The following is a 54,942-nucleotide window of genomic DNA, read 5'->3' on the forward strand; positions in this document are numbered from 1 at the left end:
GGCGCCGGCAGCGCCGACAGATCAACGACCGTACTCATACGCTCACCTCCACCACAAACCCGTCGCCGAGGTATTCGCCGGCAATACTCAGATCGATCTTGCCGCCCAGCACCGCCAGCACACGGACCCGCTCAAGCTTCAATCGCGGCTCCCAACGCAGCAGCGCGCGCACCGCCTCGGCTTGCACCGAGCTTTTCCAGCCTTCGTTTACCGGCATGTCGACATAGGCGCGCACCTTGGCGCCGTATTCCGGACGGTGCCGGCGACTGCCGAGCGGCGTACTCAACACGTCGGCCATGGACTGGCGCAGGTGCTCGATGCCGGAAATGGGTTGGCCGGTGTGGCGATCCATTCCGATCATCTACGTCACTCCAGGGGTTCGAACTCTTTATGGGTTTTCAGGTAGCTCAGCGCCTGCTCATCGGACGCCGACACCTCGATACGCCCCTTGGCCACCGCCAGCGTGCGATCGGTGTTTGGGATAATCAGCGTGCGCGAGGTGAAGACCTTGTCGCGGAATGTCAGCAGCAAATCGCGGGCCGGCGCGATATCGTCGACCGGCAACTCGGTAGGTTTGGCCATGATTTCTCCAGGCATGAAAAAGCCCGCATAGTGCGGGCTGTTAAGGGATGGATTAATGCGTGTGGTGGTTGCTGTTGCCGCCGGCATCAAGAATCTGGCCGTCACTGGTGATGTTGCCGGCAGCGTGCAACGTACTGACCAGCTCGACAGCGCCCGTTACGCGTAACGGACCCTGAATTTCCACGTCGGCAATCAGCGTGACGTTGGTGGTGGTCACCGTGACTGCGTTATCGGTGGTAATCGATTCGGTCGATCCCACCCTGGTGATCACCTGGCCACTGGGCAAGGTAATGGTGTAGGTCTTGGCCTGCCAGTCATAGACCAGCGAGCCGCCATCGTCGAAGCGCCAGGCCTCGACGTGATCACGGTTATCCGGCTGCGCGCCGGCATTGCCGTACAGCCCAGGAATGAAGGTGCCCATGCCGGCCTGACCGCTGGGGTTAAACAACACACCCTGCTCACCAATGCTCGGCGCCCGCCAATGCCGAGCCATGCCGGCGGCCAGGCTATGCCAACGCACCCAGGCACTGGTCCATTCACCGTTGGACACCCGCACCATGGCCGCCGCCAGATCCACGCCGACCACCGCGCACGGCATCAGCATGGCGGCAATCATCCGATCATGCTCAGCACTGGGGTAGCTCATAAGTCCTCCGGTTGAATCGGACCATCGCCCGGCTCGACGTCAACGACCAGCGTGCCCGGCGGCTCGTCTGGCCATGGCCATTCCTCGGCACCCAGGTAGAGCTGCTGCGTCCACTCAACCAGCCAGACGGTGTAGCCATCCAGTTCTGGTTTGGTCCAGTCCTGCATGGCCTGGGTGAATTCAGCAGGCTCCACTGGCAACCCCCAGGTCTGCATGCGTAACAGCACGGCCAGCTGCGCCGCCAAGTGCGCGGCCTGTTGGCAGTGTTGCGGCTTGATGGGATCAACGATGATCCGCGCTTCGAATCGGCAAACCAACGTGCTCTCACCGGTGCCAACGTCCGGACCTGGCTCAATTTCAGCCATCTCAAGGAAGACTACCGGTAATGCAATCCGGTCCTTGATATTCGGCCACGTCGCCACTGCTTTGATGCCTGGCAGATTGCTCTGCAAATGCTGCTCAATCGCCCGGTAGAGCTGGTCAAGGCTAAAAGGCTCTTCAGACATTGGCCGTCCCCTTGAGGTACTTCTGCAATTCAAAGTTGAACTCTTGCTGCAGGATCTCCAGCAAACGTGCGTGTGCACGATGGGTCCAGGTGTCGAAGTGCGGTCGCGCTTGTTCCAGCGAAACCTTGGCCTTGGCCAACGGAAAGCGATTGCCGTTTTCCGCGACCCAACCCGAACTGGCTCCACCAGCACCTGACACGGTGCTATCGGGGTAATCGTCCGCGCTGAAATGCTTGCTCGCGGTACGAATCCAGATGTCAGGCTTGTTTCCGTAGACCTGTTTAAGGAAAGCACCTTGGTAACGCCGCCCGGCCACCGAAACACCGTTGCTGGACTGTCTCGCGCGACCAATGCGGCTGGACTCAATGGGATTAAGACCGAACCACAACTTACCGCTCGCAGCGCGGCCAGAAACGGGATAGGCACGCATGCGCTGACGGACTGCCGCGACCGCGATGCGCTCCTGACGACCGACAGCTCGGGCAATGTGCGTGCGTAGCCAGCCCAACGTCTTGTTGATCGCTCGTCTCTGGGCGGCAGCTGCCGCTTTCGGCACCAGCTTGGCGAAGTCCTCGAAAGCTTGCAGATCTGCGACTGATGACTGGATGGTGAGCATCCCGCCACCGGCCGACGGTTTGAAATAGCTGCCGACACTCATGCGCGCATCCTCAATATCAACGCGACCAGGCCGTCACCGCTGGGCTCCAGCTGGATCAGGTCGTAATCACCGCCGCCATCAAGCATCGGCAAATTGACACTGACCTGCGTGCCCGGCTCCAGTCCGTCGGTTTCGCCTACACGAACCTCGAAACGAGGCTCCCGGAGACCGGTGTTAAGCTTGCCGAACTGGGGTTGAAGCCAGGGCGCCGAAAAATAGCCGAGAACTTCTCGGCCGTTGATCAGCGCGACATCACCCAGCTCGTCCAGGACCATCGTGTCCATTTCCTCGATGAGCTCACGAAAGGCCACGGTCATTCACCATCGTCAGGATCGTCATCCGAGTCATCGGTGGATCCCTGAGCTTCACGCAGGATCTGTTGGGCCAACGCATCCTTGATCGGTGCAATGCGCCCTTCAGCGATCAACGCTTCCGCGACCTCCTTGGACGGCGGGCTGTACGGCTCGCCCTTCACAACCACCACACGCCCGTCCTGAACGCAGCCATCGACTACGAGGTATTCGGCTTTTTTGGCCATGTCACACCACCTTGGCGTAGATGAAAGCATCGGGTTCCAGCAGCCCCGCCAGCGCCGCACTTTGCAGCTTCAGCCAGCGGGCGCTCGGCTCTTCAGTTACCCAACTTTTCGGGAATCGCGCGGCCTCCACCAAACCGCTTTCAACGGCAGCCAGATCCTGAATAGCGCCATACAACATGGCGTTGCGCGTGGAAGTAGAACCGAGGATCAGACCGCCCGCAGGAATCAAGGGTTGCTCATCCTCGTCGTCGTCCAGATACCACTCGTCATAGCCGTACAGGTCAACGCCCGGATCGTTCAGGTAGCCCAGGTAAGTCACACCTTCAGGCAGTTCTTCAGGCTTGATCAGGCCCATATCAACGCGACGGGTGTTGAGTTGCTTGAGCACCGTCGGGTCCGACTGGAATGCATCCAGCGCTTCGCCGCTCATGGCCACCGTGTTGGCAGTACGACCGGAGTCTTTGGCAATCTTGCGTTTCCAGGTGCGCAAGTTGCCGATCGGGTCTGAGCCTTCACCGCCCCACTTGCCACTGGCCAGGCTGATTTTGTGGTCGCTGGCCATCAGAAAATCGATGGTGTCATCCACACCGTCACCGATCACGCGCACCTTGCCGGTCGTCAACGCCTGGGCGCACATCCACTCTTCGCGACGCACAATCTCGTCATCGAGGTCACGGAGATCCTTACCCAGCAATTGCGCAGCGCGCTCAAGGGGCGTGCGCGAAGCAAACGGGTTGTCACCTGCTGCACGCTTGAGTACCAGTTCGGCAGTGGTTTCACGTTTGGGCTGAATGTAAGGCGGCGTGTAGGTACTGGTGGTGAAACCGTCCCGCAGCGAAAGGCTGCCCGGCAGACGCGGGTGTACAAACGGCGCCATTTTGCGTTTGCCCTTGATGATGTCGATGTCCACCGTCTTGGTGGGAAACGTCACCGGGCTTCCGCCGTTGAAAAAGGTGTTCAACAGAAAGCGGCGGGCGGACGGCATTTGCTCGACCGCTTCCAGCATGGTGCGGGTATCAAAAATATCCATCAGAAGCTCCGGTTTATCGAATGAACAGGCACAGGGAACGCAGCGCGGCTTTCGCCTTCGCCAAAGTCAATCCCTCACCGAGGTTGAGTTGGCTGGCGAGCACTTCGCCGGTGAGGCGAATCGGTGCGGGTCGGGCGCCCTGGCTGGTGTCGATGGCCAGGTCGAGGACCGCCAATGGGGCTTCAGAACCATCAGAGGCGGAGGCCTTGCACAGCCGGTATTCGCCGGTGGCTGTCACCTGGCCCAACACGGCGCCGCGCTGCAGGGTCTGGCCGGTGGCGATCACCGCAATGTCGACCATCACCGGAAAGTGGCCGGCGGACAGCTGGTCCGGCACGTAGGTTTGACGTTCAGGGTTACTCATGACGTTCTCCGATCAGCGGCGCGATGCGCCAGCGACAATAGAATTGACGACAGCTTTGCGTTCGCCCTGGCTGTCATCTCCCGACGGCGTGGCAGCCGAGGTGCCGGTGGCATCAGCCTTGATCGCGTTGAGAGAAATGCCGCGATCCTGGGCAGCCTTGAACAGCTGCAGGGCCGTGGCTTCGATTGAGGTTCCGGCGTCGATGGCGGCAGCGATTTCAGTCTCGAACCCCTTGCTTGCCAGAGCGTGGATGCCGGTGATGCGCTGACGTTCGGCCGTTGCGCCCTCTTCACGGCTTTGGGTGCGAATGTTCTCCACATCCGGCTGGCTGGCCTGGGCAATCTGGATGGTCTGCGGGTCCGTGCCGGCGGCCAGCGCCTCACGCAACTCCGCCGTGCTGCTGACGGTGGTCATGTTGAATTTCCTCGGTTGGGTTGCGGCCGGTTTGGCCAGTTCAGTAATCAGTGCTTCCAGTGCGCCCAGGCGATGAGCCAGGCCGGATTCGACAGCGGCTGCGCCGACGCGCAATCCGCCGAAGTCGCCCATTTCGGGTACGCGTTCGGGATCGACCCCGAGGTTGCGTGCAACCTTGGCCACGAACACGTCGCCCATGGCATCGACCGTTTCGCCGACCTTGGCGCGGCCCTCCTCGGTCCCGAGATCCACGCGCTTGTTCGGCGCGTTGCGGCTGACGATCTGATAACGCTTGCGTCCGCTGGATGCCTCGCCCTCCACGACCGCCTCGACCACGACACCGATGCTGCCGGCGAGCGCGGTTTCGTCGATTACGATCTCGCTGGCCGCCGAAGCGATCCAATAAGCCGCGCTTGCACCGGTGCCGCCGATGTAGGCGACAATGCGTTTTCGGTCACGGGCCGTATGGATCTGGTCAGCCAGTTCATTGATGCCGGCAGCGACACCGCCTGGGCTGTCGATGTTGAGGATGATCGCGCTGACCTTAGGGTCATCCAGCGCCGTTTGCAGGTCTGTGGCCAGCACCTGGGTACTGGTAGCGCCACTGATCTCAGTGAAGAGGTTGGCGTAGCGGAAGACCGGACCGACCACCGGGATAATGGCCACGCCATTGCGGATGCTGACGGTACGGCTGTTGTCCAGGCGCACACCGGTACGGGTTTCCAACGCGGCCGGATCGCCCATTCGATCTGCAATGGTCAGCAGGTTATCCAGGGCGCCAGGCAGCATCAGCCAGGGCTGCGAGGCAGCCAGCTCAAATGCGCGGGGCATGGTTATTCCTCGTTGAGATTGGGTGGCGGAGTTTCCTGCTCGCGTCCCTTAGGCAGCACGTGCAGGCCATCAGCACGACGTTGCTCGACTTCGCGTACGCGTTGGCGATACACCTGTTGCCAGGGCTCGCCTGTCATCGCGGCGGTTTCCAGGGTTTCGTTGCTGACGCCGATTTCGATGCGTTTGCCAGCGGCGTTGGCTTCCTTCAGCTCATCAATGGCACCGCGTGCCGGACCGATCCAGATGGCCTGGCAGTACGCCTTGCGCTTGGCCGGGTCGGCATAACCTGGCAACTGGATCAACCCTCGTGCCACGGCCTCATCGATCAGCAGTTCCCGACTGGGCTGACAGAAGTCGCAAATCAGCCACCAACGTCGCAAGCTGTAGAAACGCCAGGCTTGCAACATCGCCGCACGCGCCGCGCTGTAGCTGCTGCTGTAGTGCAGCAGCAGCTCCTCCATCGGCTGCTCCAGGGCCGCGCCAATCTCTTTCACAACGGCGGTGAAAAACGGGTCGAACTGTGCATTCGGCCTGGCTGGGTTGGCGATCATCGGCTCCTCGCCTTGCCCCAGGTCGACAATCGCGCCCTCGCCCAAGGCCAGCTCGCCGTCGGCAGAGGTGTCGCCGCCTGCACCAGCGCCTTCGTTGGCCAATGCTGTGAGAGGCAAGTTCGAGGTTTGAAAGTCGTTGGTCTTTTTGATGAACACCGTGAACATGGCCGAGATAACAGCGGCCATCAACTCGGCGCTGCTGTAGCGCTCGAGCTTTTGCAGTGGCTCCAGCACTGGCGCCAGATACGGTGCACCACGCTTCTGGCCTGGTCGCTCCTTGTCGGCCATGACGTGCATGACACGGCGCCGGCCAGTGTGCTGGCCGAAGGCAGGCAAACGATCCCATCGCTGCGACTGCCCCGCCATGAACTCGTTGGGATAGCCGTTGCAAACGTGGTACGCAACGGGCGCTCCCAGTTGATCGAACTCAACGCCATCCACTAGGCGGGAACTGTCCAATTGCCCCGCTGGATTGCACACCCGATCCGACTCGATCAATTGCAGACGCGTGCTGAACAGACAGCCCGGACGCTCATCGTCAGGGCTGGCTACCAGAACATCACCACCGACCATCGACGAGACAATCACCAACGCCTGCAACTGATAGTGGTTGAGGGTCGCTTCGGCATCGCACTCACGAGGGTCATCGGCATACAAAGACCACAAGCGGTCGAGCTGGGTATTGAGTTCCTCCGCTTGTTGCTCACTCAACCCTAATGCGGCGTGATCGATCTGTGACCGGCACACCAACCCGGTGCCAACCACGTTGGTGCGCAGACGGGTGATCGCTGCCCGGGCGATCAGATGGTTGCGCATGGCATCCCGAGAACGAGCGACCAACATGCGCCGTTCATTCTGGTCAAGATCCCGACGCGGACTGCCCAGCCCAGGTATCCAACTGGCCATGCTGCGCAGGACACGTGAAGCACCTCGCCATCGTGTCTCGACGCCTCCCCCACCCCCTTGGGCAACGATGGGCCGCGCCTCTGTTGTGGATTTGGCGAGACGTAGAGCCTCGCGCATCAGTAGTTCGGCCGGATCCTTACGAAAAAAGCCCATAGTCAGATCGCCATGTAAGAGATGCGGTTACGGCCACGACCTTGTTGCTGCGCCAGTTCTAATGCGACCTCCTTGGCGTATTGCTGCTCCAGCAAGCGCAGGCTGTTCAGCTCGGCGCGGTACAGCTCACGGTCGCCACGACGCAGGCGCTGGCCTTTTTTCAGGACGCCAGTAATCGCCGCCCGAACTTCCGCAAGGCGCTGTTGTGCGTCTGTCATGATGGTTTCCTTAGTAGCCCGCTCGACTGCGGGTGCCCCGCCCGCGAGCGACTGCTCGGCGCGGCACCGGTGCGACGGGTTGTTCAGTACTGAACAGGGTTGGCTGCAGCTGTTGCTGCTCCAGTTGATCCCACTCGTGATCTCGCAGCAGGTGGGTTTTGAGACTGCGTGCCGCATGCAAGGCGTACACCTCACAGTCGAGCGCCTCGTTGCGCCGGCCGGCCTTTTTTTGCCAGACCATCTTGCTGGGGTTACGCGGATGCGGCGCCAACACTTCGTTCGTGAGCTGCTCGTAATAATCCGAGCGGATCTCGCTGTACCAGTGCATACGCCCAGGTCCCACACCCTTCAGCCGAAGTCGCCCGTCGATCAAGGTCTTGGCTTTATGTGTGCCGACGATGTGCACCCGCAGACCGTACTTCGCGGCCTTGGTGTTGTCCTGGGAGGTGTCGACGGACTGCGGCGGCTTGGTAAAAATTTCCTTGTCGCGGCTGTCGATAGATGCGCCTTTGATCGCCATGACGTTGTATCGCTGACGATCCCGAACGTAGCTGTAAACCGCATCACTGGTATTGCCGTCCGAACTGTCGATGCTCACCGCCGAAACCGCCAAGTGAGCACCACCGTCGGTAGCAATCGGCTGGGAGATAACCCGGTCCAGTTCCTGCCAGACACTGTCATGCGGGTCGATGGGATTGCCGTGAAGCTCCCCCCAATACAGTCGCCATGACTCCTCACCCCGCCCCCATCCGGTGATGACGAGTGCCAAACGATCACCCTGGACGTCCACCCCGACAGTGATCAACAGCACGCCTTTCGGTGCAGTCAGTTCGGTGTAAGGCTCAGCACGTTTCTCCAGCTCATCGGTTTTTGGCGCGTCACTTTGGTATTCGTAGCTTTCGCCCTTGGAGCTGTTGACGAAAGCAATCATTGGCCCGATGTTGCCCTGCGACGCGGCATGTTCTGCCTGCAGTTTCTTTTCCATCAGCACCTGGAACCGCGAGCCCCAAAATGTTGCGTACAGCTCGTTGAGGATGTATCCGGCGATACCACGAAACTCCGCTGTTGCCGACCATCGCCCATGCTTGAGGTTGGCGTTTTTCTGATTGTCATCCCAAATCGCGCCGCAATGCGGACAGGAATAGAACGCCTTCTCCGGCCGTTTCTTACCGTATACCTCGTGCAGGTAGTCGGGATCCTCGTCGCAATGCAGGTTGTCGAAACTCAGCGCATGCTCCTGACCACATTCGTGACACGGCACCAGGCCAATGCGTTTGTCAGAAAGCTCCAGTTCAGCATCAATGGCCGACAGCCCCTTGATGGTCGGTGTACCACCGATGATGATTTTGGAGCGACGGAATGTTTTCAGTCGCTCCTTAGCCAGCTTGATGCTGTCGCCCTGCCCTCGCAGATTGAGATTGCAGTCATCAGGTTCTTCAATGGCCACCCGGGGCACCGGTGTTGATTTCACGCTGGCGGGGCTGTTCGATCCCACCATTTTCAAGAAGCCGCCAGGGAAGCGCTTAAAGTCCTGACGTTGCTGCAGCTTCCGGCTTCGCAAGTCGACTTTCTTGCGTAGTCGTGGCGTGGCTTCGATCATTGGTTCGAGTTTCTCGCCGACGTACTGCTTGGCTGCTTCAGCCTTGGGGAACAGCACCAAAATTGGCGAAGGGTCGATGTCAATCCATTTGCCCAAGGCATTGCCCAGCACGCCGGATGTCCAAGCCACCTGCGCTGATTTACGTCCGACAATCTCACTCACGGCTGGGTCATCCAGCGCTTCCAGAGGGCCGCCGGGCCAGATCAGATGCGGCGTCACGTCGAACCGATATTTGCCTGGACGTGCCGCCTCTTCCGGCGCGAGCCAGCGGTACTTATCCGCCCATTCAATGATGCTCATGCGTGGCGGCGGCGCCCACTTGCGGCAGGCGCCGCGCAGCGCTTTAGTCGCCGTCTTCTTCAAAGCCCTCCGAATCGTCCGGTTCGTCAGAATATCCATCTGACGCGGCATCATCATTGTCATAGTCAGACAGCCTCCTCAGGATGGCTTCAATGGGATCCCTGATCAGTTGATCGTCAACCTCCACGCCGTAGCGTGCCGACAATTCGGCGGCCAATGCGTCCGGGAACGTGTTGAGTAATTCCACTTTGGCGGCGGTGATCATGGCTTCGAAGCGTTCGACCAGATCGTCGGCAATGACAACCTCGCCCAGGTCCTTCGCCATCGCGAGCTCTTCACGATCGGCGCGAATCCGATCAAGCCGGTCGCGGGAGGATTCTTTCTTGCCGTTCAGTGCAGCCTGGTGCATCAGCCACTGGATAACGGCCTCAGTGCAGTATTGGTTTTCGTTGCCCCGACCGAGGCCGAACTCGGTCACCGGCATACCGTCGTTCTGCCAACGGGTCAGGGTGCGCTCATCGCGGCCGACAATCTCGCTTAAGTCGGCCTTGCTGACTCTCCTGCCCATATCTAACCCTTTGAAAAGACAGACATCACTGCAAAATTCTCAGCTGCAGAGAACCCGCGAGTTCGGTGACCCGTGTAGGGGGCGGGCCTCGGGGAGGACCCGGAAAAATCGCCCCCCGGTCGGCCCCGCACCTAGGTTCGGTCGGTCGATGCCGACTCGGAAACGCCGAGCCGCTTGGCAGCCCATCGTTCGTACAACCCGATGGCAACATCTGCACCAGCCATCGCCGTCAGACATCCTAAGGCGCCAGCCGTCCAGAGCGACATGCCGGCAGCGATCATCAACATCATCGCCGACACTCCGCAGACAATGCAGGAACCAGACCGAAGCGCCAGCCTTCGCAGCAACGCCCATCCCCGCGCTCCATCCTTGTCGGCCCGCCACATCTCTCCCGATACGCCGCCGACCAAGGCCAAGACGACCACTAACCAGATCGGCATCTCTGCCAGCGCTTGTTGCTCGTTCGTCATCGTTTTCTCCAAAATGCAAAAACCCGGCTGGATGGCCGGGTTTCTTGATATCGTCGCGAGTTCAACTCATGTAAAAACAGGGTGTTATATGGACACGACATCGGTACTCGTAAATTTTCTGTTGACCGTATTCGGAGGGCTCTTTGTCGCTTGGTTGTTCGCACCGACCGATGCTACGGGGAGGGCCCTACGCCGACTGAGAATTATGGGAAGCTATTTGTACCGAACCCTTGCTCTGTTTGGTGCTGTTGCGATGCTTGTCAGCAGTGCATATGAATTTTACAAATTTGCCTACTCAGAAGCACCGATTACAAGGCTGGAAGTCGTCGGCCTTTTCTTCTACATGCTCAACTTCTTCGTATATTTGGTAGCAACCACCGCAATCGTTGCGATCTGGTCAAGGGGAACACCTCAAACAGCTAATGAAAGCCCGTGATCCTTCGGTCGCACCTATCGAAGATGACTACTTTTTACAGGTCGATTCCGGTGGCAGCAACCCTGTTTTAATGCCACCCGGTGAATAAGTGGGTAACACAGGGTGAACGCCTAGCGAATGTCGGCGAATACACCACCACGGCATTCTGTTGTTGCGATGGTGTCCCATATGTCCCACTTTTCAGAATCGAAGTGGGACGCCTGAGAGCGCCTGAATTCGGGGCTTCGCCCCACTGTCCTACTTATCTCTCTTCTTTCTCGTGTAAAGGAAGAAATTTAAATAACACGCGTTCGCGCGTAAGCGCGTAATGCTCGCCCGCTACGCTCACACGGGCGGGAGGCACTTCTAGGCGGGACGGTGGGACAACCCAACAACGACAAGGCCCGCACCTGCCCCACTGCATCAAAACGCAGAGAGACAAGACGGGCCAGTGGGACAACCACAACCGGAGCGATGCCTGGGGTCACGCAGCCTTCCCCATCAGCACCCAGTAGATCTGCAGATGCGCATCATGCAAACGCTGGTAGTACGTGTCGCGGCCACAACCGCAGTGGGCATACCGCAAGCGCATATCCACATCGAGCGTGCAGTAATGCTCCCGCACCACCGTGACCAGTTCCGGTGCCAAGTGCTTGCTCACGATCAGCTCAATGTCCAACGAGCTCTCCAGCGGCGCACGGAAGGCACGCCGCCCCCTGATCAGTTGCCCGTTGCTCTCCATCATCATGGCAACCATATTTCCCCCAGCCAGCCCTCCTTTCGAATGTTCTGAATGCAGCTCCTGCGCCCACAACCGAAGCAGCGAATCGATCTCCTTAATCAAAGCAAGGCTCCTCAATCGGTTCCCGCTTCAACACCGAAGCACCGCCCCACCCTGCCGGCTTCTTGTAAGCCCAAGGCCGCTGCCCACTCTTAGCCAACGCCGGCAACCGAACACGCCGCCAGCCCAACCGATGCATGATCGCGCCGACGCGCATCTGCTCCGGCTTGCCCCAGTGCCCGAAGTCCAACTTCAACGCACTGGTAAGCACGTCACTCCCGGTGGTGGTCTCGCCGATCTGCGACTCCTCGAGCCAGGTCAGAATCGGCCCTTCCCATTCATCAACAACGAAGCGCTCGTCCTGCTCTTCGCCGAACATTGCCGCCTCATCCAGCGTCACCCACCAGAGGTCGCCCGCGTCGTAGCAGAACACCGCCTCGGCCCACAATTGATCACGCATCGAACGCAACAACTCCAGATCCACCTTGGTACACGCCACCGGCCAATAACGACGGTTACCGGTCGCGTCTTTCAGGTATTCGTCTTGGTTCGTCGTACCCACAAAAACACACTGGCGTGGCACGTCCATCGTTCTGCGGCCGTAGCTCTCGCGATAAGTATCAGTGGACGCCGAAAAGAACTGCTTGGCCTTCGTACTCTCAGCCTTGTTGAAGCTGTCCAGCTCCCCCAGTTCAACGATCCACTTGCCCCGGATCGCCTGAAAGCCGTCCTTGTCACCCAGCGCAAACGGCGTATCCATGAACCACTCGCCGCCAAGAATGCTCATCGCGGTGGACTTACCAGCGCCCTGCGCGCCCTCAAGAATCATCACAGAGTCAGCCTTGCAGCCCGGCTTCATCACCCGCGCAACAGCAGATAACAACCAGCGCTTGCCGACCTTCGAGGAATAGTCAGAGGCCTTTACGCCCATGACCTCGGTAAGCCAGCTTTCAAGGCGTGGCACGCGATCCCATTCCAACTTGCGCAAGTACTGACGCACTGGATGAAAAGCGTGGTCATGCGCAACCACACTCACCGCCTCGATCACATGCGAGGCCTTGACCCGCAAGTTGTACTGCTGCGCGAGCCACTTCATCACCCGCACGTCGTCAATGTCCGCCCAGTCGCCCGTGCCGCCGCCATAAGGCGCCGCACGCAGCTTCACGATCTTCGAACTGAACGAGCTGTAACTGATGACCCCGGCCCAACGCTCATCGTTGGCCAGGATCAACTCGACGTTCTGCATGTGCGCAATCAGCGCGCCGCTTTCGCTACGGGCCAGCAGATCTTTCCAACCACCCGCCGCCGGCGGTTTGACCACCGCCAACACCTGACGGCGCACCGCTTCCAAACCTTCCTCAACATGCAGGTCGTTGAAGTCGGTCCACTTGGCTTCCCGCTCACCGGAGAAAATCGGCGCAACCACCTGGCCACCGACAATCAACGCCGCGTTGTTTGCTTTCTCCTCACCGGGGTTCCAGGCATCACCATTCGGCTTCGTGGTCTTCCAGTCATCGTCTCGGCAGATGATCAGCGGGCAACCGGCGAAACGCTCGCGCATGGCCTTGCAAACAACCAGCAAATTGCCCGCATCAAACGCAACGGCGACGGTCAGTGACGTGGCCATATGCAGGCTTGCGCCGGTCGCGTAGCCCTCACACACCAACACCGGCTCACCCGGATCCGGATGCGGCCCGATCAGATGGAAGGCGCCCTCTTTCGACATGCCATAAGGCCAATAAGACTTGTCCCGGCCGGTGTCCTCTTGCTTGGTCGGGAACACCACCTGCAGGCCAACAATCTCGTCCCGCACATTGCTCATCGGTACCAGGAACGCACCAGTGCGCGGCGCATACCGAACGCCGAAGCCGACAATTTGCTTGCGATCCAGATAGTCGCTACGGCCCTTTTCCGGCATGCGCTTGAACATGCCCGCTGCCCGCTTGGCCGCACGACGTGCCGCATTAGCCGAGATCTCAGCCGCACGCCGCTTGGCCTCTTCCTGCCGAGCGCGCATAACCTCGCGCTCTTCTGGCGACATGCGCCCGGCCTTGACCTTGATCTTCTGAGACTCGCCCGAACGCCAGTCACCGAACGCACCGAAGATCAGCGTCTCGCCTTTCTCGGTGCGTTGCTCATGTACGACATACCAGCCGTTCTTTTCCTTGCCCTTGTCCTGGGCCGTCTTACAGCGGGTCAGCTTACCGAACACCAATGGCTGCGCAGGCTCAAGACCGTAGTCCGCGAACTGTCCCAACACTTCATTGAGCATGGCGTGCCCCCTTCAATTCCGCGACGGAAAGGCAGTCGACACACTGCGTACAGCCGGGCTGCGCGAAACGCCGAGCCTCGGGAATCGGCCCATCACACGTTTCACAGAACAGAAACGAATGCGCCGCCAAAGCGGGCTTGGCGGCGAGGCGACGTGCAGCCAGCGCCTGATCAATCCGCTCCTGCACCAGGTCATTAGCGAAGTCGACGATATCAACCACGATCAGCACCCCGCGTCGTCTGATTGACGTAGGTGGCGCGGTTGAACAACCCCAGCAGCCCCTGAATCCCACGAAACACCTGCAGGCGAATCGCGGCCAGTTCCTCATCAGAAACCACACCGTCGCCAATACTCTTGGCCCAGGTATCCGCCAGATCCGCGACCTGCCGGAAGTACTCGGCAATTCCCGTGGTCAACGTCTCGGGCATGTCGTTGGTGTACGCCTCAGCCAGCTCCTGCCAAGTCGTGTCACCGACCAACGCATGCACCGCATCCAGAATGCGGCGATCCTTGGTCAGCTCCAGAATCTCGCCGAACTCTTGAATGTTCACCGTGTGGCTGGGGTGGGTTGGGGAAAGCTTGTGCTGCAGCGTGGTCGCATTTCGGCCGGTGGTGGCGGCGATGGCTGCGGCGCCGCCGGGATAGTCCCGAGCGGCATGGTAAAGCGCGAGATCGAGCGGCAAAACTTCCCGCTGCGCCCGGTCTAGAGAGCTCAGAATGATACGGCTCATGGCATTAATCCTTGTAAGTTGCCAGTGCCGCGCGACATGCAGTGGTGGTACATTTGCCGCGTGGCTTGAAAGGGCCCAAACGCCGGCTAGATCTTCGGGATCAACACCGGCACCGTGCCGGGGCGAGCAATCCGTTGCTCACCCCTGGCGCAACAGCTGCCCAATCTGTGGTGGAAAAGGCAGCAACACCAAGGCATTCCGTGCGTTGGAAAGCGCAGTGAAGGGAGGTGGTTAGCATGTGGTGTGCCCGCCTACCTTCACTGCGACCCGACAGCGCTGTGGTGGTGCGTGTCGGGAGGAACTGGGCGACCTTTGGGTCGCCTTTTTTCTAGCTATGCTGCGGCTCTATGAGGTGCGGATTCATGCAAAAGCCAAGTGGCTTCGAACACGTTTCCCTTTTGCTTCGCAGCTGTCGCCAGAAGCGCAGCGTATTGGGTTTCACCGGTGTAATCGGTTCGCGGTAGGCATGCTGCTTGACGCCACTTGTTCAGCGCTTGATAGCTTCGATCGCAAACTTTGGCAGCGGCCCCAATGCCGCCTACGGCTTCAAAAGCGAATGCAATGGCATTTGGAAAATCTGCGGGGTCCAACATGGCAACCTCCATTTATCAACTCGTGGTTGATGTTATAGATCAACTGACTATTGCGCAACCTTTGTGACACTCTCAACTCATGGTTGATAAAAATGCACTCCGCGCAGCTTTCAGCGAGCGCCTACACGAAGCCCTAGACGATGCCGGCGTACGCAGCCGAGGTCGAGGGGTGGATATTCATCGCCAACTGAAGAGCCTAGGAGTCGATAAAACAACTCAGGCGATAAGTAAGTGGCTTAATGGCGAAGCGATGGCAGAAGCGGACAGTATGGCTGCACTTTGTTCGTGGCTGAAGGTTCGTCGGGAGTGGCTGGAGTATGGAGTACTACCCAAGCAGCAAGCCTGTGACGGCAATGTCCTGCACCTCAACACTGTAGGTGAAGGCAATGTCCGCGAGATCAATCAACATTTTGGGAAAGTGCCTTTAATCTCGTGGGTACAAGCTGGAGCTTGGTGCGAGGCGGTTTCAAATCTTGAAGCTTATGATCCAGACTCTTGGTTATCGTGCCCAGTGCCTATCAGTATTCATGGATACGCTTTGAAGGTACTTGGCGACTCGATGACTAATCCTGGCCCAGGTCGTAGCTATCCAACTGGATGTATAATATTTGTTGATCCTGAAGCAGAAACGAGGACAGGTGATCGCGTAATCGCCAGCCTTCCTCGCACCAATGAAGCCACCTTTAAAATATTGGTAGAGGATGCTGGCCGACAGTTTCTTAGACCTATAAACCCTCAATATCCTATTATTGAGATCACAGAGGAAACGCATATCTGCGGAAAAGTAGTTGGTTCATTCATTCCTGAGTAGAGTTTCGAGCCCCCAGCTCTTTAGCCGTTACAACAACGAAACCGTCTATATCCCACTTACTTATACCAACCCGCAGCAGCTCCAACTCACCCTCCGATAGACCGTGCTCATAATCAAGCACCACAACCAACTGGAGTGAAGCCTGTCTTTTTGTAATCTGCCTATATTGATGCGACTTCACCGCGACTCTAGGAAGCTGGCTAATAAGCGCTTCTAATTTTGATGGAGCGGAAAGGTACTTCACCTCAAAAATCTGATCTATATAACCAATCGTATTAGGCCGAGTTATGAGTCCGTCCAACTCCAAAACCAAATCCAAATCTTTAGATCTGTAAACAACATTTCGCTCAACAATTGTTCCGTAAATCCCTTGCACATAATCGATCGCCTTTGATTCCAAGCCAATAACCCGCTGAACTGCCAATCGCATCTCATCTTTCTTATGATTCTTATAAGCTGCGGGCGACTCATTTAAGTCTCTAACATGGTAATGCTTGGAACTTGGTGAAGGATACTTATTGTGAGAGCTGTATTTTTCTTCCCTTTCAGCCGCACCAAGCTCACTAGAGGCGTCAGCCGGCGAATCAATATCAGCTCCCTTCTGGTCTCCAGTATTTTCCTTTTCATCACTGACTGGTGACACGCTAGGACTTTCCTCCTCACTTTTTCCGCCAGAATCATTGGCAGCTACAACTGGAAGAGCCCCCAACTCCACCAACTCCGCCTTTGAGCTTTTATACTTTGCCTCATCGGAGAGAGTTTCTTTCTTATAAGCAAAATATTCTTTATTGCCCCTTAGAATTGCGGCCAAAGTCTGAAGAAATTCTAGCTCAGTAACCGCCGTTGCGATGATAAATACCGAAGCAAAATACACTGTCACATGATTAGCAAAAAGAGCCAGAGCAACGACGAGAAATATAGCCAGTATGCGTATTGCGTGAGTTCTTGAATTCTCGAATAAAGATATGAAGCTGAAGACTAATGCAGAAATACACAATACACCGCCTACAGCCTGAAAGAAGCTTAATGGATAAAAATTTTCCATAACTGAATTGCTCTGCCATCCTGCATTAAGGCAGGCAGAATGCCACTAACCCTCAAATTTTTCCACCTTTCTGGGAAGCAACCATCAGTTGACATATCGCAACCGCTGGTTGATATTTGCCTCACTCTTCCACCACAGAGCGAGGCAAGACCATGCACACCACAGCAACCCTGCACGTCCACCCGGCCGCTGCTGACCCCTCCCGTATCTTCGAGATCCGCCGTATAGCACGCGAGAGCGGCTGCTCGTTTGTCTCCAGCAAACCGAAGCAGCAAGCTCGCGCTACCTCCGCCCCACTCGATCCGAACGGTGGAGGGCACGCAGCATGACCAAGTACAAAATCGACAACCGCACCCTGCAGTTGCTCAACGCTCAGGTCAACCTGACCGAGACCTTCAACCACTTACTCCGTACAGCACCAAAGCGAAAGTGCCTGGCGTTCCGCCTGAAAGCTGAACGCGGCACTACGGAAAGCACCTTCGTCGTCGAGCTGGGCAGCGAACGCCACACGCTGACCCTGCATAACGACAAGAAAATGCACCTCAAGCTGGCCGATTTCATCGAAGAGATCGCCAATGGCCCGTTCGACGCGAGTAATACCAGCGACCTAGTGCATCAACCGCACGCCAGCCGCGAATTCGGTCGCTTTGAAGTATCGGACAAACAACGAGTGTTCGAATTAGTACGCACCGGCGGCGTGCTGAACCTCGACATGGGCTTCGACTACCCCCTACAGATTGCACTGCACCGTACTCAATCGCGCTCAGGTGTCACCACCATCCTGAGCATCGGCAACACAAGCCCGCACACCCGGTGCTTCACCGTGTACGGCAGCGATGTCGAGATCTACGGCAAGGTCACCGAGTCCATCAACCACCTCGCTGCAGCGGCCACCCCAGCCGCGCACGCGGCATGAGGGGTACGCCATGGAACGCACACTCGCCCAAGCCGCAACCCAACTCGGCCTGACCCGGCCCAAACTCATCGCTCGCATGCGGGAAAAAGGCCTGCTCAACGACCGCAACCTACCGGCCTACCCCAACCGTGATCGCGACTATCTGCGGGTCAAGGACGGCCACTGGTATCACGATCAGCTCGGCATGCAGTACAGCCAATCAACCCGGGTCAAACAACGCGGCATCAGCTGGCTGGCCGAGCAACTGGGATTGGCGCTACCTGCCATCCCGGTAGACACCCGTGACGTGGCCTAGGGAATACGCCCGCCAGATCATCGCCATGCGCACACGAGAGGAGCGCAACGCCGCGCTCCTCGAAGTGCCCGAGCATCTGCGGGAGCTGACCAAACGCCACTGCCTGAACGCCTGGAACCATCCGGCAAGAACACAACGCAAGGAGGCCCAACAAAGCCATGAGTAACACAGCACAAAATCCGCTCCGCCTGCACCCTGCGCCGGAGTCAGCCACCGTCGAACTGCTTTACCGCATCTTCGGCGACGTCCTGATCCCGCTCGACAAAGTGCGCGAGCAGTACTTCCGCAATCTCAACGAGCAGTCGTTCGTGGCCGAGATCAGCAGCGGCCGCATCCAGCTCCCCATCACCACGCTGGACACCAGCCGTAAGGCACCGAAGTACGCCCACATCCGGCACGTCGCCTCATTGATCGACATCCGCGCCTACAAGGCCGACGAAGACATGCAGCGACAGCAGGACGACGCCAACGAGTAACACCCACAACCAAACGGCTGCCACCACCAGCCTGTGACATCACCAGGAGCACACCACATGACCGCAATTCAGATCTGCGCACTCATCGCCCTGATCATTCTGGCCGGGCTATTAGTATGGGCCGGCTACTTCATGGGCCACAGCGACGGCATGTCCGCCGGCATGAAAGAAAGCGACAACATCCAGCGCGCAGAAAGCGCCAAGACCATTCGCGAGTTAAGGGCCTCCCTCGACTTCATCAAGGCTGACCACGCTCGGTTGGTGCAATTCAGCAAGCGCCTTCAGCAAGCATTGACACTTGGCGAACCCGAACACCAGACGTTGCTCGACATCGCCGAAAAGCTCCGCATTGCCGCCGAGACATTCTCAGCCTTCCGCACGGGTAAAAAACTCGAGCGCGAAACCCGCGTCTTGCGCGATCAAGCGCTCGCCATCGCAGCCCTGCTGGAGCCGGCAAAGCAGGAGAGCGCCGCATGAGCCAGATCTGCCCCCAATCCAACACCCACCGCAACCCGGCTCACGCCCCACCAGCGGCTGAAGAACCAACGCGCAATAAAACCTCGGAGGAAAGCGTCATGCAAAAGGACCAGCACAAAACCCAATCCACAACCGCTTTGCTCCGCAAGGAAAGCAGCGTCGACACACAAGAAACAAACAGCCTCTGCTGCGCAGCAGCAGGCATCATTGCTCCTTCCAGCAGCACCACCGATGCGCTTATACCCCACGAAAAGCTGCGCGAGGCAGCCACACCTAATGCAACGCTAATCGCTCAAAATCGCCCGCCCGCGCAGCCTGCTGAGGGGTATACGCACCCTGACAGCAAAGAAGCCGTCGAAGAAATCCAGATCGACGAGCGCGTTGAGTTCGAGAAAGAGTTCCCAGTCCCCGAAGGTCTTCAGTACTGCGCCCAGCGAGGCACGTACATCACCGCACCAGGTGCGAAGACATCCGACTCGTTCGCCCGTGAGCATTACGGGTATCGGGCCGGTTTCACCGCATGGAAGCGCAGGGCGTGGAAGCACGCCGCACTCGTTGGCCAGCAAGCCAAAGGAGTTCGCTCGTGATCAAGCGCACTCTCAAGCACTTTCACATGTGCTGCGGCCTGGGCGGCGGTGCCAAGGGATTCAACCGGGCCAAGCCAATCGTTGGGCATATACAAGCCGAGTGGCAGTGCATCGGCGGTGTCGACGTGGACCCGGCCGGCTTGCGCGACTTCCAGCGTCTTTCTGGTGTACCTGGCACGCTGATGGATCTGTTCACCCGGAACCAGTACACCCGCTTCCATGGTAAAGAACCGCCAGCCGGCTGGACTGAGGCGAGCGCCGATGACCTACGTCGCGCTGCCAGCAACGAACGTCCGGACGCCGTATTTATTTCTAGCCCCTGCAAGGGCGCTTCGGGCTTGCTGTCGGAAACAATGAGCCTGACGCCGAAGTACCAGGCTCTGAACGAGCTGACGTTGCGCTGCATCTGGCTGATGTGTGAGGCGTGGAAGGATGACCCTGTGTCGTTGATCGTCTTCGAGAACGTTCCGCGCCTTGCCACCCGTGGCCGCCACCTGCTAGACCAGATCAACAAGCTGCTGAACCACTACGGATACGCAGTCGCCGAAACCACGCACGACTGCGGCGTCATTGGCGGACTGGCGCAGAGCCGTAAGCGCTTCCTGCTGGTCGCCCGCCACATCGAAAAAGTGCCGCCGTTCCTGTACGAACCGGAAAAGAAGACGCTCAAGTCTGTCGGCTCGATCCTCCGTCGCATGCCGCTGGCCGGCGATGTCGAAGCCGCTGGCCCGATGCACCGGGTGCCGGCGTTGCAATGGAAAACGTGGGTTCGCCTCGCCCTGGTCACCGCCGGCAAGGACTGGCGCAGCCTGAACGACTTGGCGATCGAGAACGGTTACCTGCGTGACCTGGTGATCGTGCCGGCATACCGCGCCGGCTATCTTGGTGTGCATGAATGGCAGGACACCGCCGGTACCGTTGCTGGGCGAAGCAGCCCAACGAACGGCGCGTTCTCTGTAGCAGATCCGCGCGCCAAGGCAGGCGCCCTGCAATATCAGCAGTACGGCGTCCGTCGCTGGGAAGAAACCAGCGGCGCGGTAATCGGCGTCAAGTCGCCCGGGCAAGGGACGTTCAGTGTTGCTGATCCTCGCCGGCCTGGTGATGGCTTCGGCAAATATCTGGTAACGCCGTTCGACAATGCCGCTGGAACGGTCATCGCTGGCAGCACCACGGGGCAAGGCGCTTTTGCGGTTCAGGATCCTCGGTATCACAACTGGCACCCAGGAGCGAGCAGCCGGAAGCTTAGCGTTTGCCCTTGGGATAAAAATGCTGGGACTGTCACAGGATCGCAGCAGGTAGCCAGTGGGGCATTGTCGATCGCAGACCCGCGCCCAGGCATGAAGCGCACGAAGGGCGACGCGTACCTGACTGGCGGTCACTACGGCGTCGTCGGCTGGAACGAGCAATGCGGCGCCGTTTCGGCCAGCGCAAAGCAGGACAACGGTCGTTGGTCTGTGGCGGATCCCCGCATGCCGGAAGCCAATGACCGTCTGACCTGCGTTATCGAAAGCCTCGACGGCACCTGGCACCGACCATTCACCACGCTGGAGCTGGCTGCGCTGCAAAGTCTGGTCGAACCGGAAGAGCAGTTCGAGCTGGACGGCCTGAGCGATCAGGCATGGCGCGAGCGGATCGGCAACGCGGTACCGCCAGCAGCCGCCGAAGCAATCGCCCAGGTGATGGGCACCACCCTACTGCTGGCCGAAGCCGGCGAAACCTTCATGCTGAGCAACATGCCGGTGTGGGTGCGCCCTGTAGCAGTGGGATTGAGCGTGAGCCAGAGGGAGGAGGCAGCATGAGCGCTGCAGAGAAAATTGATTTTCAAATCACACCAGGCGCTTGGTTCCGCCAAGACCTGCTTTATCCAGTGTTCGGACTCAGCACAGAAGCTGTCCGCAAGTATCGTTCTCGCGGTCTGTGGCTGGAGGGCAAACACTACCGTACCGACCCCGCCAATGTGCTGGTTTACAACAAGGAAGCAATTGAAAAGTGGATGGCAGGTCAACCATGAGTGACAAGATGCCCACAGGTGTCGAGATGAACGGCAAACAGCTGCGCATCTGGTTCATCTTCAATGGCCAGCGATGCCGGGAACCACTTGAGGGGATCTCGAAGGTTAACAAAGCTGCGATTGCCTATGCCGACAACAAGCGGCGGACGATCCTTGCAGAGATCAAGGAGGGCCGCTTCGACTATGCGGCTCACTTCCCCAACTCCCCCAGGGCAGCAATGTTCACGGGAACAGGTGGGCCATCTCTGAAGCGCACCGTGAAGGAAGGTATCGATCGATGGCTGGAGGTTCAGCGCGCACTCAAAGCTTCGAGCACTGTCGTCAACTACGTCAGCAAGGCTGTACACGTTGAGAAGAAATTCAGCAAGCGTCGGATCGTCGACATCAGCAAGAGCGACATCGAGTTGTTCCAGGCGCAGTTGCTCAAGCAAGGCCTGGCACCAAAGACAGTGAACGACATTTTCACCGTCGTTCGCGGGGTTTGGGCCGACGCGTTCGGTGACGGAATACTGAAAGCCAACCCACTCGACCGGATCAGCAACGTCGGGGCGGACGTCGACCTCGAGCACGCTGACCCCTTCAGTCGTACCGAGATCGAGTTGATTGGTAAAGCAGACCCCGGCCGACGAGCTGATGCCCGAATGATTGAGTTTAACTGCTGGGCCGGGCTGTCTCTATCCGAGCTTATCGGATTGGCCGCTGAAGACGTCGACCTCCAAGCCGGCCTGGTACACGTCCGGCGGGCATTGGTCGTAGGAGAATTCAAAGTTCCCAAGGAACGCTCAAGGATAAGAGTCGTTGAGCTGATAGACCCTGCCCTCGAACTAATGCGGGAGATTGTGGCCGCTGCCAAGGATGCACAAGCAGAAGAGATCACGGTTATCCAACGCGACAACATCACCTCCAAGAAAATGAAAGTGAAGTTCCTTTTCCGTAGTTCCACCAGTGGCTTACTCTGGAGCGGCAAGACATTGAGCAACTGGTTCACCGCTCATCTCAAAAAGGCGGAAGTCCGTCATCGTGGGGCGAACCAATGTCGCCACACCTTTGCCAGCCAGATGCTTTCGAGCTACGTTCCGGTCGAATGGGTGGCCAGGCAGCTAGGGCACGCCGATACAACGATGGTGCGAAAGCACTACGGGAGATGGATACCGAAGGACACGAAGAGCATGGCGGGTCTCGTCTCGAAGATGCTGGGATTTAGAACAGATTGAACACAGGTCCGATATGGCCTGCGTTAAATTGATGTAATGTTCTGACCTTCGAACGTTGCCAAGGATCGTCGCCATGAGTTCACGTGAAAATGCTTTCTCTGAAACACACGTATCAGAAGCGTTGAACGATTTGAAAACTTTGGCGCTGAGGTTGCGGCAACTGATTACGACTCAACCACCAAAGGATTTGTTGGGGTACATCTACGCAGGTCTTCTTTTTGACGTAATCACAAGGCCTAACGAAGACGCACCAAACAAGACGGCAAAGTCTTTATCAAAGCTTAACGTTGATGAAGCCCAATTCCTGCTTGAATACGTTCATGCCGTGTTGGCGACGACTCCACTGCAAGTCGATACCGCGCTCGATGAGGCTATCTGCGCGGAGATCATTCTCGTCGCCGCGGAGCTGAGAATGGCGTCAATGATCGCTACGATGCTGATCGCCTCGGAAACCTCCGAAACTGAGTATGGACCTGGAACGAGGGATCTCATGTTTCATGCCCTAACCACGTGGGTATTGATTCGTGGAGGTCGCTACCAGGTATTGGAGGAAGAATTTTTTAGCTTTGCCCTTCAACCACACAATGATGCCCTTCTACACACCTATGGCGTAGGGGCTAACGAAGTAGCAATCGGCATACAAGCGCTAGCCAACTCAATACGCATGGGACACGACAAGGCAGCTCGGGCAATTGAAAGCTCCATGAATAATGCACAACAGTTTGTGCAGTCTCGCGGACAGTCAATGGAAGAAGGCATGAAGCAGTGGCGAGCCGAGCGTGCGGAAGAGGCCGACTCAGCAAGCGCTGCATTCGTTGATCTTTTTCAAGGGGGCATCTGCAACGCCCGGCACCATACCAAACTCCCGAATATTCTTTTAGATGATCTCTCATACGAGTTGGCTGAGGAAACAGAGTTCTATGCTCCCGGAGATTACTCAGGAACTCCATTTCGTACGCTACCCGCACGCAAAAAACCGCTGATCAAATTAGATGGCGCTCATTATCTAACCGATCCAAGTTTTGCCCGCGATGCCGCGTACCGAGCGATTCTTTACAACCTTTTAGTTCGAGATCCCGAATATTCCGAAAAATTCAAAAAAAACCAGAAGGAGTGGAGTGAAAGCTCATTTGTAAAAATTTTCGGTCACCAGCTAAGAGGCGCAAAAATTCTGAACGAGGTGTATTACCGTCGCAACGGTAAGTGGTTCGAAAACGACACCTTGGTCATGCTTGATGGAGTACTAGCTGTAATTGAGGCGAAGTCAGGCGCAGCCGCGACCATTGCATCACCGGCCGAGAGTTTCGAGCGCCATGCAAGGGCAGTGCGTGACTTGGTCGTGAAAGCCTACGATCAATGTCAGCGGTTCATTGATTACCTAGCTTCAGCGGACGAAGTGCCAATATACGAATTCAAGGATGGCCGGTACGAAGAGGTGGCTAGAATTCGTCTTTCCGATTACTGGCTAGTACTACCCATAGGATTGACAGTAGAGTCTTATTCGCCTTTTTCCACTGGCAGCAAACAGCTGACAGGGATAAGCCCCATTTTGGGCAAACATCCATTTATATCCGTAGCCATTGATGAGTTGCTCGTACTCAACCGTTTCCTTCCTAGTACCGGAGCGCTAATCCATTATTTAAGTATTCGTCAGGAAGCTGCAGGGATCAAAGAGGTATTCCTATTTGACGAATTCGATCATCTAGGGGCATACATTAAGAATAATCGCTTCTGCGAAACCGTGCGACGACAACTGAAAGAAGGGGCAACTCTAATTACCATGGATGGTATGAGTTCTATAATGGATGATTATTTCAGCACCCATGATTGGGAAAAAAAGCAGCCACCTAGACAAGATATTCCAAACGAACTGCAAAGGTTACTCGCAGCTCTAAATGTGACTCAGGCCTCTGGTTGGATCGAGGCCGATAACCGTCTGCGTGATTTTAGCTCTGAAGGTCGCAAAGACTTGGCTCAGCAGCTTGAACCTTTGAGAAGGAGCCTTCGTCAGCATAAACACCGTTACTTTGCATTACGCGTTGACGTTGGAATGCTGTTTTGGATGCATCGCAGTGGCGATACTCCTGACATCTCAGCTGCTCAGTTCAAAGCACAAGTCACAGCCGAATCCCTCGATGTCGAGAAGGTTATGCTGATTGTTTTTGGAGTAAGTGATCAGGGTCAGTACTCCCATGCAACGACGTACTGGATTCAGCGTGAGCAGGTGACTTCGGATGCAATAAAAGCGGACGCGGCAGCACTGAGCTGCCGGACCATTGAACTAACGACCTCATCGTCAGCGTTATCTCAACGACCAGCACGAAATCCGGGGCGTAATGAGCCCTGCTGGTGCGGCAGCGGAACAAAATTCAAGAAGTGCCATGGCCGATAAACGGAGGATCTATAGCAGCCTGAGACGGCATCACAGAAGCCTCCTATGCCCTAAATTTGCCCTAACCAAAGCTTGATAAACGAAAAAGCCCCCGTAATCATCAATGATTACGGGGGCTTCGTCTTATTCAATAATGGCGGAGAGATAGGGATTCGAACCCTAGGTACCCGCGAAGGTACAACGGATTTCGAATCCGTCCCATTCGGCCACTCTGGCATCTCTCCAACGGCGCGCATCATAACAACACTTTCGTCGGAAGCGAACCCCCTAAGCGAAATTTTTCCGTGCTATCAGATGCTTGCGTCGATCAAAGCGGTACGCCCAGACGGTTGGCGACTTCTTCGTAGGCTTCGATGACGTCACCGAGGCCCTGGCGGAAGCGGTCCTTGTCCATCTTCTTCTTGGTGTCCTTGTCCCAGAGGCGGCAGCCGTCCGGGCTGAATTCGTCGCCCAGGACGATGGAGCCGTCGCTGAACACGCCGAATTCAAGCTTGAAGTCGACCAGCAGCAGGCCGGCGTCGTCGAACAGTTTGCTCAGGATCTCGTTGACCTTGAGCGACAGTTCCTTCATGCGCGCCAGTTGCTCGGCGGTGCCCCAACCAAAGGCCACGACGTGGGATTCGTTGATGAACGGGTCGCCCTTGGCGTCGTCCTTCAGGAACAGTTCGAAGGTGTAGGGGTTGAGCTTCATGCCCTCTTCGACGCCCAGGCGCTTGACCAGGCTGCCGGCGGCGTAGTTACGCACGACGCACTCGACCGGGATCATGTCGAGTTTTTTCACCAGGCATTCGTTGTCGCCCAGCAGCTTGTCGAACTGGGTCGGCACGCCGGCGGCTTCGAGTTTCTGCATGATGAAGGCGTTGAACTTGTTGTTCACCATGCCTTTGCGGTCGAGCTGTTCGATGCGCTTGCCGTCGAACGCCGAGGTGTCGTTGCGAAACAGCAGGATCAAACGGTCAGCGTCGTCGGTCTTGTAAACCGACTTGGCTTTGCCGCGGTAGAGTTCTTCACGTTTTTCCATGATGGGCTCCGCTTGCTAAGTAGGTGGGCTAGGCGATGTGTCGCCAGTCGAGCCCTGAATCTTGATCGGCCAGTTGCAGCCAGTCCGGGTCGCACCCTAGGGTGTCGACAAAACATTGCCGGGCCAGCTGCGGCAGGTTGTTCTTGCTGCTCAGATGGGCCAGGACCAGGTGTTGCAGGCCTTGCCAGCCCAACTCGGACACCAGGAATGCCGCCTGGTGGTTGTTCAAATGTCCCAGTTCGCCGCCCACCCGCTGCTTGAGAAAGTACGGGTAGTGACCGCGAGCCAGCATGTCCCGGCAATGGTTGGCCTCGATCATCAACGCATCGAGGTCACGATAGCCGTCCAGCACCTTGTTGCAATACGAGCCCAGGTCGGTCAGCAGGCCGAAGCGGCGCTCACCGTCGCTGAATACGTATTGCGTCGGTTCCTGTGCATCGTGTGCCACGGCAATGACGCCGATGTTCAGGTGACCGATCTGCAGTTGCTCGCCATCTGCCAGGAAACCCGTGGGTTCGATGGGTTTGCGCATCCCGCGCAAGGTCCCGCGACTGAGGTAGACCGGCAGATTGTAGCGCCGAGACAGCAAACCCACGCCATGCACGTGGTCGGCATGTTCGTGGGTCACGAGTATCGCGCTCAGTTGCGCCGGGTTCACACCCAGGCGCAACAGGCGTTTTTCGGTTTCCCGCAGGGAGAAACCACAATCCACCAGCACATACGTATCAGCGCTGGCTATCAGCGTGCCGTTCCCTTGGCTACCGCTGCCGAGAACGGCAAAACGCATGTGATCAGCCCAGGTTGTCCTGAATCACGCTCAACACTTTGCGCGCCACGTCAGCCGGCGCCACGGTGTTGATGTTCTTCTCGACGGTGACCTCGACGTTTTCGCCGACCTTGCTCAGGCGAACCTGATAACGCTCGGCACGCGCTTCGATTTCTTCCTTGCTTGGGCCACTGCCAAACAGGCTGCTGAAGAAACCAGGCTTCTCGTCTTTCTTCTCGGCTTTTTCGGACAGGTTGATGTAGTACAGGCCCAGGCTGCGGTTGATGTCCTCGACACGCCATTCGCCCTGTTCCAGCGCACGGCCGACGCTCGACCAGGCACGGTCCAGGTCGTTGCCGACGTTGAGTACCGGGTTGCCGCTGCCGTCTTCGGTCAGGCTGACACGGCTCGGGGCATCGAAATCACGCGAAGCCAGCATGGATACCGAACCGCCCTTCTCCGAGATGCGGCTCATGCTTGCCAGCATGTCGTCGACCAGTGCCGCGTCCAGGCCGGTGTTGACCGAACGGTTGGTGAACGCCACGTCAGCGGTGCTGCCGGCAGGACGCTGGGCGCTCACGACGTAGACTTCACTGGTGTTGCGCTGCACGCCCGGCTCGATACGCACCCGCACGCGGGTTTCGCTGTCGCTGCCGACACCGGCGGCGCTCAGGCGCTTGGCCATGGCGGCAGACAGTTCATCGGCATGCTGCCAGGTGGTGGTGAATTCACCGGTTTGCGGGCGCTGCTCATCCAGGCGGAAACCGTTGTCCTGGAAGAACTGCACGGCCACTGGCCAGACTTCGGCCGGCGGGTTCTGCGCCACGATCCAGCTCGCGTCGCCGGTTTTCTGCAACGAGTACGGCGTTACGTCGGCAGCAGCGGACAGCGGCTGTGGACGCGGCACGATGTATTCGCCCTTGGCGGTGTCGTCAGCCACGTTACGCGGGATCGGCAACAGCGGATCCAGGCGCTTGGAGGTGGTGACGTCCGGTGGCAATTGCATCGGGGCAGTCTGTTGCGCTTCCAGGTAATCGCTACCACGGTCACGGAAATAACCTTCCGGGCCCCAGATCCACCCACAGCCACTGGTGCTGGAGATAATCAAGGCAAGTGCGGAAAGTCCGGCCAATCGCTTCATGCGTAGTGCTTCCTCAATTAAACCAGGACGCCGGACTGGCGCATGGCCTGCCGCAGCGGTTCGTGACAGGCCGCACTGAGCCAGGTGAGCGGCAGACGGATACCGTCCGGCATCAGGCCCATCTCATGCAGCGCCCATTTCACGGGGATAGGGTTGGATTCGATAAACAGGGTTTTATTGAGCGGCATCAGCTTTTCATGGATCGCCCGGGCCGTGACGGCGTCGCCTTTGAGGGCGGCGTTGCACAGGTCGGCCATGTCGCGCGGGGCGACGTTGGCGGTCACCGAAATGTTGCCCTTGCCGCCCAGCAGGATCAGTTCCACGGCCGTGGCATCGTCACCGGAGAGCACGATGAAGTCCTTGCTCACGCCTGCGAGGATGGCTTTGGCACGATCCAGGTCGCCAGTGGCTTCCTTGATGCCAATGATGTTCTTGACGGTCGACAGACGGATCACGGTGTCGGCCTGCATGTCGCACGCGGTACGGCCAGGCACGTTATAGAGGATCTGCGGGATATCGACGGCTTCGGCAACGGCCTTGAAGTGCTGGTACAGGCCTTCTTGCGTCGGCTTGTTGTAATACGGAGTCACCAGCAGGCAGGCATCGGCGCCGGCGGTCTTCGCATTGGTGGTCAGCTCGATGGCTTCGCGAGTCGAGTTGGCACCGGTCCCGGCGATCACCGGAATGCGCCCTGCGACCTGCTTGACCACGTAACGAATCACTTCGATGTGTTCGTTGACGTCCAGCGTCGCCGATTCACCTGTCGTGCCGACCGCCACGATGGCGTGGGTGCCGTTTTGCAGGTGAAAGTCCACCAGTTTGCTCAGGCTGTCCCAGTCGAGACGACCCTGTGCATCCATGGGTGTGACCAGTGCCACCATACTGCCCGCAATCATGCAACCGCTCCTGCCGGAAAAAGAGAGCCGTAATGGTACTGGCGCCAAGATGCTTGCACAAGCGAAGTACTGCGCTGCCGCCATTCCCCTTGGCGCTGCTTTTCGCTACCCTTCAGACTTTGATTGGTACTGACAAGCTCCCACGCCGGGTTGCAACCTCCATTTTCGGCTTCACGAGCCCCTATCCAGCGTTGCCAGCCCCCGCTCCCGCCATACCGGAGCACGTTGCAACCTTCGGGCTCGGTTTTTCGAATTTGCCTTCACAGGCTCGCCCCGGTCAAAAAGCCCGTAGAAGTACCGACCGCTCATCGCTTTAGGAATGCTGCATGTCCACCCCCACAGTTCGCGAACAATTCCTTGTCATCAGTGCCCTTGGCGCCAACCCCATGGAGCTGACGAATGTCCTGTGCCGCGCCAGCCATGAAAACCGCTGCGCCGTGGTCACCTCTCGCCTGACCCGTCATGGCGAGTGCAGTGCGCTGGTCCTTGAAGTTTCCGGTAGCTGGGACGCCTTGGCGCGCCTGGAAGGCAGCCTTCCCGTGCTGGCCAAACGGCACGCCTTCACCGTCAACGTGGTGCGCAGCGCCGCCCTGGAAAACCGCCCGCAGGCGTTGCCGTACGTCGCTTATGTGAGCTCGGCCTATCGCTCCGACATCATCAACGAGCTGTGCCAGTTCTTCATGGACCACAACGTCGAGCTGGAAAACCTGACCTGCGACACCTACCAGGCACCGCAAACCGGCGGCACCATGCTCAATGCCACCTTTACCGTGACCTTGCCGGCCGGCGTGCAGATCAGCTGGCTGCGCGATCAGTTCCTGGATTTCGCCGATGCGCTGAACCTGGATGCCCTGATCGAACCGTGGCGCCCACAAAACCCAATGTAAGGAAGCTTTCATGGCCGTCTCCATCGACCAACCGGTTGCCGACTTCGAAGCCCCCGCCACCGGCGGGCAGACCATCAGCCTCGCCAGCCTCAAGGGCAAGCAGGTGGTGATCTATTTCTACCCGAAGGACAGCACGCCGGGGTGCACGACCCAGGGCCAGGGCTTTCGCGATCAACTCGAGGCCTTCAAGGCCGCGAACACCGAGGTGTTCGGTGTGTCCCGCGACAGCCTCAAATCCCATGAAAACTTCAGGGCCAAGCAGGGCTTCACCTTCGACCTGATCAGCGACAAGGAAGAAGCGCTGTGCCAGCTGTTTGATGTGATCAAGTTGAAGAAGCTGTATGGCAAGGAATACCTGGGAGTGGATCGCAGCACCTTCCTGATCGACAAGAACGGTGTGCTGCGCCAGGAGTGGCGTGGTGTGAAGGTGCCGGGGCATGTGGATGCCGTTCTGGCGGCGGCTCAGGCCTTGAACAAGGCGTAATGCTTCTGGCGTCATGGCAGATGCAAGCGTGCCCGCTCCCAAACGGGAGCGGGCACGTTTGCGATAGGGCCCTCAGAGCAGCGGCGCCACCACCGGCTCCTTGCGCGGCCAGGCATCCAGCACGGCCTTGAACAGGGTCGCCAGGGGAATCGCGAAGAACACGCCCCAGAATCCCCACAACCCGCCAAACAGCAACACCGCACAGATGATCGCCACCGGGTGCAGGTTGACCGCTTCGGAGAACAACAGCGGCACCAGTACGTTGCCGTCCAGGGTCTGAATGATCCCGTAGACCGCCATCAGGTAGATGAACTGATCGCTCCAGCCCCACTGGAACAAGGCGATCAGCAGCACCGGCACGGTCACCACCACGGCCCCGACGTAGGGCACGACCACCGATATGCCGACCAGCAGCGCCAGCAGCGCCGCGTAGTTGAGTCCCAGGATGACGAAGCCGATGTAGGTGACGCCGCCACAGATGAGGATCTCGATGACCTTGCCGCGAATGTAGTTGGCAATCTGCCGGTTCATGACATGCGCCACACGGGTGATCAGGGTCCGCTCGCGAGGCAGGTAACCGCGAACCCAGTGACCGATCATTTCCCGGTCCTTGAGAAAGAAGAACACCAGGATCGGCACCAGCACCAGATAGATCATGATGTTGACCAGCAGCGGCAGGCTCGACAACGAGAACGTCAGCGCCCACTGGCCGAATTTGCCGATCTCGCCACGCGCAGCCTCGATGGCCTGCAGCACCTGTTCGTCGGACACCAGGTGCGGATAGCGCTCGGGCAGCAGCAACAACAGCGACTGCCACTTGGCAAGCATGCCGGGCAATTCGTTGAACAGCGTGATCAGTTGATGCCAGAGCAACGGCACCACGACCACGATGAACACCAGCAACACGCCCATGAACAAGGCGAACACCAACCCCACGGCCACCCCGCCCGGAACACGCAGGCGCTCCAGCGTGACCACCAGGCCTTGCATCAGGTACGCCAGCACCATCCCTGCCAGCACCGGCGCCAGCATGCCACCCAGGGTCAGGACGGCGGTGAACGCCAGAAACAACAGGACCGCCAGGACCACCGCTTCCTCATCGGAGAAATAACGCTGGATCCAGTCGCGCAACACTTTGAACATCAGTCATCCTTAGAAACGAACGCAGCGGTTTTCAGGCCTTTTTCAGCCAGTAACGGTAGACACCGGCTTCCTCTTCCTCACGCAGCAGCGTGTGACCGGCCAATCGGGCGAAGGTGCGGAAATCGCGCTGTGAACCGGCATCGGTGGCGATGACCTTGAGCACTGCGCCACGGCTCATGCGGTTGAGTTCAAGCTTGGCCTTGAGCAGCGGCAACGGACAATTCAGGCCACTGGCGTCCAGTTCGGCGTCGTGGGCTACAGCGTCGGTCATTGCGTTACTCCGGGTCAGGTGATCGAGCGGCTTAGAATATCTGGTCCGAAGCCTACTGTCCGGCTACAGTAAGGTCTTTGTCGATTAAGGCTTTGTGCATGACTTTTTTGCGCCCTACCCTGCTGACGCTCGCTTGCCTGCTCGCCTCACCGGGCTTCGCCGACGACCTGCCGTCACTCGGTGACGCCAGTTCTGCCATTGTCTCGCCACAACAGGAATACCAGTTGGGTCGCGCCTGGCTCGCATTGCTGCGCAGCCAGGTTTCCCAGCTCAACGATCCGCAGCTCAAGGACTACGTCGAATCCAGCGTCTACCGCCTGGTGGAAACCAGCCAGGTCAATGACCGGCGCCTGGAGTTCATCCTGATCAACAGCCCGCAACTCAACGCCTTTGCGGCGCCGGGCGGGATCGTCGGGGTCAACGGTGGCCTGTTCCTGAACGCGCAGACCGAAGGCGAGTACGCCTCGGTCCTCGCCCACGAACTGGCTCACCTGTCGCAACGCCACTTCGCCCGCGGCGTCGAAGCCCAGCAACGCATGCAAGTGCCGATGATGGCGGCGCTGCTGGCCGGGATCGTGATTGCCGCGGCCGGCGCCGGCGATGCCGGGATCGCCGCCATCGCCGGCACACAGGCCGCCGCGATTCAGGAACAGCGACGCTTTTCGCGCCAGAACGAGCAGGAGGCCGACCGCATCGGCATCCTGAACCTGGAAAAGGCCGGTTACGATCCACGTTCGATGCCGACCATGTTCGAGCGATTGGCCCGCCAGTACCGCTTCGACGCCAAGCCACCGGAATTCCTGCTGACTCACCCGGTGACCGAATCGCGTATTGCCGACACCCGTAACCGCGCCGAGCAAGCCAGGCCGGGCGGCATCGAAGACAGCATGCGTTATCAGCTGATTCGCGCACGGGTCCAACTGATCTACGAGGAAACCCCTGGCCTGGGCGCCAAACGCTTTCGCGCTCAGCTGGATGAAAACCCGAAAAACGATGTGGCCCGCTATGGCCTGGCAATTGCGCAGATCAAGGGTGGCCAGCTCAACGAAGCGCGGGAAAACCTCAAGCAGCTGCTGGCCAAGTCGCCCAACGAGATCATCTACAACCTCGCGCAGATCGACCTGGACATCACCAGCAATCGACTGCCAGACGCCCAGACACGGGTTGACCGCCTGCTCACCCAATACCCGGGCAACTACCCGCTGAACCAGGTGCGTGTCGACCTGTTGCTCAAGCAAAACCGTGCCGCCGACGCCGAGAAAGCCTTGGAAAACCTGCTGAAAAGCCGCCCGGATGACCCGGACGTCTGGTACATGGTGGCGGAAACCCGCGGCCTGTCCGGCAACATCATCGGCCTGCATCAGGCCCGCGCCGAGTATTTCGCACTGGTTGGCGACTACCGCCAGGCCATCCAGCAACTGGACTTCGCCAAGCGCAAGGCCGGCAGCAACTTCCCACTGTCGTCGCGTATCGACGCGCGCCAACGGGAATTGATGGAACAGGAACGCATGATCAAGGACATGATGGGTTGATCGACGCTCCCGCCAAAATACAGGTATAAAAAAACCGCCTCTTTCGAGGCGGTTTTTCATTCGACCAGCAACCGGATTATTCAGCCAGCTTGAAGGTGATGAAGCTGGCGCGATTCTGACGCAAGACCCGCATCGATACCGAACGGTTCTTCGGCAACGCCTTGGCGATATCGGTGAACTCCTTGGCGGAGCCAATCGCCTGGTTGTTGAGGTGAGTGATGACGTCGCCAGGCTGCAAGCCAATCAGGGAGGCAGGACCGTCCTGAACTTCCTTGATCACCACGCCGCCTTTGAGGTCGTAGGTCTTTTTCTGTTCGTCGGTCAGCTCGGCCACCGACACACCCAGGCGATTGCTGCTGCGCTCGGTGTTGGATTTGGCCAGGGTAGCCTGCTCGTCGCCTTCATCCGGGATAGCGCCGACCGTCAGCTCGACGTTCTTGCGCTGGCCTTCGCGAATCACTTCCAGCTTGGCCTTGGAACCGGCCTTCAACGCACCGACCAGATGCGGCAGATCCGCCGACATGACGATCGGTTGACCGTTCATGCTCAGGATCACATCGCCGACCTGCAAACCGCCCTTGGCCGCCGGACCGTCATCCTGGATCTGTGCCACCAGCGCACCCGCCGGCTTGTCGAGACCGAACGACTCGGCCAGGTCCTTGTTCACTTCCTGGATGACCACGCCCAACCAGCCACGGCTGACCTTGCCACCGCTTTTCAGTTGGTTGGAAACATCCATGGCCACGTCGATCGGGATCGCGAACGATACGCCCATGAAGCCACCGGAACGGGTGTAGATCTGCGAGTTGATCCCCACCACTTCACCCGACAGGTTGAACAGCGGACCACCGGAGTTGCCCGGGTTGATCGGCACGTCGGTCTGGATGAACGGCACGTAGTTTTCGTTCGGCAGGCTGCGGCCCACCGCGCTGACGATACCTTGGGTCACGGTATGGTCGAACCCGAAGGGCGAACCGATGGCTACGACCCATTGGCCGGCCTTCAGGTCCTGGGATTTGCCCAGCTTCAGGACGGGCAGATCCTTGCCTTCGATTTTCAGCAAGGCCACGTCGGAACGTGGATCAGTGCCGATCAGCTTGGCCTTCATCTCGCTGCGGTCGGCGAGACGAACGAGAATTTCGTCGGCATCGGCGATCACATGGTTGTTGGTGAGGATGTAGCCGTCGGACGAGATGATGAAACCCGATCCCAGGGATTGGGCTTCGCGCTGGCGACCGCCGCGCGGTGAGCGCTGTTGTGGCATGCCCCGCTCGAAGAACTCGCGCAGCATCGGCGGCAAGCCTTCGAGATCCGGCATCTGCTCGCTGACTCGACGATCAGGCAGTTTCTGCGTGGTACTGATGTTGACGACGGCAGGCGAGGCCTGCTCGACCAGTTGCGTGAAGTCAGGCAGCTCGACGGCTTGAGCTGCAACTGCCTGACCGAGCACCAGTACCGTGGCAAATATGGAGAGATAAGATTTCAAGCGTGGTATCGACATACGGCTCCCGTTAAAACGAGCATGGTTAAGCGATATGGATCAAGGAACACCGGGAACGATACGCCGGTATTTTTGTTCCGGGAACAACAAACAAGGCCAGAGCCGAGGGGCTCTGACCTATAAGAAAATTCAGGGGTATTTGCAAACTGAAATGCTCACGAAACATTTCGCCATGGGCTCACTACTGGGTTGCAGTGGCATTGGTGCGCATGGACAACGCGATCCGTTCAGCAGTACCTACAGGAATTTCACCGACAACGGTGACCATCATGTCGCCTTCCGGTGTAGTCAGGCGTCGGGAAACGGCGACGGTCGGACCGAGCTGGGTGCGGGCATCGGTGACAGGTGCGCCGTTCAACGGCTCCAGGAATACCGAGAAACGCGCCAGACCATCGTCATACATGAGGCTGCTGACCTGGATCTTGGTCTGCGGGTCCTTGTGCGATGTGCTGCTGGTCAGTTCGAAACCTGCTGGCAGCCAGTCCGAGCGCCAGTTCTGAGCGGCCTTGACGGCTGACGGCTTGTCGCTGTCGAGCGACACGGCCTTGCAATCCGGGCCCGCCTGCAACTCATTGTCGGACGGTATCCCAGAGGTATCGAGCTGGGTGAACTGGAAACGCTCCAGCAACTGCCCCTTGTCATTGAGCAACAATGACTTGAGTGGCAAGCCGGTGTCCTTGTCCAGGTGCAGTTCAAAACCGTAGCGGTGTTGATCGCGAGGCTTGAGGGAAACGATCACGGCCGGACGCCCGGCCACGCGCGACTTGCCAATGATGGCGAGGTCATACCAGTTTTTCAGCTTTAGAGGATCGAGTGCACGCGCCGCGGAGTTGGGAGAATCCCCAAGCCCCGCAATCAGGATGCCGCTGACGCATTGAGTATGCCCGTCAATGCGCACGACTTCCTGGGCAGAGCCATCGAGCTGGAGGATACGCTCGCGGACCTTGCCATCCTGGACGCGGTGCCAGATGTTGTGGGTAGAAAAACTACCGTTGCGCTCGTAAACGAAAGTACCGTGAAAGCTTTGCTGTTGCTCGGCCTGGCCAAGACGGGTCAACCAATCCTGGGCTTCATCGGCGTGGGCTGGAACAATGAACCAGCCACCGAGCAGAAGCGAAAGTAGAGGTATGGCGCGCATGATCCTCCTTAACGGTTTTCCAGGCTTGCCGCACGAGCGTAAGGAAGCGCGCTCTCAGTTCCTTTCATTGCAGCCTGTTGAGCATGTTGGCGCAAGTAACCTGGCAAACGCTGATCGTGCCAGCCTGGTTGTCCTTGCAATACGCCGTTGGCCATTGGGCCAGTGGCTTCCGAACTCTCACTATAGCCTGCCAATACGGCTGGACCCTTGACCTGAGGAACGGTCAGACCCGGCTGAGTGGATTGCTGGGCCAGTTCGACACCGGCGATTTCGTCCTGGTTGTACAGGCGAACACCGGCGAGTACGGCAACGGTGACCGACGCTGCAACCGCCAGTCGACCCAGGCTGCGCCATGGACCACGAGAAGCTTTTGCCGGTACGGCTTCGTCAGCCAGTGCAGCGGAAACTGCCGCGGCGATATCCAGGCGTGGAAGCAGCAGATCCTTGTGCATCGCTGCCCGAGCGATCTGATAACGAGCCCAGGTTTCACGGGTTTCAACATCGTCGATGGCATTCAATACCCGACGCAATTCCAATTCGTCCGCTTCGTTATCCATCACTGCGGACAGCGATTCCTGCAGGGCTTCACGACTCATGGCGTTCCTCTCTTGGCTATCGCCGCTGTCTTTAGTTTTCCTGCAACAACGGCTGCAGGGCTTTATCGATGGCCTCCCGAGCGCGGAAGATCCGGGAGCGCACGGTACCCACCGGACATTGCATGACGCTCGCAATATCCTCGTAACTCAGACCATCGAATTCACGTAAAGTTAACGCCGTACGCAAATCTTCTGGCAGTTGCTGAATGGTCCGATGGACGGTGCCTTCGATCTCATCCCGCAGCAAAGCCCGTTCTGGCGACTCGAGATCCTTGAGGCCATGATCGCCATCGTAGAACTCTGCATCCTCGGAACTGACATCGCTATCCGGCGGCCGGCGGCCGCGTGAAACCAGGTAGTTCTTCGCCGTGTTGATGGCGATGCGGTAAAGCCACGTGTAAAACGCGCTGTCTCCGCGAAAATTTCCAAGTGCACGGTACGCCTTGATAAAGGCTTCCTGTGCCACATCCTGGGCTTCATGGGTGTCGTGCACGAACCGCACGATCAACCCGAGAATTTTGTGCTGGTATTTCAGCACTAGCAGATCAAAAGCTCGCTTGTCGCCGCGCTGAACGCGTTCGACCAGCTGCTGATCCTCTTCCTGGGTTAGCATGAACTCTCCTCGATAAGCTCGGAGGAAGCTTGCATAACTAAACGACCAGACTTGCAAACATAGACTCGGGCTTTTCGCAAAAGTTCTCCCCTCCAAGCAAGTTTCCTGCGGGCACCGTTTTGGCACGCACGAAAAGCGCAGCTCGGGATGACCCCGGCTGCGCGAATTATCTTGTCATCGGCCTCGACAGTCAGGATCGAAACGCAATCCCGCACTGGCACCGACGCTGTCCCTTGATTCAGGCAACGGTCTATTGATCTTGGGCCTTTGGCAAAAGTTCCAAATATTTGTAACAGTGCAACGCTGACATTGTGCGACCTTGAATGGAAAAAATCTGTTAAATCCACGATACAGTCGCTTTGTCGCCTAACCGGCCGAAAAAACATCCGACGAAGCGTCAGCTCCATCCTGTCACTGTAGTTTCACAATGCCATAACTGCCCGGCTATTGTGCCGATCCCCCCCTCTATATACTAGTGGGCTGTGTGGTCGCCCGACTCGCCGTTGTACACGTCCGGTACCACCCCCGACCCGGGTCGTTTTGAGCGGAATCCTGAAATGAGCCAACAGTTTCAACACGATGTTCTGGTCATTGGCAGCGGTGCTGCCGGTTTAAGCCTTGCGCTGACCTTGCCCGATCATTTGCGCATTGCCGTATTGAGCAAAGGCGACCTCGCCAATGGCTCGACCTTCTGGGCCCAGGGCGGCGTCGCCGCTGTTCTGGATGACACCGACACCGTCGAATCCCATGTCGATGACACGCTCAACGCAGGCGGCGGCCTGTGCCACGAAGACGCCGTGCGCTTTACCGTCGAGCACAGCAGGGAGGCGATTCAATGGCTGATCGACCAGGGTGTCCCCTTTACCCGCGATGAACAATCCGGCACCGAGGACGGCGGTTTCGAGTTTCACCTGACCCGCGAAGGCGGTCACAGCCACCGGCGCATCATTCACGCGGCCGACGCCACGGGGGCGGCAATTTTCAGGACGCTGCTCGACAAAGCCAGGCAACGACCGAACATCGAACTGCTCGAACAGCGGGTCGCGGTCGACCTGATCACCGAAAAACGCCTGGGCCTTGAGGGTGATCGCTGCCTTGGTGCCTACGTACTGAACCGTGGCACCGGCGAAGTCGACACCTACGGGGCGCGTTTCGTGATTCTTGCCTCCGGGGGCGCGGCCAAGGTCTACCTCTATACCAGCAACCCCGACGGTGCCTGTGGCGATGGCATCGCCATGGCCTGGCGCTCGGGCTGCCGGGTGGCGAACCTGGAATTCAACCAGTTCCACCCGACCTGCCTGTATCACCCGCAGGCCAAGAGCTTCCTGGTCACCGAAGCCCTGCGCGGCGAAGGCGCGCACCTTAAGTTGCCCAACGGCGAACGCTTCATGCAGCGTTTCGACCCACGTGCCGAACTGGCACCACGGGACATCGTCGCCCGGGCGATCGACCATGAAATGAAGCGGCTGGGCATCGATTGTGTCTACCTGGACATCAGCCACAAGCCGGAAGCGTTCATCAAGTCGCACTTCCCGACCGTGTACGAACGCTGCCTCGAGTTCTCCATCGACATCACCCGGCAGCCGATCCCGGTGGTTCCCGCAGCGCACTACACCTGCGGCGGCGTGATGGTCGACCAGCAAGGGCGCACCGACGTGCCCGGGCTGTATGCAATTGGCGAAACCAGTTTCACCGGTCTGCACGGTGCCAACCGCATGGCCAGCAACTCGCTGCTGGAGTGCTTCGTCTATGCGCGTTCGGCAGCGACGGACATTCTTGAACAACTGCCGCAGGTGTCAATGCCCGTCGCCCTGCCCGTCTGGGACGCCAGCCAGGTAACCGATTCGGATGAGGACGTGATCATCGCGCACAACTGGGATGAGCTGCGGCGGTTCATGTGGGACTACGTCGGCATCGTGCGCACCAACAAGCGCCTGCAGCGGGCCCAGCACCGCGTGCAGCTGTTGCTGGATGAGATCGACGAGTTCTACAGCAACTACAAGGTCAGTCGGGACCTGATCGAACTGCGTAACCTGGCCCAGGTCGCCGAGTTGATGATCCAGTCAGCCATGGAACGCAAGGAGAGTCGCGGCCTGCATTACACCCTCGACTACCCGGACATGCTGCCCGTGGCACTGGACACTATTCTGGTGCCGCCCACCTACGCCGGCTGAACCTGAGCCTGACCCGCAGGCGTCGGTGCATGTCCGGCGCCTGCGAGTCCCGTGGCACGCAAATCGCGCGGACTCGTCGCTCGCCGCGCAGGCGAAAACGCAGCACCACGATCAACGGCAGGGCCAGGCTGTCCCGGCGCAGTTGAACGGCCTGCCAGCCGTGCGCCTGATTCCAGACCTGCCAGCCATCCGCATCGCGACGCAAGCCGCGAAACGCCTGAGGGTGTGTCAGCAGGATCTGTCGTGGCAACACCCAGGCAGCCTGCGCCAGACAACACACGGCGGCCGGCAGACTGATCCAGAACGGTATGGCAAGAAGGCACAGCGCACCCAGCGCGAACAGCTGGGCCAGCAGATACGCCGCCAGCAACTGCCGTGAGGCATGCCAGCGGCATTCGAAGGCATTACTTGGGCTGGACACGATCCAGGATCATGCGAACCATGCGCTGCAGCTCCGGATCTTCGGATTCGGCGCGCTCCATGAACCAGCCGAACATGTCCTGATCCTCGCATTCGAGCAAACGGACATAGCAGGCACGATCAACCTCGTTGAGGTGCGGGTAAACCTCTTTCACGAACGGCACCAGCAGCACGTCAAGCTCGAGCATGCCACGACGGCTGTGCCAGTAGAGGCGATTCAGTTCAACATCTTCGACCATGGAGCCCTCCTCAAATAGGCGGCAAGTATACAGCCCCGGACTGCGTCGAACAGTCGGCTTTGGTCGGTCACTACCGACCTTTTGCGAACTACCCATTTCATGGGCGCCCCCTTATGATGTCCCCCAGACTTTTCACCCTGCGATATCCCATGGCCGATTCTGCTTTTTTCTGCACCCTCTCTCACGAAGGCGTTCTCGCGGTCCGCGGCGTGGATGCCGCCAAATACCTGCAAGGCCAGCTGACCTGCAACCTCAATTACCTGAGCGACACCCGGGCCAGCCTGGGTGCGCGCTGCACGCAGAAAGGCCGGATGCAATCGAGCTTCCGCATCCTGCTGCAAGGGGATGGCGTGCTCATGGCCATGGCCAGCGGGCTGCTGGAGCCGCAACTGGCGGACCTGAAGAAGTACGCGGTGTTCTCCAAGTCCAAGCTGACCGATGAAAGCGCCGCCTGGGTACGCTTCGGTCTGGAGCAGGGTGATGCCGCTCTGCTCAGCCTGGGCCTTGAACTGCCGGCCGACACCGACAGCGTCGTGCGCAATGACCCATTGATCGCCGTGCGCGTGTCGCCGGACCGCGCCGAACTCTGGGTGCCCGCCGATCAGGCTGACGCCGTCAAAAGCAAGCTGTCCGCCCTGTTGGCCGAGGGCGACCTGAACCAATGGCTGCTGGGCCAGGTCCGAGCAGGGATCGGCCAGGTCATGGCGGGCACCCGCGAACTGTTCATTCCACAGATGCTCAACCTGCAGGCCGTCGGTGGCGTGAGTTTCAAGAAGGGTTGCTACACCGGCCAGGAAATCGTCGCGCGCATGCAGTACCTGGGCAAACTCAAGCGTCGCCTGTATCGCCTGAGCCTCGCGAGCGATCAGCTACCGGAGCCTGGAACCCCCCTGCTTTCCGCAACCCACGCCAGCTCCATCGGTGAAGTCGTGATAGCCGCGCACACCGCGCACAACATCGAATTGCTGGCCGTGCTGCAAGCTGAAGCAGCGCAAAGCGGTGATGTCCACCTGGGCACACTCGAAGGGCCGGCCCTGCAGTTGCTCGACCTGCCCTACGAGCTGGATCGCGATCGAGAAATCCAGCACTGACGGCAGCATTTGTCGCAACACCTAGAGAAAAGAAATGAGTGAGCTGGCGGATAAGATCCAACAGGATTTGGTTGAGGCCATCGATAACGATGACCTGGTTCTGCCAACGTTGCCGGAAGTGGCCATGCAAATTCGCAAGGCCGCTGAAGACCCGGAAATCAGTGTCAGTAACCTGAGCAAGGTGATCGGCCGTGATACTGCGCTGTCCGCGCGATTGATCAAGGTGGTCAACAGCCCGCTCCTGCGCGCGACCCAGGAAGTCACTGACTTGCACACGGCCATTACTCGCCTGGGTGTCAATTACAGCAGTAACCTGGCGATTGGCCTGGTCATGGAGCAGATTTTCCACGCACGTTCCGAGGTGGTGGAAAAAAAGATGCGCGATGTCTGGCGCAAGAGCCTGGAGATCGCCGGGGTCAGCTACGCGTTGTGCCGCAGCTACACGCAACTCAAGCCGGACCAGGCGGCGCTCGGCGGGCTGGTGCACCAGATCGGCGTGCTGCCGATCCTGACCTACGCCGAAGACCACTATGAGCTGCTGTCGGATCCGGTCAGCCTGAACCACGTGATCGACCACATTCATCCGGTACTGGGCGAAAAACTGCTGCAGGTCTGGGAGTTTCCGGAAATGCTGGTACAGGTTCCGCGGCTGTACCTGGACTTCAAGCGTGAGTCCGCACACGTGGATTACATCGACCTGGTGCAGGTCGCCAGCCTGTATTGCTACAAGGACACCGACCACCCCATCGCCCGGATCGACCCGTTCAACGTGCCCGCCTTCAAACGACTGGGGATTGACCCGGAAAACAAGGCAATGTGCAGCGATCTCGAAGAGTCGCGGTCGATGTTCTACTGACAGACCGCATCGCCCCATCGCGAGCCGGCTCGCTCCCGCAGAGAACACTGAAACCCTGTGGCAGCGAGCCGGCTCGCGGTGGGTCTACCCGGCAATAAAACTCACCCGCACCTTCAACCCCGCGTGTTCGCCATCATGCAGGCTGATCTGCGCCAGGTGCGCACGGCAGATCTCTCCAACAATTGCCAGGCCCAAACCGGAGCCGGCGACTTGCTGGTTGCGCCGGTAAAAGCGTTCGAATACGCGGTCGCGCTCTTCCAGCGGGATCCCCGGCCCATCGTCCTCGACCTCCAGCACCGCCGGCGCCGAGACCCGCAGGATGACATTGCCACCGGGTGGCGTGTGAGCCAGCGCGTTATCCACCAGGTTGCTCAAGAGCTCGTTCAACAGCGTCGGCTCACCGCGCAGCCATACCGGCTCGTCCGCTTCCAGCGCCAGGGCGACGCCACGGGCATGGGCCAGCGGCGCCATGGCCATGCCCAGTTCACGGGCCAACTGGCTCAGGTCCAGCAACTGCGCGCCACCTTCGGCGATCGCCCGGGCACCGTTCTCGACCCGCGCCAGCGACAGCAACTGGTTGGCCAGGTGGGTCAGGCGGTCTGTGCCCTGTGCCGCGGTGTCCAGGGTGTTGCGCCAGGTCTCGGGCTCGCTCGAACGCAGGCCCAACTCCAGACGCGCCTTGAGCGCCGCCAAAGGCGTGCGCAGTTCATGGGCCGCATCGGCGATGAACTGCGCCTGGCGCTCGAACTGTCCGCGCAGACGCTCGGTAAAGTGATTGAGCGCCCGCACCAGCGGCCACAGTTCATGCTGCACTTCCACCAACGGCAGCGGCCGCAGGTCGTCGGGCTGCCGCTCCTCGACCGCCGTGCGCAGACGTTCCAGCGGACGCAATGCGGCACTGACAGCAAACCACACCATCAGCAACGCACCGATCGCCAACATTCCCAGGCGCAACAGGGTGTCGGCGGCCAGACTGCGGGCCATGCTGACGCGCGCTTCATCGGTTTCCGCGACGCGGATTTCCGCCATGCCGTTCATGTTCGGCTCGCTGACGGGCTTGAGCAGGCTGACCACCCGCACGTTCTGGCCCTGGTACGTGGCGTTGTAGAACCGCGCCAGCGCCGGATAGTCGTCGGTGCGCGGCGTGCCTGGCGGTGGTGGCGGCAGGTTCTCGTAACCGGAAATCAGCTTCTGGTCGATGTCGTTGACCAGGTAAAAAATCCGCCCGGCGCTGTCATAGGCAAACGTATCGAGGGCCACGTAAGGCACGTCGGCACTGAGGCTGCCATCGCGTGACGACACGCCGGCGGCGATGGTTCGGGCGGACGCCAGCAAGGTCCGGTCGTAGGCCGTGTCGGCAGCTTCGCGCCCGTTCCAGTAGGCGCTCAAACCACTGGCCAGCATCAACACCACCAGCAACAGCGCGAGGTTCCACAGCAACCGCCAGCGCAGACTGCTGGGCTTATGCATCGCGGCTTTCCAGCAGGTAGCCGAGCCCGCGGAAGGTCACGATGGCCACCGGGTGCCCGTCGAGCTTCTTGCGCAAGCGATGGACGTAGATCTCGATGGCGTCAGGGCTGGCTTCCTCGTCCAGGCCGAAGACCTGGGAAGCGAGTTGCTCCTTGCTCATCACCCGGCCGGGGCGGGCGATCAGCGCTTCGAGCACCGCCTGTTCGCGGGAGGTCAGGGTGAGCAGTTCGTCGTTGAGGGTGAAACGCCGGGTGTCCAGATCGTAAGCCAGCACGCCGCAGGTCTGCTGGCGTTCGCCACCGAGCACGCTGCGGCGCAACAACGCCTTGACCCGGGCCTCCAGTTCGGTGAGTTCGAACGGCTTGGCCAGGTAGTCGTCAGCGCCAAGGTTCAGGCCATGGACGCGGTCCTTGACGTCGCTGCGGGCGGTCAGCATCAGCACCGGCAGGTTCTTGCCACGGGTTCGCAGGCGCGCCAGCACTTCGAAACCATCCATGCGCGGCAAGCCGACATCGAGGATCGCCATGGCGTACTCCTCGCTGCTCAAGGCCAGGTCGGCGGCCACGCCGTCATGCAGCACATCCACGGTCAGGCCGGTGCTCTTGAGTGCCTGGGCGACACTTTCGGCGAGCTGCAGATGGTCCTCGACGAGCAGAACACGCATGGATTTTTTCCTCGTTCAGGGATGGTCGACGCCATTGTTTGGCGCGGAGTTTACCGCTGCATCCGTCGCTGTGAAGCCTGAAAAGCGTGAAAACCCACGCAAAAGGTTGCTGAAGGTTTGTTGAAAGGTTAGCGAAAGGTTCGCTGGTTAGAGTCAAGTTACGGAATGTTTCAACCTGCCCATTCCAACCGTTACACCTGCGTTGAATGTAGCGCCCGAAAAACGCCACGAAGCGTTTTCGCCAATAAGAACAATAACCGAGGTACTGCGCCATGCTGTCCACACAGCCCCAGGCTTGTCCGCCGCTCCCTTCTCTCCCGTTCGATTCGATGACGCGTGTCAGCGCCCTTTGCGGCTGCGCAACGCGAAACCGTCGCACCTGAAACATCCCCAAAAACAACAACTCCCGTGGAGAAAACCATGAACCGATCACTGCGCCGTTTCGCCCTCGCCGCCAGCTGCATGCTGTTTGCCGGCCAACTGATGGCCGAGCCGAAACGCCCGGAATGCATTGCCCCGGCTTCGCCTGGCGGCGGTTTCGACCTGACCTGCAAACTGGCGCAAAGCGCGCTGGTCAATGAAAAACTGCTGACCAAACCGATGCGCGTGACCTACATGCCCGGTGGTGTCGGTGCCGTGGCGTACAACGCGGTGGTCGCCCAGCGGCCGGCCGATGCCGGGACGCTGGTGGCATGGTCCAGCGGCTCGCTGCTGAACCTGGCCCAGGGCAAGTTCGGCCGCTTCGATGAGAATGCCGTGCGCTGGCTGGCAGCTGTCGGCACCAGCTACGGCGCCATCGCCGTCAAAAGCGACTCGCCGTACAAGACCCTCGACGACCTGGTCAAGGCATTGAAGAAAGACCCGAGCTCCGTGGTCATCGGTTCCGGCGGCACCGTCGGCAGCCAGGACTGGATGCAGACCGCGCTGATCGCCAAGGCCGCCGGGATCAACCCGCGCGACCTGCGTTATGTCGCCCTCGAAGGCGGCGGCGAAATCGCCACGGCACTGCTTGGCGGCCACATCCAGGTCGGCAGCACCGACATCTCCGACTCCATGCCGCATATCCAGAGCGGTGACATGCGCCTGCTGGCGGTGTTCTCCGAAAAACGCCTGGACGAGCCGGAAATGAAAGACATCCCGACCGCCAAGGAACAGGGCTACGACATTGTCTGGCCGGTGGTTCGCGGCTTCTACCTCGGGCCGAAGGTCAGCGATGAAGATTACGCCTGGTGGAAAGAGGCGTTCGACAAGCTGCTGGCTTCCGACGAGTTCGCCAAGTTGCGCGATCAGCGCGAACTGTTCCCGTTCGCCATGACCGGCCCGGAGCTGGACACCTACGTGAAGAAGCAGGTCGCGGACTACAAGGTGCTGGCCAAAGAGTTCGGCCTGATTCAGTGATCGTCTCTGTCTAGCGGCTGCGACTCCGCCTGGCGGGGTCGCGGCACAGGAGTTTGCCATGCTCTTACAACGTATTTTTGCCTCAGTGTTGCTGCTGGCCTGCCTGGGCCTGGCACTGATGGCGTGGCCTTATCAGGCCGATTACTCCTATGAACCGGTGGGCCCCAGGGCTTTTCCCTTGCTGATGCTCGGGCTGATGGGGTGCGCGCTGCTGTACATGGTGTTCCGTCCGACGCCCATCGTACACAGCGAGGACGACCCGCAGCTGGACCGTGAAACCCTGAACAAGATCGGCCTCTGCGTCATGCTGCTGCTGATCTTCGCCGGGCTGTTCGAGCCCCTGGGTTTCATTCTCAGCAGCATGCTGATCGGCATCCCCATGGCACGCCTGTATGGCGGTCGCTGGCTGCCCAGCGTGGTGGTCACCACCCTGATGGCAGTGGGTCTCTACCTGTTGTTCGACAAGTTGATGGACGTGCCGCTGCCCCTGGGCCTGCTCGACGTTCTGGAGAACTGATATGGATACGCTTGGCTATTTGGGCCAGGGTTTCGGCGTCGCGCTGAGCCCTTACAACCTGGTGACGGCACTGTCCGGCACCCTGATCGGCACCGTCGTCGGCCTGTTGCCGGGCCTGGGCCCGATCAACGGCGTGGCGCTGCTGATCCCGATCGCCTTTGCCCTCGGACTGCCACCGGAGTCGGCGCTGATCCTGCTGGCGGCGGTTTACCTGGGTTGCGAGTACGGCGGCCGGATCAGCTCGATCCTGCTGAACATTCCTGGCGAAGCATCCACCGTGATGACCACGCTCGATGGCTACCCGATGGCCCGCAAAGGCCTGGCCGGTGTGGCGTTGTCGCTGTCGGCGTGGAGTTCGTTCATCGGCGCGTTCATTGCCACCTGCGGCATGGTGCTGTTCGCGCCGCTGCTGGCGAAATGGGCGATTGCCTTCGGCCCGGCGGAATACTTCGTCCTGATGGTGTTCGCGATTGTCTGCCTCGGCGGCATGGCCGGCGATCGTCCGCTGAAGACCTTCATCGCGGCGTTGATCGGCCTGTTCCTGTCGACCGTCGGCATTGATGCCAACAGCGGCGTGTACCGCTTTACCGGGGACAACATTCACCTGACCGACGGCATTCAATTCGTGGTGCTGGTGCTGGGCCTGTTCTCCATCAGCGAAATCCTTTTGCTGCTGGAAAAAACCCATCGCGGCCAGGAAGCGGTGAAAGCCACCGGCCGCATGATGTTCAACCTCAAGGAAGCATCGGCGGTGTTCGTGGTGAACATTCGCTGCGGCGTGTTCGGCTTCATCATGGGCGTGTTGCCGGGTGCAGGTGCGACCCTCGCCAGCGCCGTGGCCTACATGACCGAAAAGCGCATCGCCGGCGCCAAGGGCACCTTCGGCCAGGGCGACATGCGTGGCCTGGCTGCACCGGAAACCGCCATCGGCGCTTCGGCGTGCGGCGCGCTGGTGCCGATGCTGACCCTGGGCGTTCCGGGTTCGGGCACCACAGCCGTGATGATCGGCGCCCTGTCGCTGTACAACATCACCCCCGGCCCGCTGCTGTTCCAGCAGCAACCGGACATCGTCTGGGGCCTGATCGCCTCGTTGTTCATCGCCAACATCATGCTGGTGATCCTCAACATCCCGATGATCCGCATCTTCACCCGCATCCTTGCCGTGCCGAACTGGGCGCTGGTGCCCGTGATCGCGATCATCACCGGGATCGGTGTCTACGCGGTGCATGCCACCACCTTCGACCTGTTCCTGATGGTCGGTATCGGTATCTTCGGTTACATCCTGCGCAAGTTGGATTTCCCGCTGTCGCCGGTGTTGCTGGGGTTCATCCTCGGTGGCCTGATGGAGCAGAACCTGCGCCGCGCCCTGTCGATTTCCAACGGCGCGCTGGAAATCCTCTGGTCGAGCCCGATCACCCTGGGCGTCTGGGTACTGACCGTGTTCATGCTGTCGCTGCCGCTGCTGCGGATCTGGCGCAAACGTTCGCTCGCTCGTCGCGCGGTAGCCGATGTCTGATCGAACACCGTTCAACGCCTGGTGGGGGACGCCGCTGGTGGGCGCGCTGGGCGGTTACCTGGCCAGCCTGGTTGGCTGGCCGCTGCCCTGGATGGTCGGCTCTTTGCTGGCGATCATCCTGGTGCGCTGCCTGACACCGTGGCAACTGGCGGAAATCCCTGGCGGCCGCAAGTGCGGCCAGTGGATTGTCGGCATCGGCATCGGCCTGCATTTCACCCCGGTGGTGATGGAGCAGGTGCTGAGCCACTTCGGCCTGATCTTCTTCGGTGCGTTGGTCACCAGCCTGTCGGCCGTGGTCGGCGTCTGGTTGATGCGACGCACCGGCGAGGATCGCGCCACCGCCTTTTTCTCCAGCATGCCAGGCGGCTCCGGCGAGATGGTCAACCTCGGCGCGCGCAATGGCGCGGTCCTCAGCCACGTCGCGGCGGGGCAAAGCCTGCGGGTGCTGGTGGTGGTGCTGTGCGTGCCGGCCGCTTTCAAATACCTGCTGGGTGATGGCGCGCCGATCTTTCATCCGGCGGCCGTCGACTGGCGCTGGCTGGCCCTTCTGTTTCCGGCAGGTGCCCTGGCTGCCTGGCTGTGGGAACGTCTTCGTCAACCCAACCCATGGCTGTTCGGGCCTTTGCTGGTCAGTGCAGCGGTGAGCATTGCCTGGGACCTGCACATCAGTCTGCCCAACGGCGGCAGCCAGATGGGCCAGTGGCTGATCGGCAGCGGCCTGGGCTGTCATTTCAACCGGCAGTTTTTCCGGCGCGCGCCTTCCTTCATGGGACGGACCCTGATGGGCACCGTGCTGACGATGTTGATCGCCACGGCGGCGGCATTGGGCTTGAGTGCGCTGACGCATCTGGATTTGCGTTCTCTGACCCTGGGCATGATGCCGGGCGGCATTGCGGAGATGAGCCTGACGGCGGAAACCCTGCAATTGTCGGTGCCGCTTGTGACGGCGATGCAGGTGATGCGGCTGCTGTTTGTGCTGTTTCTGGCCGAGCCGTTGTTCAAGTACTGGAATCGCAACCCGGACTGAAAGCCGAATCACCCCTTTCGCGAGCAGGGTACGCTTGCTCCTTGTGGAAGCGAGCCTGCTCGCGAAGGGGCCATCCCGGTCAACGCTTCAGACCGGCGGCAACCGCCACTCGATCGGCGTCTCGCCATGCTGCTCCAGGAACTTGTTGGTCCGGCTGAAGTGCCCGCAACCGAGAAAGCCGCGATAAGCCGACAGCGGTGACGGATGCACCGAGGTCAGCACCAGGTGCTTGGTTGCATCGATCAGCTTCTGTTTGCTCTGGGCATGGGAGCCCCAAAGCATGAACACCAGGTGTGGCTGTTGCTGGCTGACCACTTCAATGATCCGGTCGGTGAAGAACTGCCAGCCCTTGTCCTTGTGCGCGTTGGCATTGGCACGTTCGACCGTCATGGTGGTGTTGAGCATCAATACGCCCTGGTCGGCCCAGCTTTGCAGGTAGCCGTGATTGGGAATGTCGATGTTCAGGTCACGCTTCAACTCTTTATAGATGTTCACCAGCGACGGCGGCGCCGGCACGCCCGGCTGCACCGAGAAACACAGGCCATGGGCCTGGCCCGGACCGTGATAAGGATCCTGGCCGAGGATCACCACTTTGACCTTGTCCAGCGGCGTGGAATTGAGTGCGTTGAAAATCAGCGGGCCCGGTGGATAGATCTCCTTGCCGGCCGCACGCTCCTGTTGCAGGAAATTGCGCAACTCTGCCATGTAGGGCTGGTCGAACTCAGCACGCAGTGCCTCCTTCCAGCTCGGTTCGAGTTTGATACGGTCGTCAGCAGTCATGGTTACACCCGGCAAAAACAATGGGGCGAACCCTAGGAAAGCCCATCACGCTTGTCAATTGATCTGACGCAGATCCGGCACTTTCCCACACAGCGATCATACTGAACGCTCAAATTCCCGATCGAGGTCACGATGAATCTGCACTTCGAAGAACTGATCGGCACCGACGGCGCCCGCATCGCAGTCGCCAGCCTGGATGCCGAAAAGTCCCTGAACGCCCTGTCCCTGCCGATGATCAACGCCCTGCGCGATCGGCTCGACGCCTGGGCCAAGGATCCACAGGTGGTCTGTGTGCTGTTGCGCGGCAACGGGGCCAAGGCCTTTTGCGCCGGCGGCGACGTGCGCAGCCTGGTGGAAGCGTGTCGCGCACACCCCGGCGAAGTGCCGCCATTGGCGGCGAACTTCTTCGCGGCGGAATACCGTCTGGACTTCTACCTGCACACGTACCCGAAACCGCTGATCTGTTGGGGCCATGGCTATGTGCTGGGCGGTGGCATGGGCCTGCTGCAGGGCGCCAGCATCCGCATTGTCACACCCAGCAGCCGCCTGGCGATGCCCGAGATCAGCATTGGTCTGTACCCGGACGTCGGCGCCAGCTGGTTCCTGTCGCGCCTGCCCGGCAAGCTCGGCCTGTTTCTCGGCCTGACCGGCGCGCACATGAATGGCCGGGATGCGCTCGATCTGGACCTGGCCGACCGCTTCCTGCTCGATGAACAGCAACAGGCCTTGATCGAAGGCTTGCTGCAATTGAACTGGCAGGAACAGACGCCGGTGCAACTCAACAGCCTGCTCAAGGCCTTGCAACAGGAAGCCCTCGCTCAGATGCCCGATGCCCAGTGGCTGCCGCGACGCCAGCAGATCGACGAACTGCTGGATGTCAGCGACGTGCGTTGCGCCTGGCAGGCCATCAGCCAGCAGCGCGACAACAGCGACCTGCTGCTCAGCCGCGCCGCCCGCACCCTGAGTGAAGGCTCACCACTGACCGCGCATCTGGTGTGGGAACAAATCGTCCGCGCTCGCCACCTGTCTCTGGCGCAGGTGTTCCAGATGGAATACACCCTGAGCCTCAATTGCTGCCGTCACCCGGAATTCAGCGAAGGGGTACGCGCACGGTTGATCGACAAGGACCAGAAACCGCACTGGCATTGGTCGGACATCAACCACGTGCCGCAGGCGGTGGTCGAGGCGCACTTCCAGAAAGCCTGGGAGGGGCGGCATCCGTTGGCGGATCTTTCCGAGTACTGAGGCCTTGGCGTTGTCCGCGATAGCCTGGTCAATAGGCATATCGCGGGCATTCATCAACGATAATGACTACAACTCTACCTCATAAAATGCAGCGATTTCCTTGATGGCCTCCAGCACGCCTTCGTCATCGCACAAAAATATATGTTCCATGTCCCTTAGCGGCGGCAATGGATGCAGAAGCTCAAGCAGTTCATCAGCAGTGTAGTCTTGTGGCGTCCCGTGTGGCCCCAGGACTCTTATAAAACTGATTGCCGCATCTCCTCCCAGAAAATGATCGATTACACGTATCTTCGGAGAGGCCCCGTAATTCACTACTACGACGAGATCATCGCTATCACGGTGGAACTTCAGTTGATGGATGGATGCGTCAAAACTCGTGAAATCGATCCCATCATGCCCCCCCGACGCGTTAATGATCGTATCTCTTCCCAGACCGTCGTACTTGTAAACATCATTTCCAGTTCCCCCCATCAACGTGTCGTTGCCAGCGCCTCCCCAAAGGACATCATCCCCAGCACTACCCTGGAGCGAATCATCCCCCTGCATACCCCGTATTTCTCCAGCGCCACTCAGAGAGTCATTGCCCTGGCCACCAACGAGAGGGAGTTTCTGACCATTCCGGAAAGAGCTAGCCTCATTGGCTTTGTCGATCAGAACGCCATGACGATAAAAATCAGGCGCAGGATCCAGGCTGCTGTCAGCGATAAGCTGATTCAAACCAACATCCGTGCCATTGGAAAACCTGATAACTTCGATGCCAGAACCCTCAGGGTCACTCGCATTCGGTAATACGATACGAACTTTTTGATCGGTGCCCCAGGCGATATCGAGGGTGGAGTACAGCATCTGCGCGCGGGGTGGGTGACGAAAATTCTCACGTTTAGGCTGCGGGTCCAACTCTATGTTGACTGTTTCAACCAACGTAGCCCCCCAACTCAATTGCAGTTGCTCGAGGACGACTCCTTCCGGAAGTCTGACAATATCCGTATCGTCTGATCCGGACTCGGATTCCCACCCGGCAACCCCAACTTCTGGACGGTGAACAAACCCACTGTAGTTGGAGCCATACATGCGAACCGAAATTTTCGAAGACGGCTTGAAGTGCAATACAATAGGAATCGATGGCAAATAAAATATTCTTGAAATCATCCACCGTATTGACTCGTGCCAACTCGTGCTGACCTTCGATTTCTGAGCCCGGGTCACCCGCCGAGATCAATCGCCATGTCTCATAAGGCGGACGTCCTCCCAGCAGACAGAACCCTACAGTACCGGACCATCCTGCGTTACGAGTTAATGCGGTATCTTCCTCACCGAGCTTGCCAGGAAAAAGCACTTTTCCAATGGCGCTCGCATCTATGGATGCGATTTGATCTATTGAAGGGACAGTCCATGGCGCTAACTTCCCATCGGGTGACCCGTGTATGAAAGTGTTCACCAAATTAGCTGCTACTTGATTGGAGGACTTCTGCATCAGATCCTCACTAAAATCTTCATCTAAGCGAAGTCGCCCCTGACGCAGGGTATATGCACGAATCAATGCCGAGTAGGCACCCATACCGCCGTTGGCGTCTATTGCTACATCCAGCCACAATTTAGCACTTTTCAGAATTGTCACATAGGGAGCATCAGGCTTCGAGAGCTTATCACTGATCAAATCGGACAGTACCTGATAAAGAGGCTCACAATTAAATCCTTTTGCTGCTACTGCCGTATAAAACCCGTCAGCCGGATTGAAAATCAGCCCCTTGCAAGCGACGGCCGCCTCGCAAATTAGAATTTTTTCCGCATCACTGAATACATAACTCATTATTACTTCCCTGTAGTTATAGAACGAGAAAGGTGTTCGCTGATGGCCTTGAGCGCAACGGGTGCAACCCGAAGTGATCTCACCCAAAAATACACACGTGCGTCTCCTCCCGCGAAATCAAAATTATGGAATTCGATTGTGCAGTAAGCATGCGAATCACCAAAATCCAGATTTTCAAGCTGAGACTTATTCATAGTCAGCAGTATTTTCCCTCGCAGTTCTCCTATCGGTCTTTTAATAGATGGTGAACGCAACCCATCACAGTAGATGACTCGCGGCGTACCATCACGTCGACGCCATTGACTGAGGATGAAACTGGTGACAGCAAATTCATTCTCAGCGCTCGGCGGAATTTTATTCAGCCACATTTCCATGCCGGGGTAATTTATCAATTTGACAACAAGTTCTTCGGGCCAATCCACTGTTCGACGCCCTACTTCATATGGCTTGTTCGAAATGGTGGGTTTGTACAACCTCGCAATCACATTAAAATGCCGCCAGGCAGGCAAAGGCTCTTCCGTTATTTTTACATTCGCGGGGCGAAGTTCCGTGCCGGTCCACCAGAAATCGCCCTCCATATGTTGGGCCCTGCAACCTCCGTAGGGTGTTTTGCTTATAAAGAACCCAGGCACTTTGGTGATATCTATAAAACCGCCATCCAAAATAGGGATGTGAGTCTTTCCGGCTAACTGCTTTCTACACGCTTCATACTGTTTGCGCTCGACTTCCCTAAGTTCCGCCACGTATTTCATTTCGACATGACAACTCACCACCCAATAGCAACAAGCGCCAATCAAACCAAACTTTACAAGTTTCCCTGCCCACCAGCGAAAACCCTTATTGAACGCCCTGTACATTTCGAATTCCTTGTCAAAATAATCAAGCGTAAACTTCAACGGGTCAGCAAACGCTCAAAAATATCAAAATACGCTTTCACCCCCTCTCTAGCGTCAAATTTCTGCGCTGTAGACTTCGCCGACTTTGCCATCAAACCGAAGTCACCCAAGCGCGTTAGTACGCTACATACCTTACTGGCGATCGCCTCAGGGTCAAAAAAATCCACCAATAATCCATTCTCGCCATCTACAACTACTTCCTTAACCGGAGCGGTGTCGGAAGCGACAATTAGGCACCCACAAGCCATCGCTTCCAACAATGACCAAGAAAGAATGAACGGGTACGTCAGGTACACGTGAACCTTTGATAGCTGTAGTACGGCGTTGTAATCTTCATAGGGCAAGCGCCCTGTGAAGTGCACCTTCGAAGTATCGAAGCCAACCTCCGCTGTCAACTTGGCGCGCCAACTTTTTAAGCCAACTGGCGATTTCCCATAACTCACTCCATCGCCTCCCACGATGACGATTTCGGCAGACGGACAAATCGCCTGGATATAGGGAATGGACCGCATGAAGCTGTGAAAGCCACGATAGGGTTCAAGATTCCTGGCAACATAGGTCACAACAGGTTGACCAGCCGTCAGCCGATGCCCATTGGGCAACTGCACGTGCGTATCGGCTACAGCGCTCGTCTCCCGTAAACGAATGCCTTCATGAATAACTTTGATTTTTGAATGATAGGGGATTGGAAATAGGCTGCGCTGCCACTGTGTGGGTGCAATTCCTAGATCACATTGTTCCAAATTCGACAAATGCATGGAGTTCAGCACGCGAATCCTTGAAGAAGTCGCTGGAGCACTGGGGAACTCTGAATCAAATCCCACATCCGCACCTTGTGAATGGTAATAATATTCACAGAAATGGATCAGAGGAATATCAGGATAAACATCTTTAACGAAGAGAGTCTCACCCCATCCGGGATGAGCAAGTATAACATCCGGAAAATACCCGCCGCTTTTCAAAACTTTCAAAATCGCCAGCACCTGCTGACCATCAATTATCGCATCCTCAAAGTGACGCAAATACGGATGGGTAGAACCTGGCGCTCTCGCACCTGAAGGATATCTATGAATGTTTACCCCGGATAAGCCCGGTGCAGTATTTCTTCCCACGGCAGTAACCGAAACGTTCCCGCGCGCTAATGCCGCCACAGCTACATGGCGAAACTGACCAGGAAAGTTTTGATGAATGATGAGCAGTTTCATGCCTTGTCTCGCGTACGGTTCTCGCACCCTGGTTAACTGACGTGTTTCACATCAGTACGAATGCACAAACGCTAACAAAGACAGATGCTTAAAAATGTAGGAGGGTTCGGAGAACGACTGCGGAGACGGAGAAGGTGACGTGTTTTTCAGGAAATACGATGGTTGTGAACGTGTCCCAACCACCGGCCATGACCCAGGCGTAAAAAAGCGGCGCCATATGCGCCGCTTCATCAAAACGTTTGATAGAGAACTATCGATGCCCACTACGACCATCATGGCCGCCCCGTCCCCCCC

General features: G+C 58.7%; 65 protein-coding genes and 1 tRNA gene (2 of these 66 cut by a window edge). 23 read left to right on the top strand and 43 right to left on the bottom strand.

Going from position 1 to position 54,942, the window contains the following annotated elements; translation table 11 throughout:
- The 16 genes from IB249_RS04485 to IB249_RS04560 all read right to left on the bottom strand — a co-directional run.
- Positions 1–38, bottom strand: partial view of a baseplate J/gp47 family protein gene (locus tag IB249_RS04485; protein WP_192302296.1) — the beginning only. It extends 853 nt beyond the left edge of the window; 38 of the gene's 891 nt are visible here — the first part of the coding sequence; the start codon lies at positions 36–38; its stop codon lies off the left edge, out of view.
- Positions 35–361, bottom strand: a complete 327-nt coding sequence (locus IB249_RS04490) for a GPW/gp25 family protein (protein ID WP_192302297.1) — start codon at positions 359–361, stop codon at positions 35–37. Before IB249_RS04490 ends, IB249_RS04485 begins: the two co-directional genes overlap by 4 nt.
- Positions 362–366: 5 nt before the next feature.
- Positions 367–582, bottom strand: coding sequence for a hypothetical protein (locus tag IB249_RS04495; RefSeq protein WP_192302298.1), 216 nt, complete (start codon positions 580–582; stop codon positions 367–369).
- Positions 583–634: 52 nt separating this feature from the next.
- A complete protein-coding gene (locus IB249_RS04500; protein ID WP_192302299.1) occupies positions 635–1,228 on the bottom strand; it encodes a phage baseplate assembly protein V in 594 nt (197 codons plus the stop codon).
- Positions 1,225–1,734: a hypothetical protein gene (locus IB249_RS04505; protein WP_192302300.1), complete on the bottom strand. Its 510-nt coding sequence runs from the start codon at positions 1,732–1,734 to the stop codon at positions 1,225–1,227. Before IB249_RS04505 ends, IB249_RS04500 begins: the two co-directional genes overlap by 4 nt.
- Positions 1,727–2,392 (bottom strand): hypothetical protein, encoded by a 666-nt coding sequence (locus IB249_RS04510; protein WP_192302301.1) that lies wholly within the window; start codon positions 2,390–2,392, stop codon positions 1,727–1,729. The genes IB249_RS04505 and IB249_RS04510 overlap by 8 nt, the downstream gene beginning before the upstream one ends.
- The gene (locus IB249_RS04515; protein WP_192302849.1) at positions 2,389–2,703 is read right to left on the bottom strand and encodes a hypothetical protein; all 315 of its coding nucleotides are present in this window, start codon (positions 2,701–2,703) and stop codon (positions 2,389–2,391) included. Before IB249_RS04515 ends, IB249_RS04510 begins: the two co-directional genes overlap by 4 nt.
- Before the next feature lie 2 nt (positions 2,704–2,705).
- Complete coding sequence (locus tag IB249_RS04520; RefSeq protein WP_192302302.1) at positions 2,706–2,930, bottom strand: hypothetical protein; 225 nt, start codon at positions 2,928–2,930, stop codon at positions 2,706–2,708.
- Position 2,931: 1 nt separating this feature from the next.
- Positions 2,932–3,960, bottom strand: a complete 1,029-nt coding sequence (locus tag IB249_RS04525) for a major capsid protein (RefSeq protein ID WP_192302303.1) — start codon at positions 3,958–3,960, stop codon at positions 2,932–2,934.
- 13 nt (positions 3,961–3,973) lie between these two features.
- The gene (locus IB249_RS04530) at positions 3,974–4,324 is read right to left on the bottom strand and encodes a head decoration protein (RefSeq protein ID WP_192302304.1); all 351 of its coding nucleotides are present in this window, start codon (positions 4,322–4,324) and stop codon (positions 3,974–3,976) included.
- A 12-nt stretch (positions 4,325–4,336) separates the two neighbouring features.
- On the bottom strand, positions 4,337–5,569 hold the full coding sequence (locus tag IB249_RS04535) for a S49 family peptidase (RefSeq protein ID WP_192302305.1): 1,233 nt from the start codon (positions 5,567–5,569) through the stop codon (positions 4,337–4,339).
- Between the two features lie 2 nt (positions 5,570–5,571).
- Positions 5,572–7,179: a phage portal protein gene (locus tag IB249_RS04540; protein WP_192302306.1), complete on the bottom strand. Its 1,608-nt coding sequence runs from the start codon at positions 7,177–7,179 to the stop codon at positions 5,572–5,574.
- Between the two features lie 2 nt (positions 7,180–7,181).
- Positions 7,182–7,397: a hypothetical protein gene (locus IB249_RS04545; RefSeq protein WP_192302307.1), complete on the bottom strand. Its 216-nt coding sequence runs from the start codon at positions 7,395–7,397 to the stop codon at positions 7,182–7,184.
- Between the two features lie 10 nt (positions 7,398–7,407).
- Entirely contained in the window at positions 7,408–9,396 is a 1,989-nt protein-coding gene (locus tag IB249_RS04550; RefSeq protein ID WP_318653481.1) for a phage terminase large subunit family protein, read from the bottom strand.
- Entirely contained in the window at positions 9,341–9,865 is a 525-nt protein-coding gene (locus tag IB249_RS04555; RefSeq protein WP_192302308.1) for a terminase small subunit, read from the bottom strand. Before IB249_RS04555 ends, IB249_RS04550 begins: the two co-directional genes overlap by 56 nt.
- A gap of 131 nt (positions 9,866–9,996) precedes the next feature.
- Positions 9,997–10,335, bottom strand: coding sequence for a phage holin family protein (locus tag IB249_RS04560; protein WP_192302309.1), 339 nt, complete (start codon positions 10,333–10,335; stop codon positions 9,997–9,999).
- A gap of 13 nt (positions 10,336–10,348) precedes the next feature.
- On the opposite strand from IB249_RS04560, the gene IB249_RS04565 reads away from it, so the two are divergent.
- On the top strand, positions 10,349–10,771 hold the full coding sequence (locus IB249_RS04565) for a hypothetical protein (RefSeq protein WP_192302310.1): 423 nt from the start codon (positions 10,349–10,351) through the stop codon (positions 10,769–10,771).
- Between the two features lie 463 nt (positions 10,772–11,234).
- Here IB249_RS04565 and IB249_RS04570 read toward each other — a convergent pair whose 3' ends face one another.
- The 5 genes from IB249_RS04570 to IB249_RS04590 form a co-directional block, all read right to left on the bottom strand.
- Positions 11,235–11,594 (bottom strand): hypothetical protein, encoded by a 360-nt coding sequence (locus IB249_RS04570; protein WP_065940029.1) that lies wholly within the window; start codon positions 11,592–11,594, stop codon positions 11,235–11,237.
- Complete coding sequence (locus tag IB249_RS04575) at positions 11,587–13,803, bottom strand: VapE domain-containing protein (RefSeq protein WP_192302311.1); 2,217 nt, start codon at positions 13,801–13,803, stop codon at positions 11,587–11,589. The genes IB249_RS04570 and IB249_RS04575 overlap by 8 nt, the downstream gene beginning before the upstream one ends.
- Positions 13,793–14,023 carry a TraR/DksA family transcriptional regulator gene (locus tag IB249_RS04580; protein ID WP_192302312.1) on the bottom strand — a complete coding sequence of 77 codons (231 nt, stop codon included), beginning with the start codon at positions 14,021–14,023 and terminating at the stop codon, positions 13,793–13,795. The genes IB249_RS04575 and IB249_RS04580 overlap by 11 nt, the downstream gene beginning before the upstream one ends.
- A complete protein-coding gene (locus IB249_RS04585) occupies positions 14,016–14,534 on the bottom strand; it encodes a phage regulatory CII family protein (RefSeq protein WP_192302313.1) in 519 nt (172 codons plus the stop codon). Before IB249_RS04585 ends, IB249_RS04580 begins: the two co-directional genes overlap by 8 nt.
- A gap of 332 nt (positions 14,535–14,866) precedes the next feature.
- Complete coding sequence (locus tag IB249_RS04590; RefSeq protein WP_192302314.1) at positions 14,867–15,127, bottom strand: hypothetical protein; 261 nt, start codon at positions 15,125–15,127, stop codon at positions 14,867–14,869.
- Between the two features lie 79 nt (positions 15,128–15,206).
- On the opposite strand from IB249_RS04590, the gene IB249_RS04595 reads away from it, so the two are divergent.
- Positions 15,207–15,938, top strand: a complete 732-nt coding sequence (locus IB249_RS04595; protein WP_192302315.1) for a LexA family protein — start codon at positions 15,207–15,209, stop codon at positions 15,936–15,938.
- On the opposite strand, the gene IB249_RS04600 is transcribed toward IB249_RS04595, so the two are convergent.
- On the bottom strand, positions 15,925–16,983 hold the full coding sequence (locus tag IB249_RS04600; RefSeq protein WP_192302316.1) for a hypothetical protein: 1,059 nt from the start codon (positions 16,981–16,983) through the stop codon (positions 15,925–15,927). The two genes, IB249_RS04595 and IB249_RS04600, sit on opposite strands and share 14 nt — an antisense overlap.
- 325 nt (positions 16,984–17,308) lie before the next feature.
- Between IB249_RS04600 and IB249_RS04605 the strand changes: the two genes are divergently transcribed.
- The 10 genes from IB249_RS04605 (at position 17,309) to IB249_RS04650 (ending at position 25,351) form a co-directional block, all read left to right on the top strand.
- Positions 17,309–17,899: a hypothetical protein gene (locus tag IB249_RS04605; protein WP_192302317.1), complete on the top strand. Its 591-nt coding sequence runs from the start codon at positions 17,309–17,311 to the stop codon at positions 17,897–17,899.
- A 10-nt stretch (positions 17,900–17,909) separates the two neighbouring features.
- Positions 17,910–18,194, top strand: coding sequence for a phage antirepressor KilAC domain-containing protein (locus IB249_RS04610; protein WP_192302318.1), 285 nt, complete (start codon positions 17,910–17,912; stop codon positions 18,192–18,194).
- A gap of 25 nt (positions 18,195–18,219) precedes the next feature.
- Positions 18,220–18,360, top strand: coding sequence for a hypothetical protein (locus IB249_RS04615; protein ID WP_177411667.1), 141 nt, complete (start codon positions 18,220–18,222; stop codon positions 18,358–18,360).
- The gene (locus tag IB249_RS04620) at positions 18,353–18,670 is read left to right on the top strand and encodes a pyocin activator PrtN family protein (protein WP_137215285.1); all 318 of its coding nucleotides are present in this window, start codon (positions 18,353–18,355) and stop codon (positions 18,668–18,670) included. Before IB249_RS04615 ends, IB249_RS04620 begins: the two co-directional genes overlap by 8 nt.
- A 57-nt stretch (positions 18,671–18,727) precedes the next feature.
- A complete protein-coding gene (locus IB249_RS04625) occupies positions 18,728–19,147 on the top strand; it encodes a hypothetical protein (RefSeq protein WP_192302319.1) in 420 nt (139 codons plus the stop codon).
- Positions 19,144–19,734 carry a hypothetical protein gene (locus tag IB249_RS29695; protein WP_225606811.1) on the top strand — a complete coding sequence of 197 codons (591 nt, stop codon included), beginning with the start codon at positions 19,144–19,146 and terminating at the stop codon, positions 19,732–19,734. Before IB249_RS04625 ends, IB249_RS29695 begins: the two co-directional genes overlap by 4 nt.
- Positions 19,731–21,533 (top strand): DNA cytosine methyltransferase, encoded by a 1,803-nt coding sequence (locus IB249_RS04635; RefSeq protein ID WP_192302320.1) that lies wholly within the window; start codon positions 19,731–19,733, stop codon positions 21,531–21,533. Before IB249_RS29695 ends, IB249_RS04635 begins: the two co-directional genes overlap by 4 nt.
- Positions 21,530–21,745 carry an excisionase family protein gene (xisR, locus tag IB249_RS04640; RefSeq protein WP_085683173.1) on the top strand — a complete coding sequence of 72 codons (216 nt, stop codon included), beginning with the start codon at positions 21,530–21,532 and terminating at the stop codon, positions 21,743–21,745. The genes IB249_RS04635 and xisR overlap by 4 nt, the downstream gene beginning before the upstream one ends.
- Positions 21,742–22,959 carry an Arm DNA-binding domain-containing protein gene (locus tag IB249_RS04645; RefSeq protein ID WP_192302321.1) on the top strand — a complete coding sequence of 406 codons (1,218 nt, stop codon included), beginning with the start codon at positions 21,742–21,744 and terminating at the stop codon, positions 22,957–22,959. The genes xisR and IB249_RS04645 overlap by 4 nt, the downstream gene beginning before the upstream one ends.
- A gap of 73 nt (positions 22,960–23,032) precedes the next feature.
- Positions 23,033–25,351, top strand: coding sequence for an SEC-C domain-containing protein (locus IB249_RS04650; protein WP_192302322.1), 2,319 nt, complete (start codon positions 23,033–23,035; stop codon positions 25,349–25,351).
- 134 nt (positions 25,352–25,485) lie between these two features.
- On the opposite strand, the gene IB249_RS04655 is transcribed toward IB249_RS04650, so the two are convergent.
- From IB249_RS04655 to dapA, 5 genes are all read right to left on the bottom strand, one after another.
- Positions 25,486–25,575: transfer RNA gene (locus tag IB249_RS04655), tRNA-Ser, on the bottom strand.
- Between the two features lie 83 nt (positions 25,576–25,658).
- On the bottom strand, positions 25,659–26,372 hold the full coding sequence (gene purC / locus IB249_RS04660; protein ID WP_110966859.1) for a phosphoribosylaminoimidazolesuccinocarboxamide synthase: 714 nt from the start codon (positions 26,370–26,372) through the stop codon (positions 25,659–25,661).
- Between the two features lie 28 nt (positions 26,373–26,400).
- On the bottom strand, positions 26,401–27,159 hold the full coding sequence (locus tag IB249_RS04665) for an MBL fold metallo-hydrolase (RefSeq protein WP_192302323.1): 759 nt from the start codon (positions 27,157–27,159) through the stop codon (positions 26,401–26,403).
- Positions 27,160–27,163: 4 nt separating this feature from the next.
- A complete protein-coding gene (bamC, locus tag IB249_RS04670) occupies positions 27,164–28,279 on the bottom strand; it encodes an outer membrane protein assembly factor BamC (protein ID WP_192302324.1) in 1,116 nt (371 codons plus the stop codon).
- Between the two features lie 17 nt (positions 28,280–28,296).
- On the bottom strand, positions 28,297–29,175 hold the full coding sequence (dapA, locus tag IB249_RS04675) for a 4-hydroxy-tetrahydrodipicolinate synthase (RefSeq protein ID WP_192302325.1): 879 nt from the start codon (positions 29,173–29,175) through the stop codon (positions 28,297–28,299).
- Positions 29,176–29,501: 326 nt separating this feature from the next.
- Here dapA and IB249_RS04680 point away from each other — a divergent pair, with 326 nt between their 5' ends.
- A complete protein-coding gene (locus IB249_RS04680; protein WP_056856013.1) occupies positions 29,502–30,062 on the top strand; it encodes a glycine cleavage system protein R in 561 nt (186 codons plus the stop codon).
- Between the two features lie 10 nt (positions 30,063–30,072).
- Positions 30,073–30,546, top strand: a complete 474-nt coding sequence (locus tag IB249_RS04685) for a peroxiredoxin (RefSeq protein ID WP_192302326.1) — start codon at positions 30,073–30,075, stop codon at positions 30,544–30,546.
- Positions 30,547–30,618: 72 nt separating this feature from the next.
- Here IB249_RS04685 and IB249_RS04690 read toward each other — a convergent pair whose 3' ends face one another.
- Positions 30,619–31,689, bottom strand: coding sequence for an AI-2E family transporter (locus IB249_RS04690; protein ID WP_192302327.1), 1,071 nt, complete (start codon positions 31,687–31,689; stop codon positions 30,619–30,621).
- 31 nt (positions 31,690–31,720) lie between these two features.
- On the bottom strand, positions 31,721–31,960 hold the full coding sequence (locus tag IB249_RS04695) for a sulfurtransferase TusA family protein (RefSeq protein ID WP_192302328.1): 240 nt from the start codon (positions 31,958–31,960) through the stop codon (positions 31,721–31,723).
- Positions 31,961–32,058: 98 nt separating this feature from the next.
- Between IB249_RS04695 and IB249_RS04700 the strand changes: the two genes are divergently transcribed.
- On the top strand, positions 32,059–33,492 hold the full coding sequence (locus IB249_RS04700; RefSeq protein WP_192302329.1) for a M48 family metalloprotease: 1,434 nt from the start codon (positions 32,059–32,061) through the stop codon (positions 33,490–33,492).
- Between the two features lie 76 nt (positions 33,493–33,568).
- On the opposite strand, the gene IB249_RS04705 is transcribed toward IB249_RS04700, so the two are convergent.
- From IB249_RS04705 to rpoE, 4 genes are all read right to left on the bottom strand, one after another.
- Positions 33,569–34,993, bottom strand: a complete 1,425-nt coding sequence (locus IB249_RS04705; protein WP_192302330.1) for a DegQ family serine endoprotease — start codon at positions 34,991–34,993, stop codon at positions 33,569–33,571.
- Positions 34,994–35,174: 181 nt separating this feature from the next.
- A complete protein-coding gene (locus tag IB249_RS04710; RefSeq protein WP_192302331.1) occupies positions 35,175–36,131 on the bottom strand; it encodes a MucB/RseB C-terminal domain-containing protein in 957 nt (318 codons plus the stop codon).
- A gap of 8 nt (positions 36,132–36,139) precedes the next feature.
- On the bottom strand, positions 36,140–36,727 hold the full coding sequence (locus IB249_RS04715; protein WP_192302332.1) for a sigma-E factor negative regulatory protein: 588 nt from the start codon (positions 36,725–36,727) through the stop codon (positions 36,140–36,142).
- Positions 36,728–36,758: 31 nt separating this feature from the next.
- Positions 36,759–37,340: an RNA polymerase sigma factor RpoE gene (gene rpoE / locus IB249_RS04720; protein WP_003172477.1), complete on the bottom strand. Its 582-nt coding sequence runs from the start codon at positions 37,338–37,340 to the stop codon at positions 36,759–36,761.
- A gap of 557 nt (positions 37,341–37,897) precedes the next feature.
- Here rpoE and nadB point away from each other — a divergent pair.
- The gene (gene nadB / locus IB249_RS04725) at positions 37,898–39,514 is read left to right on the top strand and encodes an L-aspartate oxidase (RefSeq protein ID WP_192302333.1); all 1,617 of its coding nucleotides are present in this window, start codon (positions 37,898–37,900) and stop codon (positions 39,512–39,514) included.
- Here nadB and IB249_RS04730 read toward each other — a convergent pair.
- The gene (locus IB249_RS04730) at positions 39,483–39,935 is read right to left on the bottom strand and encodes a protein YgfX (RefSeq protein WP_192302334.1); all 453 of its coding nucleotides are present in this window, start codon (positions 39,933–39,935) and stop codon (positions 39,483–39,485) included. The two genes, nadB and IB249_RS04730, sit on opposite strands and share 32 nt — an antisense overlap.
- Positions 39,919–40,173, bottom strand: a complete 255-nt coding sequence (locus IB249_RS04735) for a succinate dehydrogenase assembly factor 2 (protein ID WP_007898624.1) — start codon at positions 40,171–40,173, stop codon at positions 39,919–39,921. Before IB249_RS04735 ends, IB249_RS04730 begins: the two co-directional genes overlap by 17 nt.
- A 149-nt stretch (positions 40,174–40,322) precedes the next feature.
- Here IB249_RS04735 and IB249_RS04740 point away from each other — a divergent pair, with 149 nt between their 5' ends.
- Positions 40,323–41,264: a YgfZ/GcvT domain-containing protein gene (locus tag IB249_RS04740; RefSeq protein WP_192302335.1), complete on the top strand. Its 942-nt coding sequence runs from the start codon at positions 40,323–40,325 to the stop codon at positions 41,262–41,264.
- A 34-nt stretch (positions 41,265–41,298) separates the two neighbouring features.
- Positions 41,299–42,120: an HDOD domain-containing protein gene (locus IB249_RS04745; RefSeq protein WP_192302336.1), complete on the top strand. Its 822-nt coding sequence runs from the start codon at positions 41,299–41,301 to the stop codon at positions 42,118–42,120.
- 84 nt (positions 42,121–42,204) lie between these two features.
- Here IB249_RS04745 and IB249_RS04750 read toward each other — a convergent pair whose 3' ends face one another.
- Together IB249_RS04750 and IB249_RS04755 are read right to left on the bottom strand one after the other, a co-directional pair.
- Positions 42,205–43,590, bottom strand: a complete 1,386-nt coding sequence (locus IB249_RS04750; RefSeq protein ID WP_192302337.1) for a sensor histidine kinase — start codon at positions 43,588–43,590, stop codon at positions 42,205–42,207.
- The gene (locus IB249_RS04755; protein WP_192302338.1) at positions 43,583–44,254 is read right to left on the bottom strand and encodes a response regulator; all 672 of its coding nucleotides are present in this window, start codon (positions 44,252–44,254) and stop codon (positions 43,583–43,585) included. The genes IB249_RS04750 and IB249_RS04755 overlap by 8 nt, the downstream gene beginning before the upstream one ends.
- Before the next feature lie 420 nt (positions 44,255–44,674).
- Between IB249_RS04755 and IB249_RS04760 the strand changes: the two genes are divergently transcribed.
- The 4 genes from IB249_RS04760 to IB249_RS04775 are packed head-to-tail and all read left to right on the top strand — an operon-like array spanning position 44,675 to position 48,712.
- Entirely contained in the window at positions 44,675–45,652 is a 978-nt protein-coding gene (locus IB249_RS04760) for a Bug family tripartite tricarboxylate transporter substrate binding protein (RefSeq protein WP_192302339.1), read from the top strand.
- 58 nt (positions 45,653–45,710) lie between these two features.
- The gene (locus IB249_RS04765) at positions 45,711–46,169 is read left to right on the top strand and encodes a tripartite tricarboxylate transporter TctB family protein (protein WP_192302340.1); all 459 of its coding nucleotides are present in this window, start codon (positions 45,711–45,713) and stop codon (positions 46,167–46,169) included.
- A 1-nt stretch (position 46,170) separates the two neighbouring features.
- Entirely contained in the window at positions 46,171–47,685 is a 1,515-nt protein-coding gene (locus IB249_RS04770) for a tripartite tricarboxylate transporter permease (protein WP_192302341.1), read from the top strand.
- Positions 47,678–48,712, top strand: coding sequence for an AbrB family transcriptional regulator (locus tag IB249_RS04775; protein ID WP_192302342.1), 1,035 nt, complete (start codon positions 47,678–47,680; stop codon positions 48,710–48,712). The genes IB249_RS04770 and IB249_RS04775 overlap by 8 nt, the downstream gene beginning before the upstream one ends.
- 87 nt (positions 48,713–48,799) lie before the next feature.
- Here IB249_RS04775 and ung read toward each other — a convergent pair whose 3' ends face one another.
- Entirely contained in the window at positions 48,800–49,492 is a 693-nt protein-coding gene (ung, locus tag IB249_RS04780; protein ID WP_192302343.1) for a uracil-DNA glycosylase, read from the bottom strand.
- A gap of 132 nt (positions 49,493–49,624) precedes the next feature.
- On the opposite strand from ung, the gene IB249_RS04785 reads away from it, so the two are divergent.
- Positions 49,625–50,737, top strand: a complete 1,113-nt coding sequence (locus tag IB249_RS04785; RefSeq protein WP_192302344.1) for an enoyl-CoA hydratase/isomerase family protein — start codon at positions 49,625–49,627, stop codon at positions 50,735–50,737.
- Between the two features lie 66 nt (positions 50,738–50,803).
- Here IB249_RS04785 and IB249_RS29990 read toward each other — a convergent pair whose 3' ends face one another.
- From IB249_RS29990 to IB249_RS04805, 5 genes are all read right to left on the bottom strand, one after another.
- Positions 50,804–51,658: a hypothetical protein gene (locus tag IB249_RS29990; RefSeq protein WP_318653482.1), complete on the bottom strand. Its 855-nt coding sequence runs from the start codon at positions 51,656–51,658 to the stop codon at positions 50,804–50,806.
- Positions 51,651–52,547 (bottom strand): hypothetical protein, encoded by an 897-nt coding sequence (locus tag IB249_RS29705; protein ID WP_225606812.1) that lies wholly within the window; start codon positions 52,545–52,547, stop codon positions 51,651–51,653. The genes IB249_RS29990 and IB249_RS29705 overlap by 8 nt, the downstream gene beginning before the upstream one ends.
- A 2-nt stretch (positions 52,548–52,549) precedes the next feature.
- The gene (locus IB249_RS04795) at positions 52,550–53,404 is read right to left on the bottom strand and encodes a hypothetical protein (protein WP_192302346.1); all 855 of its coding nucleotides are present in this window, start codon (positions 53,402–53,404) and stop codon (positions 52,550–52,552) included.
- Between the two features lie 35 nt (positions 53,405–53,439).
- Positions 53,440–54,648: a glycosyltransferase family 4 protein gene (locus IB249_RS04800; protein WP_192302347.1), complete on the bottom strand. Its 1,209-nt coding sequence runs from the start codon at positions 54,646–54,648 to the stop codon at positions 53,440–53,442.
- A 250-nt stretch (positions 54,649–54,898) separates the two neighbouring features.
- Positions 54,899–54,942, bottom strand: the final stretch of a protein-coding gene (locus IB249_RS04805) for a hypothetical protein (protein WP_192302348.1). 412 nt of this gene lie beyond the right edge of the window; the window shows 44 of its 456 coding nt (coding positions 413–456); its start codon lies off the right edge, out of view — the gene reads right to left on this strand; it ends in the stop codon at positions 54,899–54,901.

Source organism: Pseudomonas sp. PDM04 (assembly GCF_014851765.1).
In the GTDB taxonomy this organism is placed as follows: Bacteria; Pseudomonadota; Gammaproteobacteria; order Pseudomonadales; family Pseudomonadaceae; genus Aquipseudomonas.

Bases quoted from the DNA above. Each gene is read 5' to 3' on its own strand.
- xisR (WP_085683173.1), top strand. From the start codon at position 21,530: ATGAGCGCTGCAGAGAAAATTGATTTTCAAATCACACCAGGCGCTTGG.
- IB249_RS29705 (WP_225606812.1), bottom strand. From the start codon at position 52,547: ATGAGTTATGTATTCAGTGATGCGGAAAAAATTCTAATTTGCGAGGCG.
- bamC (WP_192302324.1), bottom strand. From the start codon at position 28,279: ATGAAGCGATTGGCCGGACTTTCCGCACTTGCCTTGATTATCTCCAGC.
- IB249_RS04590 (WP_192302314.1), bottom strand. From the start codon at position 15,127: ATGTTGGACCCCGCAGATTTTCCAAATGCCATTGCATTCGCTTTTGAA.
- IB249_RS04510 (WP_192302301.1), bottom strand. From the start codon at position 2,392: ATGAGTGTCGGCAGCTATTTCAAACCGTCGGCCGGTGGCGGGATGCTC.
- IB249_RS04665 (WP_192302323.1), bottom strand. From the start codon at position 27,159: ATGCGTTTTGCCGTTCTCGGCAGCGGTAGCCAAGGGAACGGCACGCTG.
- IB249_RS04500 (WP_192302299.1), bottom strand. From the start codon at position 1,228: ATGAGCTACCCCAGTGCTGAGCATGATCGGATGATTGCCGCCATGCTG.
- purC (WP_110966859.1), bottom strand. From the start codon at position 26,372: ATGGAAAAACGTGAAGAACTCTACCGCGGCAAAGCCAAGTCGGTTTAC.
- IB249_RS04615 (WP_177411667.1), top strand. From the start codon at position 18,220: ATGCGCACACGAGAGGAGCGCAACGCCGCGCTCCTCGAAGTGCCCGAG.
- IB249_RS04585 (WP_192302313.1), bottom strand. From the start codon at position 14,534: ATGAGCCGTATCATTCTGAGCTCTCTAGACCGGGCGCAGCGGGAAGTT.
- IB249_RS04610 (WP_192302318.1), top strand. From the start codon at position 17,910: ATGGAACGCACACTCGCCCAAGCCGCAACCCAACTCGGCCTGACCCGG.
- IB249_RS04565 (WP_192302310.1), top strand. From the start codon at position 10,349: ATGCAAAAACCCGGCTGGATGGCCGGGTTTCTTGATATCGTCGCGAGT.
- IB249_RS04495 (WP_192302298.1), bottom strand. From the start codon at position 582: ATGGCCAAACCTACCGAGTTGCCGGTCGACGATATCGCGCCGGCCCGC.
- IB249_RS04620 (WP_137215285.1), top strand. From the start codon at position 18,353: ATGAGTAACACAGCACAAAATCCGCTCCGCCTGCACCCTGCGCCGGAG.
- IB249_RS04595 (WP_192302315.1), top strand. From the start codon at position 15,207: ATGGTTGATAAAAATGCACTCCGCGCAGCTTTCAGCGAGCGCCTACAC.
- IB249_RS04710 (WP_192302331.1), bottom strand. From the start codon at position 36,131: ATGCGCGCCATACCTCTACTTTCGCTTCTGCTCGGTGGCTGGTTCATT.
- IB249_RS04770 (WP_192302341.1), top strand. From the start codon at position 46,171: ATGGATACGCTTGGCTATTTGGGCCAGGGTTTCGGCGTCGCGCTGAGC.
- IB249_RS04735 (WP_007898624.1), bottom strand. From the start codon at position 40,173: ATGGTCGAAGATGTTGAACTGAATCGCCTCTACTGGCACAGCCGTCGT.
- IB249_RS04545 (WP_192302307.1), bottom strand. From the start codon at position 7,397: ATGACAGACGCACAACAGCGCCTTGCGGAAGTTCGGGCGGCGATTACT.
- IB249_RS04520 (WP_192302302.1), bottom strand. From the start codon at position 2,930: ATGGCCAAAAAAGCCGAATACCTCGTAGTCGATGGCTGCGTTCAGGAC.
- IB249_RS04690 (WP_192302327.1), bottom strand. From the start codon at position 31,689: ATGTTCAAAGTGTTGCGCGACTGGATCCAGCGTTATTTCTCCGATGAG.
- IB249_RS04745 (WP_192302336.1), top strand. From the start codon at position 41,299: ATGAGTGAGCTGGCGGATAAGATCCAACAGGATTTGGTTGAGGCCATC.
- IB249_RS04535 (WP_192302305.1), bottom strand. From the start codon at position 5,569: ATGCCCCGCGCATTTGAGCTGGCTGCCTCGCAGCCCTGGCTGATGCTG.
- IB249_RS29695 (WP_225606811.1), top strand. From the start codon at position 19,144: ATGAGCCAGATCTGCCCCCAATCCAACACCCACCGCAACCCGGCTCAC.
- IB249_RS04600 (WP_192302316.1), bottom strand. From the start codon at position 16,983: ATGGAAAATTTTTATCCATTAAGCTTCTTTCAGGCTGTAGGCGGTGTA.
- IB249_RS04650 (WP_192302322.1), top strand. From the start codon at position 23,033: ATGAGTTCACGTGAAAATGCTTTCTCTGAAACACACGTATCAGAAGCG.
- IB249_RS04695 (WP_192302328.1), bottom strand. From the start codon at position 31,960: ATGACCGACGCTGTAGCCCACGACGCCGAACTGGACGCCAGTGGCCTG.
- IB249_RS04800 (WP_192302347.1), bottom strand. From the start codon at position 54,648: ATGAAACTGCTCATCATTCATCAAAACTTTCCTGGTCAGTTTCGCCAT.
- IB249_RS04555 (WP_192302308.1), bottom strand. From the start codon at position 9,865: ATGGGCAGGAGAGTCAGCAAGGCCGACTTAAGCGAGATTGTCGGCCGC.
- IB249_RS04775 (WP_192302342.1), top strand. From the start codon at position 47,678: ATGTCTGATCGAACACCGTTCAACGCCTGGTGGGGGACGCCGCTGGTG.
- nadB (WP_192302333.1), top strand. From the start codon at position 37,898: ATGAGCCAACAGTTTCAACACGATGTTCTGGTCATTGGCAGCGGTGCT.
- IB249_RS04645 (WP_192302321.1), top strand. From the start codon at position 21,742: ATGAGTGACAAGATGCCCACAGGTGTCGAGATGAACGGCAAACAGCTG.
- IB249_RS04505 (WP_192302300.1), bottom strand. From the start codon at position 1,734: ATGTCTGAAGAGCCTTTTAGCCTTGACCAGCTCTACCGGGCGATTGAG.
- IB249_RS04795 (WP_192302346.1), bottom strand. From the start codon at position 53,404: ATGTACAGGGCGTTCAATAAGGGTTTTCGCTGGTGGGCAGGGAAACTT.
- IB249_RS04700 (WP_192302329.1), top strand. From the start codon at position 32,059: ATGACTTTTTTGCGCCCTACCCTGCTGACGCTCGCTTGCCTGCTCGCC.
- IB249_RS04750 (WP_192302337.1), bottom strand. From the start codon at position 43,590: ATGCATAAGCCCAGCAGTCTGCGCTGGCGGTTGCTGTGGAACCTCGCG.
- dapA (WP_192302325.1), bottom strand. From the start codon at position 29,175: ATGATTGCGGGCAGTATGGTGGCACTGGTCACACCCATGGATGCACAG.
- IB249_RS04785 (WP_192302344.1), top strand. From the start codon at position 49,625: ATGAATCTGCACTTCGAAGAACTGATCGGCACCGACGGCGCCCGCATC.
- IB249_RS04755 (WP_192302338.1), bottom strand. From the start codon at position 44,254: ATGCGTGTTCTGCTCGTCGAGGACCATCTGCAGCTCGCCGAAAGTGTC.
- IB249_RS04525 (WP_192302303.1), bottom strand. From the start codon at position 3,960: ATGGATATTTTTGATACCCGCACCATGCTGGAAGCGGTCGAGCAAATG.
- IB249_RS04740 (WP_192302335.1), top strand. From the start codon at position 40,323: ATGGCCGATTCTGCTTTTTTCTGCACCCTCTCTCACGAAGGCGTTCTC.
- IB249_RS04530 (WP_192302304.1), bottom strand. From the start codon at position 4,324: ATGAGTAACCCTGAACGTCAAACCTACGTGCCGGACCAGCTGTCCGCC.
- IB249_RS04540 (WP_192302306.1), bottom strand. From the start codon at position 7,179: ATGGGCTTTTTTCGTAAGGATCCGGCCGAACTACTGATGCGCGAGGCT.
- IB249_RS04760 (WP_192302339.1), top strand. From the start codon at position 44,675: ATGAACCGATCACTGCGCCGTTTCGCCCTCGCCGCCAGCTGCATGCTG.
- rpoE (WP_003172477.1), bottom strand. From the start codon at position 37,340: ATGCTAACCCAGGAAGAGGATCAGCAGCTGGTCGAACGCGTTCAGCGC.
- IB249_RS04560 (WP_192302309.1), bottom strand. From the start codon at position 10,335: ATGACGAACGAGCAACAAGCGCTGGCAGAGATGCCGATCTGGTTAGTG.
- ung (WP_192302343.1), bottom strand. From the start codon at position 49,492: ATGACTGCTGACGACCGTATCAAACTCGAACCGAGCTGGAAGGAGGCA.
- IB249_RS04715 (WP_192302332.1), bottom strand. From the start codon at position 36,727: ATGAGTCGTGAAGCCCTGCAGGAATCGCTGTCCGCAGTGATGGATAAC.
- IB249_RS04765 (WP_192302340.1), top strand. From the start codon at position 45,711: ATGCTCTTACAACGTATTTTTGCCTCAGTGTTGCTGCTGGCCTGCCTG.
- IB249_RS04605 (WP_192302317.1), top strand. From the start codon at position 17,309: ATGACCAAGTACAAAATCGACAACCGCACCCTGCAGTTGCTCAACGCT.
- IB249_RS04685 (WP_192302326.1), top strand. From the start codon at position 30,073: ATGGCCGTCTCCATCGACCAACCGGTTGCCGACTTCGAAGCCCCCGCC.
- IB249_RS04575 (WP_192302311.1), bottom strand. From the start codon at position 13,803: ATGCTCAATGAAGTGTTGGGACAGTTCGCGGACTACGGTCTTGAGCCT.
- IB249_RS04705 (WP_192302330.1), bottom strand. From the start codon at position 34,993: ATGTCGATACCACGCTTGAAATCTTATCTCTCCATATTTGCCACGGTA.
- IB249_RS04550 (WP_318653481.1), bottom strand. From the start codon at position 9,396: ATGGATATTCTGACGAACCGGACGATTCGGAGGGCTTTGAAGAAGACG.
- IB249_RS04490 (WP_192302297.1), bottom strand. From the start codon at position 361: ATGATCGGAATGGATCGCCACACCGGCCAACCCATTTCCGGCATCGAG.
- IB249_RS04625 (WP_192302319.1), top strand. From the start codon at position 18,728: ATGACCGCAATTCAGATCTGCGCACTCATCGCCCTGATCATTCTGGCC.
- IB249_RS04680 (WP_056856013.1), top strand. From the start codon at position 29,502: ATGTCCACCCCCACAGTTCGCGAACAATTCCTTGTCATCAGTGCCCTT.